Below are 55,176 nucleotides of genomic sequence, written 5' to 3'. Positions count from 1 at the left end.
CCGTCGTGACGCTCGGCCACGATTGGGGCGGCGTCGTCGCCTTCGGATGGGCGGTCGATCATCCCGACCTCCTCGCCGGCGTCATGTCGCTCAACACGGCCGCGCACCACCCGGCCGGTGTGCCGATACCCGCACCACTGCGCCTCGCAGGAACCCGCGGGGTGCTGGCGGCCTCGACAGAGACGACGTCGGCCTTTCTCAACACGACGCTCAGGCTCGCGCGGCCCGCGCTCGATCCGGCCGTGCGCGACGCGTACCGAGCCCCGTATGGTTCCGCCGAGCGTCGGCGCGGCATCGGCGGCTTCGTCGCCGACATCCCGACGGATGCCCGTCACGAGAGCTTCGCCGAGCTGCAGCGCATCGCCGCCGGCGTCGCCAAGCTGACCGTGCCCGCGCTGCTGCTGTGGGGCCCGCGCGACCCGATCTTCGGCGATCGCTACCTCGACGACCTCGTCGACCGACTTCCGCATGCCGACGTGCACCGCTTCGAAGGGGCCGGGCACCTGATCGCCGAGGAGCGCGATTACGCGGGAGCAGTTCTCGACTGGCTCAGCGAGCGAGGGACGACGAGCGGCACGGCAACAGCGCCCGACACCGACACCGACATGTCCGCGTCGTTCACCCCGCTCTGGGCCGCTCTCGACAACCGTCGCGCCGATGCTGACGACGCCGTCATCGACATGGCCGTGCGCGGCGGCGGCGAGCGACACGTCAGTTGGCAGCAGCTCGACGACCGCGTGCGGCGTATCGCTGCGGGGCTCGCCAGCGTCGGAGTGCAGAAGGGTCACCGCGTCTCGGTGCTCGTCCCGCCCGGCCCGACGCTCACGGCCATCGTCTATGGCTGCCTGCGCATGGGTGCCGTCGTGGTCGTCGCCGACGCGGGGCTCGGGGTGCAGGGGCTGTCTCGAGCCGTGCGCGGAGCCTGGCCCGACGTCATCATCGGCGAGGCGCGGGGGCTCGCCGCGGCCCGGGCGCTCGGGTGGCCGGGCATGCGCATCTCGGTCGCACGGCTGCCCTGGGCGAGCCGTCGCCTGCTCGCCGTCGACTACACGCTGGGTGAGATCGTCGAGCGGGGCACGAGCGCGCCGCTGCCCGTAGAGCCCGCAGCCGATGACCCAGCAGCGATTCTCTTCACCTCCGGCTCGACGGGCCCGGCCAAGGGGGTCGCCTACACCCACCGGCAGCTCTCCGCCTTGCGCGACGTGCTCGCCGCCCACTTCGGCATCGACGAGGAGACAGGGCTCGTGACGGGATTCGCGCCCTTCGCCCTGCTCGGCCCGGCGCTCGGCACTCGCTCGGCGACACCCGCGATGGACGTCTCGGCACCGCGCACGCTGACCGCGCGCGCGGTCGCGGCGGCGGTGCGGGCATCCGATTCGCGCATCGTCTTCCTCTCCCCCGCAGCCATTCTCAACGTGGTCGCGACCGCCGGCGCGCTCGACGCCGACGACCGCGCCGCCCTCGCCACCGTGCGCACCTTCCTGTCGACGGGCGCACCCGTCGGCGAAGCGCTGCTCGCGGCCGCGGCCGAGCTCATGCCGAACGCCGAGCCGCACACGCCCTACGGCATGACCGAGTGCCTGCTCATGACCGACGTGACCCTCGACGGCATTCGCGCGGTCGGGGGCGCCGCAGACCGCGGCGTTTGCGTGGGCTCACCGATCGGTGCGAACCGAGTGCTCATCAGTGCGCTGGATGCCGACGGCGCCGCCGTCGGAGCCCCGCGCTCGACGCCCGGAGTTCTCGGCGAGGTCGTGATCTCGGCCGCCCACCTGAAGACTGCCTACGACCGTCTCTGGCTGACCGACCGGATCTCGACGCTCAATACCCCCGACGACGGCCGCTGGCACCGCACGGGCGATGTCGGGCACCTCGACGCCGAGGGGCGCCTCTGGATCGAGGGGCGCCTGCCGCACGTGCTGACGACCGCTGAGGGGCCCCTCGCCCCCGTCGGGCCCGAGCAGCAAATCGAGGGCTCTGCGTTCGTGCGCCGCGCGGCGCTCGTCGGCGTCGGCCCCGCCGGGCTGCGGCAGGCTGTCGCCGTCATCGAGACTCTTCCCGCGGTCACCCGCCCCGGCCTCGCCGCTCCCGACGTGACCGGCGACATTCGCGAGCGCTCCAGCGTGCCGCTCGTCGCGGTGCTTGCCGTGCCGAGCCTGCCGACCGACATTCGACACAACTCGAAGATCGACCGCACGCGCCTGTCGGTGTGGGCCGAGCGCACACTCGCCGGCGGACGGATCACGTCACCGTGATCGTCGCCGTCACCGGTGCCTCCGGCTACTTGGGCCGGGCGGTCGCACGCGACCTCGTCGCCGCAGGGCACGAGGTGCGCACGCTGCAGAGGCGCGCATCCGGCGTCATGGGCGCCACAGACGTGCTCGGCTCGATCACCGATCGGGATGCGCTCTCGCGCACCCTCGAGGGAGTCGAGGGGGTCATTCACCTCGCCGCTAAGGTGTCGCTCGCCGGCGACCCGGCCGAATTCCGATCCGTGAACGTCGAGGGCACGCGGCTGCTGCTCGACGAGGCCGAGCATCGCGGAGTCTCGCGGTTCGTGAACGTCTCCTCCCCCTCGGTCGCCCACTCGGGGAGTGCCCTCGAGGGCGTCGGCGCCGAACCGGCGTCTCCCGCGCACGCGCGAGGCGAGTACGCCCGCACGAAAGCCGAGGCCGAGCTGCTGGCCCTCGATCGTGACTCTCACGCGATGCGCGTTGTCGTCATCCGGCCGCACCTCGTCTGGGGGCCGGGCGACCCGCAGCTCGTGGGTCGCATCCTCGACCGCGCGCGCCGCGGAAGACTGCCACTGCTCGACGGCGGTCGCGCCCTCATCGACTCGACCTATATCGATAACGCCGCGAGCGGCCTCGTGGCCGCACTGCACCGGGCCGAGCACGCGCACGGTCGCGCGTACGTGCTCACCAACGGCGAGCCGCGACCCGTCGGCGAGCTGCTCATCAGCATGTGTCGGGCATCCAACGTTCGCCCCCCGCAGTGGAGCCTGCCGGCCGGCATCGCCCGCGCCGCCGGCTCCCTCATCGAACGCGCATGGGCGCTTCGGCCGGGTACCGACGAGCCGCCCATGACCCGATTCCTCGCGGAACAGTTGTCGACCGCGCACTGGTTCGACCAGCGCGAGACCCGGCGCGCGCTGGACTGGGCGCCGACCGTGAGCATCGACGAAGGGTTGCGGCGACTCGCCGCCCACGCCGCACGCTGACGATGAGGGCCAGGCCCTGCGTCACCGCACCGTGGCTGTTTCGGCGGCCCGCCGCGCAAGGTGCCGCCGCTCGGCCTCGTTGCTCGCGAGCTGCAGCGCGCGCTCGAAGCTCGCCGCCGCGGGGCGACCCGCGCGGGCGAGCAGTTCACCCCGCGTCGCGTGGAACAGGTGGTAGTCGTCGAGCCCGGTCAAGCGGTCGAGCACGGCGAGACCGGCGAGCGAGCCGTCAGCCATGGCGATCGCGACGGCGCGGTTGAGCTCGACGACGGGGTTGGGGGCCATGCGCCCCAGTTGCGCATACAGCTCGGCGATCGCCGCCCAGTCAGTGTCCGCGGCCGTGCGCGCGTTGGCGTGATGGCCGGCGATGATCGCCTGCACTTGGTAAGGTCCGGGCGACATGCGCGTCATCGCGCTGCGCAGCCAGGCGTTGGCCTCGGTGATGACGTCGAGGTTCCAGCCGGTGCGGTCTTGGTGCTCGAGCAGCACGAGCTCGCCGAGCCCGTCGATGCGGGTGGCCGAGCGCGCGTGATGATAGAGCTGGAGGGCGAGCAGTCCTTCGGCTTCCGCGCTCGCGGGCAACTCGTCGACCACCTGGCGCGTCAGCCGAATCGCTTCGGTTATGAGGTCGACGCGCGTCACGTGCGCAGCGCCGCGCGAGAGGTAGCCCTCGTTGAAGATCAGGTAGAGCACCCGCAACAGCGCGTCCACGCGCTCGTCAAGGTTGGCAGGAATCGAGAGCGGCATTCCCGCCTCGCGAATCTTGCGCTTGGCGCGCACGACGCGCTGCGTGAGCGTGGCCTCGGGCAGCAGGTAGGCGGCCGCGACTTCGGCGGCGGTCAATCCGCCCGCCAGTCGCAGGGTCAGTGCCACTTGCGTGTCACGGTCGAGCGCCGGATGGCAGCAGAGCAAGAGCAACCTGAGGCGTTCGTCGCCGAGAGAAGAAGCATCCATGATCAGGTCGTCCTCCTCCTCTGCGTCGGTCGTCGCGTGGTGCGCGGTCAGTTCGGGCGCAGCATCGTGCAGTCGGCGACGGGATGCTCGGTCTCGCCGCACCTGGTCGATCACCGTGTTGCGGGCCACGGTGTAGAGCCATGCGGCCGGGCGCTCGGGAATGCCCGACTGCCACGCGGTCAGGGCTGTGATGAGGGCATCCTGAACCGCATCATCGGCGGCGTCGAGGTCGCCACAGCGACGCGTGAGGAGGGCGAGCACGCGCCCGCTCTCCTCACGCGCCAACCGGGTGACGGCGTCGGCGATCTCCGCCGAAGTGGTCACGCTGTGGTTAGCCTGCGTCGGGCCGGAACGCGACCGGGCGAATCTCGAGCGAGCCGTTATCCATGGGCAGCTTCTTCGCGAGCTCGATGGCCTCGTCGAGGTTCTCGGCCGAGATCAGGTAGTAGCCGCCGAACTGCTCTTTCGTCTCGGCGAAGGGGCCGTCGACGATCTCGGTCGCCTTGCCCGGCGTCAAGCGCAGCGTCGTGGCCGAGCTCGTCGGGGCGAGGTTGGCGCCACTGACCCAGTGGCCGCCCTCGATGAGCGACTGGTTGTAGGCGAACCACGCGCCCATGAACTCGTCGAAGCCGGGGTCGCCGGGGGCGAGACGCGGGCTGGACTCGTCGCCGTGGATGAGGATCATGAATTCCATAGTCGTTTCTTTCTCTCTCGGGCCAGCGATCTGCTTGCTCTCACTCAGATGACGAACAGGTCGACCAGATTCGACAACATGAGCGAAACATTCTTTAGCCCCCGTTCGCTACTCAGGCGCCCGATGATCGATCGCGAGCCAGCTCGACAGCACGCGCCGAAGCCCGGCCTCTTTCGCGCGAACGTCGGCCAGGTCGGCGAACGTCACGAACCCCCGAATGTCGGATGCCCACTCGACGATCCCCTCATCCGCGAGCAGCACCGGCGCGCCCTTCCTGTCTTCCGGCCGCGTCGCGCCCATGTGCAGCACGAGCTTCACGAGCCCCTGCTTGTTGCGCAGGTTCATGGTGATGCGGTCTTCGCCGTCGAGCATGTAGCTCGGGGCGTTCCACTTGATGTGCTCGGTCAGGTCCACGTCGAGCGAGCCGATGGTGTCGCGCAGCAGTTGCACCTGTTCACGCGTGTCATCGTCGAGCGCGCGGACGAGGTCGGTCATCGCTGCCGAGTTCGACGAGGCCATAGGGCGAGTGTAGAAGTCCGCCCAGCCTCGACGGCGCGAGCGAGTCCTCAGGGTGGCTCAGGGATGCCCAGCGACGTCAGCAACTTCTGGGCGCGACCGCGCACCGACTTGTGGCGGCTCGTCGTCATCGTGCGCAGCTCGGGCAGGAGCCACGCGGCAAGCTCGGGGCGCTGCCGGGCGAAGTGTGCGAGCGACTCGGCGGTGGTGTTCTGCACGATCCAGTCGTCGTAGTGCAGGTTCGCCTTCATCAGGGCGATGGCCGCATCGCGCTGGGGCGGGGTCATGTGGGCGTCGAGCAGCACGAAGAGAATCGAGAGCGTCCACTTGGTCGAGGCCTGATCGACCTGGGCGACCCAGCCGAGCAGGTCATCGATATGAGCCGCCACCCACTCGGGCTGCTGCTGTGCGACCCGCTTGACCGCGCTCGAGACGCGCAGCCGCACCACGGCATCCTCGCTGCGATAACAGGCCACGAGCTCGGCGAGCAGAGCGCGATCAGCCAGCACCTCATCGACGACGCTCACGGTGTTGCCCAGCGAGTTCGGATGCCCTCCCGTCAACGGGCTCTCGAAACGGCTCACCGGCATGCCGCCAGGGTAGCGCCACCGCGAACTAGATTCAGTGCATGGTCAACGACGACTCCCCCGCCTTTCACCCCGACCTCACGCGCGCGCGGTTCACACCGCGCACCTCGGCCACGCGGGGCAACCGCCGGCTGCTGCGCGCGCTCACGCGCATCGGGCGCGGACGAGCGCCGAAGCACGGCGAGCGCGTCGACCTCGGTGATGGCGTCACTGTGCGCGTGCACCGGCCAGCGGCGACGGATGCTCGCACTCGCCGCCCCGCGATCCTCCACCTCCACGGCGGAGGCCTCATCATCGGCTCGGCCACCCAGGGCGATCCGCTCTGTCGGCGCGTGGCCGACGAGCTCGGAGTCGTGGCGGCGAGCGTCGACTACCGCATGCCGCCCGAGCACCCCTACCCGACACCGCTCGAGGATTGCTACGCCGCGCTCCGGTGGCTCGCCGCGCAGCCCGATGTCGACCCCGCGCGCATCGCCGTGATCGGCGAGAGCGCCGGAGGCGGGCTCGCCGCATCCCTCGGCCTGCTCGCCCGCGACCGCGGGGAGGTCGCGCTCGCCGGTCAGGTACTCGCGTACCCGATGCTGGATGACCGCACCGACGAATCCGCGGCCGCCCACCCGCGCATGCTGCGCCTCTGGAACGGCCCCAGCAACCGCCTGGGCTGGGGCATGTACCTCGGCGCCGGCACGGCGGGTCCCGCCGCCACTCCCCTGGATGCCGCGGCTCTCGAGCTCGCCGTGCCGGCCCGTCGTGCCGATCTCAGCGGCCTGCCGCCGACCTGGATCGGCGTCGGCACGTGGGACCTCTTCCACGACGAAGACCTCGAGTTCGCTCGTCGCCTCACTGAAGCGGGTGTGCCGTGCGAGCTGCACGTGATTCCGGGCGCGTACCACGGCTTCGACGCGGCCGAGCCGAAGGCCGCGGTCTCGCGCGACTTCGTCGCCCGCCAGGTCGAGGCCCTGCGCGGCATGCTCGGCGCGCGCTGACGGGCTATGTGCCTCCTGCGGCACATGCCCCGCGAGGCACAGAGCCCGAACGCGTCCCCGCTGCCCTCGGCAACCCGGTCGTGAAGCAGACCAGCGCAGCCAGGCGCGCCACGGCACCCTACGCGGCAGGCGCCAAGTACTCGTCCCACGCGGGCTGGGGGCGCTCGATGCCGCGCACGAGCCACGAGGTGCCGTGCGGCGCCTTCGGGGTGAACAGTAGCTCCCAGCGCATCTCGGCTGGCGTGCGGTCGCCCTTGATGTTGTTGCACTTGAGGCAGCAGGCGACGAGGTTCTCCCACGTGTCGGCGCCGCCGCGCGAGCGGGGTAGCACGTGGTCGATCGTTGTCGCGTGCGCATCGCAGTACGCGCAGCGGTTGCCGTCGCGGCGCAGCACCCCGCGGCGGGTGAGCGGCACGCGGCGCGCATGCGGAATGCGCACGTACCGGCGCAGCACGATGACGCTCGGGCGGTCCCACGCGTCGTGAATGCCGAAGACCGGGTGCTCGCCATCCGAGGCGAGCACCGTCGCCTTGTCGTTCATGACCAGAACGAGGGCTCGGCGAAACGACACCACGGCGAGTGGCTCGAACCCCGCGTTGAGGACGAGTGTGCGCATTGACAGGCTCCTGTCGAACGGGCCCGCATGGCCTGCGGGCGTTCCATCGGTTCCCGGCGCATCACGGCGCGAGGGTCAACGCGGCCCTTTCGGGCACAAAAAAAGCACTGCCGTCAGACGGCAGTGCTCGATCCCGCAGAACCGCGACAGGGCGCGATCCAGCGAACGCTGACGGCTATGCGAAAAACGGCGCGCGCATCCACGGTTTGGATGTCCCGTCGCTCACTCATGGCCTCTCCTCCAGTGCCCCGTGCGGCACCAAGAACTTCAGGCTAACCGAGAAACCGAGTATGTGCGCTGCGAGGCGCGCCGGTTCACGCGGCGTTCACCCTGCGCCGCGCGACTCGAGCACTAGATGCCGAGGCGCACGATGTAGTAGGCGTCCGTCCACAGCGGGCGCACCGTCACGCTCTTGCCCGCGTACGGTGCGTCCAGAATCTGGCCGCCGCCCATGTAGATGCCGTTGTGCGACATGTCGTTGAAGATCACGATGTCACCCGCGCGGGCATCGGCTCGTGAGATGGGCGTGCCCATCGCCGCCTGGCCGCGCACGCTGTGCGGGAGAGAGATACCGAACTGCGCGTACACGTACTGCACGAAGCCCGAGCAGTCGAAGCCCGCCGGGGTATCGCCGCCCCAGCGGTAGGGAACGCCCTGGTACTGCAGACCCACCTGCACGACCTGGTCGAGGCTGAAGTTCGGGTACGGCGGGTTGGCGATGAAGTCGCCGACCGTCGGGCCGCTCCAGACGGGCGCAGCGGCGGCGAGCTGGACACGGCGCAACTCGGCGACGCTCGTCGCGTCGAACTCGTCACGCGAGAGGTCTTGTGCCACGTCGGCCGTCGCGCTGATTGAGATCGTCTGCGACTCGGTCGCGCGCAGCTGCGCCATCGCCTCCGCGCTCGCCGAGCTCTGCGCGTTGGCCGGCCCCTGCAGGGACGTGCCGGAAAGAGCGAACGTGGCGACGAACGCCGTCGCGAGTGCGAGAGCGGCGACATTCGTCAGGGTGCTCTTCACAGAGCCACGGGCATGGGTAGTCACAGATCAACCTCCTGCCGCGCGACCCTGGGTGTCAGATGCGCGACTGGGTGAGTGCACGCGAGGTAACGGGAAGGTCACAAAACGACGCGCTGGCACTACATATGGTGGTGAAAGCTCACTCGTCCACGTAGATGTGCTGCGCGACCTCCGCCGGCAGCTCGATGCCCTCGGCGCGACCGTCGACATCCACGGCGATGTAGCCGTTCGGCTCGGACCGGATCCTGGCCTGCGCGCCCGGTACGACCCCCGCCTCGAACAGCTGGTGCAAGAGGTCGGGATCGAATTGGACGGGCTCAGACAGGCGCCGGATCGTGCACTGCCGCATCCCCGCCGCCGTCGCGTGCGTGAGCGAGATGACGCCGTCCAGGAAGTCGACGGCGGGCGCACCCCCCAGCTCCTCCATGCCGGGAATCGGGTTGCCGTACGGCGACTCGGTCGGCCCGTCCAGCAGCGTCATGAGGCGGCGCTCCACCTGCTCGCTCATGACGTGCTCCCAACGGCATGCCTCGTCGTGCACGTACGCCCAGTCGAGACCGATCACGTCGGCCAGCAGGCGCTCGGCGAGCCGGTGCTTGCGCATGACCGACACCGCCTTGTGGCGGCCCTCCGCCGTGAGCTCCAGATGGCGGTCGCCCTCCACGCGCACGAGACCGTCGCGCTCCATGCGCGCGATCGTCTGCGAGACGGTGGGGCCGGAGTGCCCGAGGCGCTCAGAGATACGCGCCCGGAGGGGAACGATGTTCTCCTCCTCCAGATCGAGGATCGTGCGCAGGTACATCTCCGTCGTGTCGACGAGGTCGGTCATGGGCCTGTCTCCTTACACGCACGCGATCGTTCGCCCAGCCTAATCGTTCGGCATGAGCGTTCGGCATCGGCGACCGACTGCCGCGTGCGGCGTCGGCGGGCTCCGTCACCGGATGCTCCGCACCGCGCCCCCGCAGCCGCTCAGTAGACTCGAACCATGGCCGACGTGCGCATCCCCACCGACCTTCTGCCCGCCGACGGACGCTTCGGCTGCGGACCCTCGAAGGTGCGCCCCGAGCAGGTCGCCGCCCTCGCCGCCGCCGGAGAGCTGCTCGGCACCTCGCACCGCCAGGCCCCCGTCAAGAACCTCGTCGGCAGCGTGCGGAACGGCCTCGCCGAACTGTTCCGCCTCCCCGACGGCTACGAGGTCGTGCTCGGCAACGGCGGCTCCACGGCGTTCTGGGATGTCGCTGCGGCCGGCCTCATCGAGCGCCGCAGTGCGCACCTCGCCTTCGGCGAGTTCGGGGCCAAGTTCGTCGCCTCCGCCCGCGCCCCGTGGCTCGAGGCTCCGCACGTAGTCTCCAGCGATCCGGGTAGCCGCGGCTCCCTCGAGCCGGTCGACGGCGTCGACGTGTACGCCTACCCGCACAACGAGACCTCCACGGGCGTGAGCGCGCCCGTCACGCGCATCGGCTCCGCCCCCGAGGCGCTGACCGTCGTCGACGCGACGAGCGCGGCGGGCGGCATCGACATCGACGTGAGCAAGACCGACGCCTACTACTTCGCGCCGCAAAAAAACTTCGCCGGCGACGGCGGGCTGTGGATCGCGCTCCTCAGCCCCGCCGCGATCGAGCGGGCACAGCGCCTCGACGCGAGCGACCGTTTCATCCCACCGTTCCTCTCCCTCACCGCCGCGATCGACAACTCGCGACTCGACCAGACGCTCAACACTCCGGCGATCGGCACGCTCGTCATGCTCGACAGCCAGCTGCAATGGATGAACTCCTCCGGCGGGCTCGCCTGGGCGGGGGAGCGCACGGCGGAGAGCTCGGGCATCCTCTACGACTGGGCGCAGGCGCACCCGCTCGCGACCCCTTTCGTGGCCGACCCCGCGCACCGCTCTCCCGTCGTCGTGACCATCGACCTCGACGACTCGGTCGACGCCGCGGCCGTTGCGAAGACTCTGCGCGCCAACGGCGTCGTCGACACCGAGCCGTACCGCAAACTCGGCCGCAACCAGTTGCGCGTCGCGACCTTCGTCGCCATCGACCCCGACGACGTGCGCCAGCTCACGCGCTGCCTCGACTACGTCATCGACGCCCTGGCAGACTGAGCGCCATGAGGCTCTGGGTTCCGCACGAGAAGCGTCGGCCGCAGCCCGAGCCGCTGCGCACCAACGACGTGCTCGCCTTCCAGGTCGGCCTCGGCCTCTGGCTCGCGGCACTCATCATCGTGCTCGGGATGCTCGCCACCCCGATCGCCTTCGACCCGGTTCAGACGCTCGCGACGATCGCGCTCGGCCTCGTGCTCGGTCTCGCCGGGCTGCTCGTCTCGCGTCGCGCCCGCCCCTGAGTCGCACGCGCCGCGCCCCTCCCGCGCCGATCCAGCCCGTGCCGCTCCGGCACGCCGTTTGTGACAAAACACGCCGAACGTTCGATCACAGTTGTCACTAACGGCGTGACCCAGTCATCCGCCAAGCGTCGATCGCACCCGCAACACCCCAGCGACCCAGGTTTCGACTGATTCGTGCGGCTCACCATCGCACGCCGATGCGGCGCAAGCGTCGAGCGAGCGCAACCTCCGAGCCCGCCACGCTCCAGTCCCAGCGGCCGTAGCCGTGCAGCTGCGGCCGGATCTCGTCCTCGCGTAGCTTCTCCTCATACACGGCCTGATCGGGTGTGCGCCCGGCGAGATAGCGCGGATCGGTGTACTTCGCCCGCCCGTCGAACTCGGCACCGACGTTGAACTCGGGCCAGTAGAAGTCGAGCTCGTAACGACGCCCGGTCGGCCCGAAGACGGTGTGCTGCAGCTCGGGAGTCGGAACACCGAGAGCGTGCATCGTGACGCGGCTGAGGGACTCCCCCGGCCGGTTCGCGCGCCCGTCGATGAAGTCGAGCACGCGTCGCGCTCGCGCGAAACCCCTCCCGTGGTCGAGGAGCGACCACAGCTCCTCAAGCTCCTCGAGTGATGCACCCGCGAGTCCCTCCGCGTCTTGGGGATTCGCGGCACGCCACAGTGCGGCGTCCCCCATCGCGACAGCGACAGGGAACCGGGCGACTCGCGCCATGTCCACCACTGTTCGGCCGAGAGCGGTGAGACGCATCCCGTCGAGGTGCACCGGGTGTGCGCCCCAGGAGTCCGTGTGCCTGCGCAAGACCGACGTCGAGCGACTGTTCGAGGTCGCACTGCCGACGACGTGGACATCCTTCGGCCACCGACCAAGGATGGGCAGCTGCCACAGTGCTGCTGCTGACCAGTGACTCAGCACGTCGGATGAAGCAGCTCGCTCCCACGCCGCGCGAACCCTCAAGCAGTAGCGCTCATCGACGCCCAGCTCATTCCAGGTGTCGCCCCGCACGTAGACGCCCGGCGCGAGCTTGAGAAACTCACCGTCCCGCGCGCCACGGTAGACCCCTCGCCGGATACCGAGATCGAGTTCGCGCTGCGGGAAGACGAGAGCACTGTTGTCGAGCGGGGTGAGCATGCGAGCAATGTCCCTCACGCGTCGAGAGGAGGCGCAACGCTGCGGGGAACGGCGGAGCCTTACCCGTGCGACGTCCCTGGGGAGGAGCGCCGAGCGATCAACTCACGCCGTTCGTGACAACCGGGGCCGAACGTTCGGCGTGACTTGTCACAAACGGCGTGACGGGGTACGGCGTCGCAGCCCGGGGCGCCGGGAACCGAGCAGGCTAGTCGTCGTCGACCGTGTCGTCGTGCGCGTCGATGTCGACGCCGTCGAAGACGTCGTCCCCGTCGTCGCCGTGCAGGTCGTGCTCGTCGTGATCGTGGTCGTCGTCGCCGTCCGAGTCGTCGTCACCCTCCGACTCGGCGTCGGCGGCCTGCTGCGCGAGGTAGTCCTCGAGCCTGTCCGACCACGGCACCCAGTCGGGCGCCGTGAGCGCGCCCTCGCCGGGCATGAGCTCGGTCTCGAGCACGCTCGGCTCGAGCCCGGGGTTGACCGCGAGCGAGACCGTCCAGAACCAGCCGAGGTAGCCGCCCTGCCGCGTGGCGAAACGCACCGTCGCGACGTCGTCGGCCACGGTCACGTCGCGCAGGGCCCCGATCGTCGTCGCCGGAGTGATCTCCTCGAGCGCCGCGCGGGCGATCGGCTCGAGCACGCTCGCCTCGACGACGGGCGCTGCCGCCGTCGTGGTCGCGCCGCGCGCGCCTCTAGGCATCGAGATCGTCCGCGACCTTGCGCAGCACAGTGGCGATCTTGCGACCGTGCGCGGCGTCGGGGTAGCGGCCCCGCTTGAGGTTGGCACCGATGCCGTCGAGCAGGCCGACGAGGTCTTCGATGATGACGGCCATGTCGTCGGCCGACTTGCGGTTGAGGGTGCTCAGTGTCGGCCGGCTCTCGAGCACGCGCACCGACAGTGCCTGTGCGCCTCGCTTGCCGTCGGCGACGCCGAACTCGAGTCGGGTGCCGGCCTTGACCACCGCCCCCTCGGGCAGGGCGGAGGCGTGCAGGAAGACCTCATCGCCGTCGTCGGACGCGATGAAGCCGAACCCTTTCTCCTGGTCGTAGAACTTGACCTTGCCGGTGGGCATGAGCGTTGTGTCCCCTCGCGTTCGCTGTCGTGTCGAGCGCAGTGCTCGAACCCCGAGGATACCGCCGCAGGATGGCCCCAGGAAACGGGGTACGAGCCTTTCAGCATGCGGCACTACCCTGGACGGGTGCCAGAAGAATCGTTCGTGATGAGCAACCGCGTCGAGCGCGTGCTCGCCTACATGGTCGCAGGCGTCATCCTGCTGAGCCTCGCGAGCTTCGTCGCCCTCATCGCCGGCACTGCGGCGGGTCTCGAACGGGGCGACTTCGCCGAGGGCATCTGGCCTCTCGTGACGATGATGCCGCTCGTCGGCCTGCCGATCGGCTTCGTCCTCATCATCGTGCTGCTCGTCGTCAGTGCTGTGCGCCGGGGGCGAGCTGCCAAGGATGCCGGCAACTAGCTCAGCCTCCCTCGCGCTCGCCGCGCGACTGCGCGACCTCGATGACGCGAGTGTGACGCGCATCATCCGTGAGCGCTCAATCTCCCCGACGTCGCTGCGCGACATCTTCGACCTCGCCGAGGCGCTGCTCGACCCTGCGGCGATCGGCATCGCACTCGCGCGCCAGACCAGGCCGACGCTCGCCGCGCTCGTGACCGCGGGCGAGGCGGAGTCGATGCCGGTCACCGAGGTCGCGCGGCGGCTGGACCGCCCGGTCGAGCAGGTGCGCAGCGACCTTCATGCTGCTCTGGATGCTGTACTCATCGACCTCGTCGACGACACCGTCACGGTCTGGCCGACGGTGGTCGCCGAGCTCGCCCAGTGGCCGCAGCGCGGTCTTCCCGGCTCCGTGGCGCTGACGTCCGAGCATCCGCCGGTCTCTCTCGATGCAGTGGACGACGCCGACCGGGCCTCCGTCGATCGCGGCGCAGCCGAGCGCGCCTTCACGACGACGACGCAGCTCACCGAGATCGTTCTCGCCCTCGCGGAGGTGCCCGGGCGGCTGCTCGCCCGCGGCGGGCTCTCGCTGCCCGACGCGAAGCGGCTCGCCGAGGTCGCGGGAGTCGAGCTCGACGAGCTGCCCCTCCTGCTCGATCTGGCCGCCCTCGCCGACCTCGTGGAGGACGACGAGGGCTTCACGCGGGCGACGACTCGCTCCGACGAGTGGCGACGTGCGCCTCTCGCCGACCGCTGGCAGCACGTCGCCGAGGCCTGGGTGGCGCTGCTGCCCGTCGAGCTCGTCGAGCTTCTCGCCTCGCGCCCCCTCGCGCGCTGGGGTGCCGCGCTCACCGACTTCGTGCACTGGCTGTACCCCGCCGGCGGTGACGCGCTCGATGCGAGGATGGCGCGCCGCGGCGCGCAGGGCGAGCGCCTCGGGGTGACGGCCGACGGCCGCGCGAGCACCATGGGCGCGGTGCTCCTGAGTCGGGGCGCGGCCGCGGCCAGCGCCGTGCTCGCGCCGCTCGTGCCGCCCGATGTCGACCAGGTGTACCTGCAGCACGACCTCACCGTGGTCTCCCCCGGCCCGCTCGCGGCGCACCTCGACGAGCGGCTTCGTCGTCTCGCCGACGTGGAGAGCGCGGGGCTGGCCGGCCGCTACCGGGTCACCGCCGACAGCGTCACGCGGGCCGTCGCTCTCGGCGAGTCGGCGGAGGAGCTGCTGGCGTTCCTCGAGCAGCTGTCGCTCACGGGTGTTCCGCAACCGGTCGAGTACCTGATCCGCGAGACCGCCGCGCGCTACGGCAGCGTTCGCGTGGCACCCGCCAACGAGGGCGAGCGAGGTGGTGCCCGCACCCTCGTGACGAGTGAGGATCGCCTGCTGCTGGACTCGCTGCTGGTCGACGCCGCCACTGCGCCGCTCGGGCTGCAGCTGTCGAGCCCGGGCCGTGCGGTGAGCCGCTTCGAGCCCGCCGTCGTGCTGTGGACCCTCATCGACGCGCGCTACCCCGCGGCCCCCGCCGACGGCTTCCCCGCTCCAGAGCGCCCGGGCCGTACCCGGCCCGTCGCGCCCGTGAGCGTCACGGACTCTGTCGCCGACGCCGTGGCACGCATCCGCAGCGGCTCGACCGTCGGCACCGACGGCGACGACGCGTGGGTGGGGCGCCAGTGGGAGCTCGCCGTGCGAGGCAAGCTCGCCGTGCGTGCGACCGTGCGGCTGCCCGACGGCAGCGAGCGCTCCTTCGACCTCGAGCCGACCGGCATCGCCGCGGGGCGCGTGCGCGGGCGGGATCGCGACGCCGATGTCGAGCGCACCCTGCCGATCGCGAGCATCACGGGCCTCGAGCCGCTCGAGTAGCGGCCCGCGCGGCGCGCGCCGCGCATCCCGTACCGGCGCTCTCAGCCGCGCGCTCTAGACTGGCCCGTTATGAATCCTGACGGCCCCCTCATCGTTCAGAGCGACCGCACCGTGCTGCTGGAGGTCGCCAACGGCCAGGCCGAGGAGGCCCGCCACGCCCTCGCGGTGTTCGCCGAGCTCGAGCGCGCACCCGAGCATGTGCACACTTATCGCATCACCCGGCTGGGGCTGTGGAACGCGCGCGCAGCCGGCCACGAGGCGGCCGAGATGCTCGCCGTGCTCGACCGCTACTCCAAGTATCCGGTGCCGCAGTCGGTCGCGACCGACATCACCGAGACGGTGGGCCGGTACGGGCGACTCGTGATCGAGCGGGACGATGACGGGATGCTCGTGCTGCGGTCGACCGATACGGCCGTGCTCACCGAGATCGCCTCCAACCGCAAGGTGGCCCCGCTACTGGCGCGCCGCATCGACCAGCACAGCTACGAGCTCGCCGCGTGGGCTCGTGGGCAGGTGAAGCAGGAGCTCGTCAAGATCGGCTGGCCCGCCGAAGACCTCGCCGGGTACACCCCCGGCACGCCGCACGCGATCGACCTCGACCTCGCTGACTGGGGGCTGAGGCCGTACCAGCAGCACGCGATCGACCAGTTCTTCGTGGGCGGCTCCGGCGTCGTCGTGCTGCCCTGCGGCGCTGGAAAGACTCTCGTCGGCGCTGGCGCGATGGCGCAGGCCGGCACGACGACGCTCATCCTCGTGACCAATACGGTCTCGGCGCGGCAGTGGCGGGCCGAGCTGCTCGCCCGCACGAGCCTCACCGAGGAGGAGATCGGCGAGTACTCGGGCCAGGTGAAAGAGGTCAAGCCGGTCACGATCGCGACCTACCAGATCCTCACCGCCAAGCGAAAGGGCGAGTACGCCCACCTCGCCCTGCTCGACGCCCTCGACTGGGGCCTCATCGTCTACGACGAGGTGCACCTGCTGCCCGCGCCGGTCTTCAAGCTCACGGCCGAACTGCAGGCCCGTCGCCGCCTGGGCCTCACGGCGACGCTCGTGCGGGAGGACGGCCGGGAGGGCGACGTCTTCAGCCTCATCGGCCCGAAGCGCTTCGACGCCCCGTGGAAGGAGATCGAGGCGCAGGGCTTCATCTCGCCCGCGAGCTGCTTCGAGGTGCGCGTCGACCTGCCGGCGAGCGAGCGCCTCGAGTATGCGGCGAGCGCCGACGACCAGCGCTATCGGCTCGCGGCGACGGCACCCGCCAAGCTCGACATCGTGAAGCGTCTCGTGGCGCAGCACTCCGGCGAGCGCATCCTCATCATCGGCCAGTACCTCGACCAGATCGAGGAGCTCGCCGATGCCTTGGATGTTCCCCAGCTCACGGGCTCCACGTCCGTCGCGGAGCGCGAGCGGCTCTATCAGGAATTTCGGGATGGCCGCACTCCGGTGCTCGTCGTCTCCAAGGTCGCCAACTTCTCGGTGGACCTCCCCGAGGCCACGGTCGCGATCCAGGTGTCGGGCTCCTTCGGCTCCCGCCAGGAGGAGGCGCAGCGCCTCGGGCGCCTGCTGCGGCCGAAGCAGAGCGGAATCCCCGCGAGCTTCTACACTCTCGTCGCACGCGACACCGTCGACCAGGACTTCGCGCAGAACCGCCAGCGCTTCCTCGCCGAGCAGGGGTACAGCTACGAGATCGTCGACGCGAGCGCGATCGCGGCTGCTGCGTAGAACAGCCCCTTAGGCGCGCTCGACCGCTGCGAGGATGCTCTGCCCCAGCTCGACGGGCTTCGTGAACTGCGGCCAATGGCCGGTGGGCAGCTCGATGATCTCCAGCTGCTCGAGGCGGCCGAGCTCGCTCGCCCACGGCGCGCCGGAGGTGATCGCCTGCCGCAGCATCGCTTCGGGGAACTCGCACGCGATGACCGTCACAGGTACGGCGAAGCGCGCCTCATGGTGCAGTGTCTGGGGGTCGGTAGCGACCGCGGCAGGCTCCGGAACGGCGATGGCGCGGAACCGCTCGCGGAGGGCGTCGTCCAGATCGACGAGGTCTTCCGCCTCGAAGAAGTTCCACTCGGGCAGGGGAATGCGATCGCCCTCCACCGGCAGCTCGTCGTTGATGACGCTGCCGTCGGGGAACGGCAGAGCGTCGACGAAGACGACGCGGGCGATGTCGGCGGGGCGCGCATCGGCCGCGGCCCACGCGATGCTGCCGCCACCCGAGTGCCCGACGAGCACGACGGGCGACGCGATGGCATCGACGATCTCGAGGACGGCGTCGACGTGGTCGTGCAGCCCGATGCCCGAGAGCGCCCGATCACCCGGGCGCTTGCCGGGCAGGGTGGGAGTGTGGACGGTGTGGCCGGCCCGCGCGAGGGTGGGTGTCACGCCCGACCACGAAGCGCCGTCGAGCCAGAAGCCGGGGATGAGGACGATGTTCATACGGGAACCCTAGGCGGAGCATCCGACAATGATGAGGAATCGATGGAAGCGGACGAGACCGTCGGCGCTCTTTGGGCGTTCAGGAAACCCACAACAAACGCGCAGAGAATGGCCCCATGCCTGACGGACCCAAGATTCTCATCGTCGACGACGAGCCGAACATCCGCGACCTGCTGACCACGAGCCTGCGCTTTGCCGGGTTCGCCGTGCGGGCCGTCGGCAACGGAGCGCAGGCGATCTCCGCCGTGCTGGAGGAGGAGCCCGACCTCATCATCCTCGACGTCATGCTGCCCGACATCAACGGGTTCGGCGTTACGAAGCGCCTGCGGTCGAGCGGCTACACGAGCCCCATCCTCTTCCTCACCGCGAAGGACGACACCGACGACAAGATCATGGGTCTCACCGTCGGCGGCGACGATTACGTCACCAAGCCGTTCAGCCTCGACGAGATCGTCGCGCGCATCAAGGCGATCCTGCGCCGCACCATGCAGGAGGAGGACGACGCCGTCATCCGCACGGGCGAACTCATCATGGATCAGGACACGCACGAGGTGACCGTCGGCGACGCCGTCATCGAGCTGAGCCCCACCGAGTTCAAGCTCTTGCGCTACCTCATGCTCAACCCCAACCGCGTGCTGTCGAAGGCGCAGATTCTCGACCATGTGTGGGAGTACGACTTCAACGGCGACGCCGGCATCGTCGAGAGCTACATCTCGTACCTGCGCCGCAAGCTCGACCAGCACACCGACGAGCCGCTCATCCAGACCAAGCGCGGGTTCGGCTACATGCTCAAGGCGGCCAAGGTCTAGCCTTGGCTCTCGATGCATGAGCAGCTGACGCAGTGGTGGGAGGGCATCTCCCTCCGCTCCAAGATCACCGGCGTGACCGTCCTCGTCGTCACCGTCGGTCTCCTCGTCGTCGGCATGGGCACCCTCACGGTGCTGCAGCGCACGCTCGTCGACGAGGTCGACCGCCAGCTGCTGCAGGTCGCCGAGGAGCAGGTGCCGCAGTCGCCCGCGACGTTCAGCCTCGAAGACTTCGCCTCCTTCGACGAGTTGACCCCGTCTGTCTTCTCGAGCCAGTTCTACTTCGGCGCCGTCGCCGGTGACGGCGTCATCATCGACGACAATGTGGGCTCCGCGAGCCGTGATCGCGCTCCCGACGTCTCGCGACTGACCGCCGACTACCTCGAGCGCGTCGAGGGCGGCATCACCGTCGCGAGCCAGGACCGCACGACCCAGTGGCGCGTCGCGACCTTCCCTCTCGCCGTCGTCGACCGCGAGTCGGAGACGACGCACGCCGCGACCCTCGTGATCGGCGCCGACCTGGCCGACACGAACGGCGTGATCGGGTCGTTCGCCTCGATCTTCTTGGGCTTCGGTCTCGTCGTGGTCATCCTGAGCGCTGCGCTCACGCGCCTGCTCGTGACCTCCACGTTCCGACCGCTGCGCGACGTGGAGGCGACGGCCGCACGGTTCGCGGGGGGCGATTTCAGCCAGCGGCTGGGCGGGGCGACGCCCAACACCGAGGTCGGCCGCCTCAACCGCTCTCTCAACACGATGCTCTCCCGCATCGACCGGGCATTCGCCGACCGCGCGGCGACGATCAGCCAGATGCGACGCTTCGTCGGCGATGCCAGCCACGAGCTGCGCACTCCCCTCGTCTCGGTGCGCGGCTATGCCGAGTTGTACCGCATGGGCGCCCTGCAGAAGCCCGAGGATGTCGCGCAGGCTATGGAGCGCATCGAGAAGGAGGCCGTGCGAATGGGGGCCCTCGTGGCCGACCTGCTCGAGCTCGCGCGGCTCGACGAGTCCCGCCCTCTCGAGCTGGGGCCCGTCGACCTGGCCGACCTTGCGCGCGATGCGGCCCTCGACGCCATGGCGGGTGCGCCGGACCGCGAGGTGACGGTCGTGCTCGACGAGTACGAGCCCGAGGGCGAGGCGATCGAGCAGGATGCCGCGGCCGACGCTCCCGGGCCCACGAGCCGCGCCACTCACGCCGACCCCGCCGAGTCGCCGAGCGCCCCTGCCCCCACCGGGGCGATCGCGCTGGCCGGCTCAGCTCTCGCGCGGCTGCGTCGCCGCCGGGGCCGCTCCACGGCGACCGAGCGCGAGGCTCCCGAGGTCTCCACGCCGCCCGCGCCCGCCGTCGGCGCCGTTGTGCTCGGCGAGGAGAACAAGCTGCGCCAGGTGATCACCAACCTCATCGGCAACGCAGTGCGCTTCACACCCGAGGGCTCTCCGCTCGAGATCGCGGTCGGGGCTGACCCTCTCCTGCGCCTCGGCACGATCGCGGTCGTCGACCATGGCGAGGGCATCCCCCCGCAGTTGAAAGACAAGATCTTCCAGCGCTTCTTCCGCGCCGATTCCTCGCGCGCCCGGGACACGGGCGGTTCGGGTCTCGGTCTCGCGATCGCCGCCTCCATCGTCGACCATCACCACGGCCGCATCGACGTGGTCGAAACGCCGGGCGGCGGCGCCACCTTCCGCGTCACCCTGCCGCTCCTCCCCAAGACCGACGAGACGCCGAGCGTCGCGCAGGCGGCCGACGCGGCCTCGGGCACCTGACGGGCGCTTCTACTCTGCTGTTCCGCGAGGGGCTGGCCCTCGCACGAACCGAGGAGGCTCTCATGACTCGATACCAGGTGGACAGCGACGCGGTGATCTCGACGACGGGCGCCGCCCGCGGGTCGATCGGGCGCATCCAGGCGGAGGTCGCCGCGCTGCAGAATCAGCTCGTGTCGCTGCAGGGCTCCTGGACGGGCTCGGCCGCGAGCGCCTTCCAATCCCTCGTCGCCGACTGGAGCGCGACGCAGCAGCGCGTCGAGCAGTCGCTCGGTGCCCTGACCGAGGCACTCGCGCACGCGGGACAGCACTACGCGGAGATCGAGCATCAGAACGCCCGGCTCTTCCTGCGCTGACCCCTGCTCAGCGCCGTAGGCTGGTGGGCGTGACCGATTTCGACCCCGCCGTCGTCGCGGGGGTGCTCGCCCACATGAACGGCGACCACGCCGACGACAACCTGCTCATCGCGCGCGCTTTCGGCGATCGCTCGGCCGTGCGTGCGCGCATGGTCGGCGTCGATGGGCACGCCGGGCACTGGGTCTACTCGACTGGGGCAGACGACGTCACGGCGGCCGCGGTGCAGGCTGATCCGAACGCAGAGGGGGATCTCGTATGGCCCGGCGAGCGCGCCCTGCGCGTGATGTGGAGCACGCCCATCAGCGCACGACCGGAGATCCGACGCGAGATCGTCGTCCTCTACGATCGCGCCTGCGCCGCTCTGGGCGTCGAGCCGCGCGAGCACGACTAGCGCTTGCTCGCGCCCGAACCCTGGCGCGTCGGACGCGGGAGCGATAGGTTAGGTGCGCCTTACCTAGCCTGGAGACCAACGTGACCGCACCCGAGACCGACGTCATCCCCTTCTCGCGCCTCGTGCGCGAGCGCACCGCTCGCGGGCACAGCAGCAGCGAGAGCGCCACGTTCATGAGCGACCTCATGACGGGGGTCGGCTCCCGTGAGGACTACGTGGCCCTCGTCGAGCAGCACTACTTCATCTACGAGGCCCTGGAGAGCGTGCAGCCGGCGATGCGCGCGAACCCCGCCGTCGCACCCTTCCTCTCACCCGCGCTCACCCGCCTGCCCGCGCTCGAGAGCGACCTGGCGTTTCTGCTCGGCGACGACTGGCGCGCGCGCATCGCGCCGCTCGACATCACTCGCCGGTACGCGGCGCGCATCCTCGAGGTGGCCGCCACCTGGCCCGCGGGCTACATCGCCCACCACTACACGCGCTACCTCGGCGATCTCTCCGGCGGCCAGTACATCGCCAAGGTCATGGCGCGGCGATTCGGGTTCGAGACCAACGGCATCGGCTTCTACCTCTTCGACCGGATCGCCGACCCAGGCGCCTTCAAGAGCACCTACCGGGCGCAGCTCGACGCAGTCGGCTGGAGCGAGGAGGAGCGCGAGCGCGTCATCGACGAGGTCATGGTCGCGTACGACTTCAACACCGAGCTCTTCGTCGGCCTCGCCGAGGCGCGCGACGCCGCCTGAGCGCCTCGCGCAGCCCGCGCACCGGTCGTTGATGCTGTTGGCCATTCGCACACGCGCCCGTCGCTCTCACACGCGCCTGTCGCTCTCACGCACCCCCGCACGCGAAACGGGGCGGCCTCCCGTGAGGGAAGCCGCCCCGTTGTCGGTGCGGTGAGCTGGCCGGACTAGAAGTCCATGCCCCCCGAGGGGTCGCCCATCGGCTGCGGGTTCTTCTCCGGCTTGTCGGCCACGACGGCCTCGGTCGTGAGGAACAGGCCCGCGATCGACGCGGCGTTGAGCAGCGCCGAGCGCGTCACCTTCACCGGGTCGGCGATGCCGGCGGCGAGCATGTCGCCGTACTCGCCGGTCGCGGCGTTGAGGCCGTGACCGATGGGGAGGTTGCGCACCTTCTCGGCAACCACACCCGCCTCCATACCGGCGTTGAGCGCGATCTGCTTGAGCGGCGAGTCGACCGCGAGACGCACGATGTTCGCGCCCGTGGCCTCGTCACCGACGAGGTCGGTGAGCTCCTTCGACTCGAACGCCATCTTGCCCGCCTGGATGAGGGCGACGCCACCACCGGCGACGATGCCCTCTTCGACGGCCGCCTTCGCGTTGCGCACGGCGTCCTCGATGCGGTGCTTGCGCTCCTTGAGCTCGACCTCGGTCGCGGCACCCGCCTTGATGACGGCGACGCCGCCGGCGAGCTTCGCGAGCCGCTCCTGCAGCTTCTCGCGGTCGTAGTCGCTGTCGGTGTTCTCGATCTCGGCGCGGATCTGCTTGACGCGGCCCGCGATGGCGTCGGCCTCGCCGGCGCCCTCCACGATCGTCGTCTCGTCCTTGGTGATAACGACCTTGCGCGCGCGGCCCAGCAGGTCGAGGGTCGCGTTCTCGAGCTTGAGACCGACCTCCTCGCTGATGACCTGACCGCCCGTGAGGATGGCGATGTCCTGCAGCATGGCCTTGCGGCGGTCGCCGAAGCCGGGAGCCTTGACGGCGACCGACTTGAAGATGCCGCGGATCTTGTTGACGACGAGCGTCGCGAGAGCCTCGCCCTCGACGTCCTCGGCGATGATGAGCAGCTGCTTGCCGCTCTGGATCACCTTGTCGACGACGGGGAGCAGGTCCTTGATCGCCGAGATCTTGCCGTTGACGATGAGCACGTAGGGGTCTTCGAAGACCGCTTCCTGACGCTCGGGGTCGGTGACGAAGTACGCCGACAGGTAGCCCTTGTCGAAGCGCATGCCCTCGGTGAGCTCGAGCTCGGTGCCGAACGTGTTCGACTCCTCGACCGTGACGACGCCCTCCTTGCCCACCTTGTCGATGGCCTCGGCGATGAGCGCGCCGATCTCGGGGTCGGCGGCCGAGATGCTCGCGGTCGCGGCGATCTCTTCCTTGGTCTCGACCTCCTTGGCGTTCTTCAAGAGCTGCGCCGAGACGGCCTGCGTGGCCTTCTCGATGCCGCGCTTGAGGCTGATGGGGTCGGCGCCGGCCGCGACATTGCGCAGGCCCTCGCGCACGAGCGCCTGGGCGAGCACGACCGAGGTCGTCGTTCCGTCGCCGGCGACGTCATCGGTCTTCTTCGCGACCTCCTTGACCAGCTCGGCACCGATCTTCTCGAACGGGTCCTCGAGCTCGATCTCCTTGGCGATGGAGACGCCGTCGTTGGTGATCGTGGGGGCGCCCCACTTCTTCTCCAGCACGACGTTGCGGCCGCGGGGGCCGAGGGTGACGCGCACTGCGTCGGCCAGGATGTTCAGGCCGCGCTCGAGGCCGCGACGGGCCTCTTCGTCAAAAGCAATCAATTTAGCCATGGGTGTCTTTCGTCCCTCCCGGACGTATCACGTGCAGTAGCTCTGGCACTCGGCAATCACGAGTGCTAACTGATTCTGGCACTCGCACCCTCCGAGTGCAAGCCGCCACGACCCGCCGTGGGCCAGATCTGACTCGAATGGGCGCTCTGGCATGTGACGAGCGCCCATTCGCGCCAGATCTGGCGGGAAACGGCGGGAAAGGGCGGGAAGCGGGTGGGCTAGGGGGCGCGGAAGCTCACGTCACCGGCGAGGGGGACGAGCTCGACCCAGGTGTTGCCGGGCGCGAGGCGCACGGCGACGCCGTGCTCGTCGATCAGGCGGATCGTGTCGGTGAGGCCGCTCTTCGACCACTGGGCCCGCACGGTCGCGCCGCCCGTGGAGACCCACGCCTCGCCCGAGCCCCGCAGCCCGACCGTCGGGATGCTCTGGATGACCTGCACGGGCACCCGGAGCGTCACGACGTTGACGGCGGCGAGCTGGTCGCCCGAGGCATCCCGATCGACGGCGCCGCCGTGCATGAAGCGCACCCAGCGCTCGCTCTCGGCGTTCCACTCCCACGCAGGAGTGTTGCCGACGGAGAACTGCAGCCCGATGCGGGCTGTGGGCGAACCCTCCTTCGTGGCGGTCGCCGCGGCGACGCTCTCCGCGAAGGCGAACAGTTGGGGCGGCGGGTCGAGCTTGCGCTGCTGCGCCACGATCTGCGGCGCGCGCACGATCACGTTGTGCGGGGCCGGGGCGTTGGTGCCGCGGAAGATGGTCTCCGCAGTGTCGGCCTGCCCGTGGATCGCGTTGTACACGGGAGCGTTCTGCATCGCGACGACGAACCGGTACTGCCCACCCGAGTACGCGATGATGCCGCCGAGCGGCGACACGATGTCGGGGTCGACCGGGCGCACGGAGCGGATCGGGCCGATCTCGTCGGGAATGTCGGAGTGCCATACCGCGATGTGCCGCGTGGCGCCGCCCTCCACGAGGATCTCGTAGACGATGTCAGCCCGCCCCAGTCCGATCTGGGGGCGGGCGTTGATGTTGTTGTCGATCTTGGCCGCGATCGAGGGGTGGTCGAGCGCGTCGACCGCGACCTGCTCCCCCGTGAGCGGGGCGAGGGCGTAGGGCTCGGGCTCCTCGAAGACCGGCACGTACTCGGGTGTGGCGGTCGGCACGGGCAGCTCGCGCTCGGCCGCGCACCCGGAGGCGAGGGCAAGGGCCGCGAGCACGCCGACTGCTGCCATCCAGCGACTGCGTGCGGGCATCCTCATGGCCACAGCGTAACCGCGCAGGCGGAAGCGGGCGGTGAGGCGCGAAGCGGACGCGCCGTCAGATGACGGTGACGCCTTCGGCCTGGGGACCCTTCGTGCCGGTTCCGACCTCGAAGCTCACCGCCTGACCCTCTTCGAGAACCTTGTAGCCGGGCATGTCGATGGCGGAGTAGTGGACGAAGACGTCCTGCTCCCCTCCCTCGAGCGTGATGAAGCCGAAGCCTTTCTCGGCGTTGAACCACTTGACGGTTCCCTTGGTCATGCGGTGACTCCTTGCTGTGCGTGGGGCGATGCTAACCACGCCCGCACGACCGTCACCAGGGGTCGCGAGCACTCTTCACAGAGTCGAAACGTCGGCGTAACGCCGATTCGGGATGCCCGGGGCCGGGCCTCAGCCGCGTGCCGCGTAGTCCGACCCGAGCACGACGGTGATGGGAGCACCGGGGAAGGCGTCGGAGAGCTCGACATCGGCCACGCGCAACTGCTGGGCGATGCCTCGGGCGAGACCCTCGTTGGCCGGGTCGGAGTAGAACACGACCGTGTCGGGGAAGTCGTCCTGCGCGGCATTCGTCGTCGTGCCGACGGGCCAGCCGGCCTCGGAGAGCTCGGTGCCGCCCTCGGCGGCGAGGCCCGCGAACGGGGTCGCGTTGAGGACGGTGATCGTGAACCCGCTGGGAAGCTCGACCTCGCTCGGGTCCACGACCGGTTCCGCCGTGGGCGTCATGGTCGGCGTGGGCTCGGGGGTCGGCATGGGCTCGGGCTCGGAGAAACCCGGAATCTCGAACGTCACGCTGTCGCTCACCAAGGAGAGGCTGTAGAGCCCGGCGACGACGAGCACGCCGCTCGCGAGCAGGGCCCACGCCACCGCGATCCAGCCGCGGCCCCGTCGACGAGGCGCCCGGTGCGCGCCGACGCGCCCGAGGGAGTCGGGCACGTCGTCGAAACGATCGGGGTCGTACTCGGCCATCGTGGAGCCTTTCGGCTGAGGTGGGGGCGGGTCAGGCGGCGCCGGTCGTCGAGGTGCGCCGCGTGCGGCGCTGCTGGGAGCGCTGCTGCCGCACCTCCCGCAGGCGTCCGACCAGCACAGGGTCATAGCGTGCGGCGACATCGGTGTCGATCACGGCGTTCAGCACCTGATAGTAGCGGGCGGCGCTCCAGCCGAAGTCACGCCGGATGCGCAGCTCCTTGGCGCCGCTGTGGCCCCACCAGTCGCGCTCGAACTCGAGCACGCGGCGCGCGGGCTCGTCGAGGGCGTCGGATCGGGCATCCATACCCACACCCTAGGAGCCTCACGGGCCCGATCGTGGCGGCTCGCCCACGGTCGCGCAGGCGCTCAGACAACTCGGTTAGGGTTGCCTCACTTGATCGGCGTCGTCCCACGCACGCCCCAGCCCCCGTTCGGACTCCCATGACCTCTCTGCTTCCCCGCGCGCTCGCGACGCTCCTGTGCGTCGCCGTGCTCTCGGCCTGCACGACCGGCGCAGCGGGGCCCGTGGCAGAGTCGCCCGCGTCGATCGCTCCTCGACCGCCGCTCGCCGAGCTCGACGTGCTCGAGAACCCGCGGGACTACCGCGGCCCGTCGACCGCGGTACTCGAGACGGCGTCGATCACGCCCGTCGCCGAGGCCCCGGCGCAGCAGCTGCCGACGACCGTCGTCTCCCGCGATCTGGCGGGCGATGTCGTGGTGACCGTCGACGACACGAGCCGCATCCTGCCGCTCGACATCGCCGGGTCGATCGCCTCGACCGTGTTCGCGCTCGGGTTCGGCGACTCGGTCGTCGGGCGCGACATCTCGACGACCTTTCCCGAGGCCGCCGACCTTCCCGTCGTGACGAGCAGCGGCCACGCCATCAACAGCGAGTCGGTGCTCGCGCTACGGCCGAGCATCGTCATCACCGACGGCACGATCGGGCCGACCGACGTGGTCGTGCAGTTGCGCGATGCGGGCGTGACGGTGATCTACGTGGATGCTGAGCCAGGGCTCGGCGCCCCCGCCGAGCTCGCGCGGCAGGTGGCCGCGGCGCTCGGCGCGCCCGAGACGGGCGAGGTGCTGGCCACGCAGCTCGACGCCGAGGTCGACGCCGTCGTCGACGAGATCGCCGCCCTCGCGCCGACCGACGCCGCCGATCGCGTACGCATCCTCTTCCTCTACCTGCGTGGCGCCTCGCGCATCTACTACCTCTTCGGCGAGGAGTCGGGGGCCGACGAGCTCATCGAGGGCGTCGGGGGCATCGATGTGGCCGGCGAGATCGGCTGGCAAGGCCTGCGCCCCATGACGGATGAGGCACTCATCGCCGCCGACCCCGACCTCATCCTCGTCATGACTGACGGGCTCGAGAGTGTCGGCGGGGTCGAGGGGCTCCTCGCCGCGAAGCCCGCGATCGGCCTGACCCGCGCGGGAGAGAACCGTCGTTTCGTCGACATGGCCGACGGCGAGATTCTGAGCTTCGGGCCACGCACGCCGCTCATGCTCGACGCCCTCGCCCGCGCGATCTACGCTCCAGACTCCTGAGGCCGCCCCTCGCTCGCCCAGCGCTCGAGGCGATCGCCGTGGGGTGAGACGGCGGCGGTCGCGATGCCGTCGACGCTGAGGATGAAGTCGTCGTCCGCGCCGGGCAGGAGGGCATCGGCGCTCGCTCCCACGCGCTCGAGAACGCGGCGGCCGTCGAGCGAGATCCAGTGCCCGGGCAAGGCCGTGGCGAGGTCGTGGAACAGCTCGCGCCGCGCCGGGTCGAGGTAGACGAGTACAGCGGGGCTCCACACGATGAGCGTCGCGTCGCTCGGCGCTTCCGCGGCGAGAGCGGGCAACCCGTCGAGGGCGTCGCCCGCGACGAGCCTTGGCGGCTCGCGACGCACGATCGTCATGGCCTGATCGAGCTGGAGCGCTCGGTCATGCTCCTCCGGCCAGACGAGCGTGCGCAGCCAGCGCTCCGCCTCCGCATCGCCCCAGGGCAGAGGCTGCCGCTCGAGCCCGGCACGCCAGACGATGCGGGGCAGGCGGGTCGGCACCGGCACGCCCTCCCCGAGAACGCAGCGCAGCTCGAGCGCCGACCTGCCGCCCTCCGGATCGAGGCGGTGGAGAGCGCCACCCCGTTCGAACACATGACTGTAGCGGTCGGGCAGGAGCGTGAGACCCGCGGATGCTCCGACTTCGAGGAGAGCAATCGGCCCCTCGATGCGCTCCAGTGCGGCCACGAGCGGCCCGGTGCGCCGCGGGTCGTTGGTCTGCGTTGCGCGCTGCCGGGCGATGTCGGCCACCTCCGCCCAATGCTCATCCAGCCACGGCGCAATGCTCTCGTGCGGTGCGAGGCCCGCGAACCGCGCGGCGGTGAGGATGAGCACGGGTTGACGGCTCGCGACGGGCAGCTCGTCGATGAGCGAGATGCTCGCCTCTTCGGCGGCGAGCGCCTCCGCCCAGCCCGCATAGGTGGGCGACCGGGGCGCCGCCTCCCGGGCGAAGCGCCGGTAGCGCTCGGCGGTCGTGCTCACGCCCGCATTGTGTCACGCGAGTGTGCCCGGTCGGCCGTGGAACCCGGCATGCTCACGGTGCGCGGCGCCGGCGCACGACCACGATCCCGCCCACCGTGAGACCCGAGAGGGCGAGGACGATGCCCGCCCCGGCGAGCGCGGGCTCGACCCACGAGGCCGCGCCGACCGCCGCGAGGTCGGCCTCGATCTCCGTCGCGCACGCCGGGTCGAGCGATGCGACGATCGTGATCGGGTCGAGCGGCTCCCCTGCCGGGTAGGTGCCGAAGGCAGCCGCGCCCTCCTCGGTGAGGGCGGCCGCGATGCTGTCGATGGTCAGCACTCCGTCCGCCATGGAGCGCGTAGCCGCAGTCAGGTCGAGGGTCGCGAACTCGACCCCCTGGGCAGCGACCTCGTCGCCCTCCTGCGTCGTGCCGACGACGTCGAGCACGAGCAGCCCCGACGCGGCATCGGCGAGCGTGACGCGCGGCTCGCTCACCGTCGTGTCGAGAATGTCGCCGTGGCCGGTGAAGCGGATGCTGCCCGCGAAAAGCAGCTCGGCCGTCGCCGAGCCGGCGGCGACCGCGCCGGAGCCTTCCCCGAACGTGAACGAGGGCGTCGCGTAGGTCGCGCCGTCGGCCGCCTGCCACTCGCCGTTCGCGATCGAGCCGCTCACGTAGGCGCGGAAGCTCTCTTTGAAGCCCCACTCGAGCCGAGCATCCTGCACCGCGCACTCGTCGACGGAGGACGCCGCCGCGCCGCCCGCCTCAGCACCGACCGCGAGGCCCAGTCCCACCGCCGCGGCGACCGCGAGGGAAACACCGGCAGCGCCGAGTCGGCGGCGGGAGCAACGGAGCACGAGGGGCCCTTCTGTGCGGCAGGCTGAGGGCGCGTCGCCGCGCCGGAGAACTCCGGTCAGGCTAGCCGTCGCACCTTCGAAGGCGCTATGCGGTCGCGGCGCGGTACATAGAGACGTGCGGGATGCCCGCCTCGACGTACTCGTCGCCGTACGGCTCGAAGCCGAGCGCGGCGTACAGCGGCTGGATGTAGCTCTGGGAGTGCAGCGCCAACGGCTCGTGGCCGTGCCGCTCGATCACGTGCTCGATGAGGCGCCGGGCGAGCCCCTGCCCGCGACAGTCGGCGCGGGTGACGACGCGGCCGATGAGGCGCCGGGCATCCCGATTGCCCTCCTGAGGCTGTTCGTCGACGACGACGCGCAGGTAGGCGGCCACGCCGCGATCGTCGGAGATCCAGACGTGCTCGGTGGTCTCCTCGCGGTCGCGCTCGTCGAGCTCCTCCTCGTCGATGCGCTGCTCGAGGAAGAACACTTCGGTGCGCACGCGCGCGATCTCGAAGAACTCGTCGAGGCTCAGCTCGCCCCACGTTCGCAGCATCGGGGAAGTCTCGGGCACGAATGCGAGTTTAATGGGGTGCAGACCAACCGCCCGAGGCCGGGCGAGAAGCGGGGAACCCCATGAGTGACGACACGACCGCCCAGAACGAGCAGACCTACGCCGTGCAGAAGACCGAGGACGAGTGGCGGGCCGAGCTCGGCGAGGAGCGCTACCAGGTGCTGCGCGAGGCCGGCACCGAGCGCGCCTGGACGGGAGAGCTGCTCGACGAGAGCCGCAGCGGCATCTACACGTGCGGCGCGTGCAACGCCGAACTCTTCCAGGCGGGCACCAAGTTCGACTCGGGCTGCGGTTGGCCGAGCTTCTACGAGTCGGTGCGCCCGGACGCCGTCGAGCTGCTCGAGGACAACTCTCTGGGCATGACCCGCACCGAGGTGCGCTGCGCCGCGTGCGGCTCGCACCTGGGGCACGTGTTCCCCGACGGCTTCGGCACCCCTACGGGCGACCGCTACTGCATGAACTCGCTCGCGCTCGGCTTCACGGCCGACGAGGAGTAGGCCCAGCAGGGCCCGGCGCGGGTGACGTCGCGAGCAGAGTGCGCGGCCGCCGCCAGCGGTCGAGCGTCGCCACCACGATGCCCACCGCGGTGAGCACGACGGCCGCGACCGTCTGAGGCTGCAGCGCCGGGCCGATAGCGGCGACGGAGTCGAACACGACCGCCGCCATGAGCTGGCCGAGCACGAGGCACATGCCGAGCAGCAGCACGCCGACGCGCGCGACCGCGGCGGACTGGATCGCGATGAACACGACGCCGACAGCGCCTCCCGCGTAGAGGTACGCCTCGGTCGGCGGCTCGGCGGGCAGACCGTTCACAGCGAGGCTGATGACGGTCACGACGAGGAGTGCGGCCGTGCCGACCGTGAAGTTCACGAGGGTCGCCGCGAGCGGCGAGCCGCTCACCTGCCGCACACGGCCGTTCATCGCCTGCTGCATACCCGCGCCGACTCCTGCGAGCAGCGGAAGGATGAGCGCCGGCCACGGGATGCTCCCGCCCAGGTCGCCCGCCACGGCGACGACCACGGCGAGCACCGTGAGTGCCGCGCCGCTCAGGCGCGCGAGCGTCGGAGGTGTCACACGCGCGCCGGCGAAACCCCGGGCATCCGCGACCATTCCCGTCACTGTCTGCCCGGAGACGAGCGCGACGGTGAAGATCGCCACCCCGAGGATGCCCGCCACGAGGCCCTGCGAGAGCACGAAGAAGCCACCGGCCGCACCGCCGAGCAGCATCCACCAGGGCAGCTCGCCGGCGCGCAACGCCGCAGGGATGCGCCGCACCGCATCACGACCGCGCCGGGTCGACAGCACGATCACGAGGAGCAGCACCCAGCCGGAGGAGAAGGAGACGAGCGCCGCCGTGAAGCCATCGTCGAAGCGCTGCCCGAGCTCGCCGTTGACGCGCGACTGCGTCGCGACGCCCACGCCGGCGAGCACCGTCGCCGCGACGGCGAGCGCGGTGCCGAGCGGGCCCGCGAGGCGGCCGGGAGGATGCGCGGGTTGGATCACGGGCATCCTCGGAATTCGCGAACGCGGAGAATCTGCTGGGGCCGCCTGACGGGAATCGAACCCCGCGAGGCGTCAGCCTCGGCGCACCGGGAATGACTCTCGCCGGTGAACTGAGATTGCGGGCCGCCTCCGGGAATCGAACCCGGGACCTATTCATTACGAGTGAATCGCTCTGCCGACTGAGCTAAGGCGGCGTGACCCGGTTCCACCGGGCACGGCTCACGAGTTTATCCCATCGCGCGGGCGAGCGCGCACACCCGTTACCCGTTGCAGACCGGATCGCTCGCGGGCACCTCGCCCGTGAGCAGGTAGTCGTCGACGAGCCCGTTGATGCACGGGTCGCCCTCGTCGTAGGCGATGTGGCCCTCCCCGACGTAGGTGATGAGCACGCCGCTCTCGAGCTGCTCGGCGAGCGCCTCGGCCCACTCGTACGGAGTGGCAGGGTCGCCGGTCGTGCCGATGACGAGGATCGGCGGCGCGCCGGCGGCGCGCACGGGCTCGAGGTCGCCCTCGAAGGCGTGCGGCCAGTTGGCGCAGATGACGTCGCCGAGGGGCGAGGGGTCGGCCGTGGTCGGGGCGACCTCCCGAATGCGCTCGTTCTGCGCGGCGATGACGTCGCGGTCGGTCTCGACCGGATAGTCGAGGCAGTTGATGGCGATGAACGCTTCGAGCGAGTTGTCGACGTAGCGCCCACCCTCGCGGCCGTAGTAGAAGTCGGCGAGCAGGAAGCCCGTGGCGACCTCGCCGGTGCGCAGCTCGCTGAACATCTCGCTGAGGAAGCTCCACGAGCCATCGTCGTAGAGAGCCGTCGCGATGGCGATGTCGAGCACGGCGCTGTCGAAGAAGCGGCCGTCCTCGGCCTCGATGGGCTCCTCGCCCAGGCGGTCGTACAGCTCGCGGATGAGGTCGAGGCTCTCCTCTACACCGCCCGTGAAGGGGCACTCGCCGAGGCTCGGGCATCCTTCGAGGTAGGCGCGCAGCGCCTGTTCGAACCCGGCGGACTGGGCGAGGACGACCTCGAAGGTCGTCGTCGTGGGGTCGGTCGCCCCGTCGAGCACGAGGCGACCGACCTTGTCGGGGAACCGGTCGGCGTACCGCGCGCCGATCTCGGTGCCGTAGGAGTAACCGAAGTAGTGGAGGGCCTCGTCGCCGACGATCGCGCGCAGCAGGTCGAGATCCTGCACCGTGCTCTCGGTGTCGACGAACTCGAGCAACGGGCCGGTGTTCTGCTCGCACGCGGCGATGAAGTCGAGGGACGCGTCGACGACCTCCGCCTCCCACTCGGGGGTTCCCGGCTCGGAGTCGGGGATTCCGTAGATGAACTCGTCCTGCTCGCTCGTCTCGGTGTAGCAGGTCACGGCGCTCGAGCGGCCAACCCCGCGAGGGTCCCAGCCGACGACGTCGAACTGCTCGCGCAGCTCGGTGCTCACCGCGAAGTCGACGCTGTCGCGCACGAAATCGAACCCGGAGGCGCCCGGACCACCCGGGTTGATGAACAGCGACCCCTGAGCCACGCCGCTCGTGGCCGGGTGGCGCACGAGGGCGAGCTCGACGTCCTCGCCCGCACCCGGGTTCTGCCAGTCGAGGGGCGCGAGTGCCGTCGAGCACTGCGCACCGCCGCCGCAGTCCCGCCACGAGAGAACCTGCGTGTAGTAGGGCCGCAGCTCGTCGGCGACCTCTTCGCCCGTCGGGGTGGAGGTGTCGCCCCCGCCGAGGACGGTGGCGAGCCACGGGGGCACGCACCCGCTGAGCAGCAGCACGGGAACGAGGAGGAGGCTGGCGAGAAGGGGGCGTCGCGTCACGCGAGTGAGCCTAGTGCGGGAACCCTGCCGCTCGCCGCGACCATCATCGCCTCGAGCGCGAGTGCCGGCGGTGTGTTGCCGGCGACGCGGTGCCGGGCAAGGGCGATGGCGTCCATCGCGCCGAGGGCGGCAGCCGGGCTCAGGGTCTGCGCCGCGCCCTCCACGGCGGGGCGCAGCGACTCGTTGACGAGCTCGAGACCCGCACCGAGCTGGACGAGAAGGATGTCGCGGTAGAGCGACAGCAGGTCGACGAGCACGCGGTCGACGCCGTCGCGCACGGAGCGCGTCGCACGCCTCTTCTGGTCCTCCTCGAGGTTCTTGAGCGTCGACCGCAGGGCGGGCGGAACGGTGCCCCCGGGTTCGACGCCGAGCTGCCGTAGGGCGGCCTCGCGCTCCTCCGCCTCTCGCTCGACCGTGAACGCCTTCGCGTCTTCCGTAGCGATCGCGACGAGCTGCTCGGCGGCGAGCACGGCCCCGCTCACCGAGGTCACGCCGAGAGCGAGCTCGAGGCTGCGCGTGCGGCGGGCACGGGCATCCGGATCGGTCGCGAGGCGCAGCGCCATGCCGATGTGGGTCTGCGCCTCTCGAGCGGCCTGCTCGGCGAGCGCGGGGGCGATGCCATCGCGGCGCACGAGCAGGTCGGCGACCTCGGCGACGCTCGGCACGCGCAGGCGCACGGTGCGCACGCGGGAACGGATGGTGGGGATGAGGTCGGCGGCGCTCGGCGCGCAGAGGATCCACACGGTGCGCGGCGGCGGCTCTTCCAGAGCCTTGAGGAGCACGTTGGAGGTGCGCTCGGTCATGCGGTCGGCGTCTTCGATGACGATGACGCGATAGGGCGCGACGGAGGGCGAGAACTGGCTCTGCGAGACGAGCTGCCGCACTTCGTCGATCGAGATGATGACGCGGTCGGTCGCGAGCACGGCGAGGTCGGGATGGGTGCGCGCGGCGACCTGCGCCTCCGTCGTCGCGGTCACGGCGGGGTCGGGGGTGAGCCCGCTGAGCAGGGCAGTCGCGAAGGCGTAGGCGAGGTTGGAGCGCCCGGAGCCGGGCGGGCCCGTGATGAGCCACGAGTGGGTCATCGAGTCGGGGTCGGCCGCGGCCTCCTGCAGAGCGCGGATGGCCGCCTCCTGCCCGGTCAGCTCGTCCCACGCGCTCATGCGGCCACTCTAGGCGAGCAGGTGCGACACCCGGTCTCGGATGCTCTGCTGCAGCTCCTCGACGGGCCGGGTCGCATTGAGCACGAGGAACCGCTCGGGCTCGGCCTCGGCGAGCGCGAGGTACGCGGCTCGCACCCGCTCGTGGAAGTCGGCCTCCTCCGCCTCGAGACGGTCGTAGCGGGTGCGGCTCTCGGTGAGGCGTTCGCGGCCGACGGCCGGGTCGAGGTCGAGCAGCACGGTGAGGTCGGGCAGCAGCCCTTCGGTGGCCCACAGGGAGAGGTCGCGCACCTCGCGTGCCTTGAGCACCCGCCCCGCGCCCTGGTAGGCGACGGAGGAGTCGAGGTAGCGGTCTTGGATGACGACGTCGCCGCGCTCGAGCGCGGGGCGCACGACGGTCGCGATGTGGTGCGCGCGATCGGCGGCGTAGAGCAGAGCTTCGGCGCGCGGGGCGATGAACCCTCGGCGGTGCAGCACGATCTCGCGCAGCTCGAGGCCGAGGTCGGTGCCGCCGGGCTCGCGCGACTGCACGACCGTGCGCCCCTGCTGCTCGAGCCACGCGGTGAGGGCGCCCATCTGGGTGCTCTTGCCGGAGCCGTCACCGCCTTCGAGGGTCAGGAAGAGCCCGGTCATGCGCTGCGGCTCACTTCTTCTTCGGTGCAGTCTTCGGCGCGGCCTTCGACGCGCCCGTGGCCTTCTTGGCCGGCGCCTTCTTGGTTGCGGCAGAGGCGCGCTTGGCGGGCTTCTTGGCGGGGCCCTTGGCGCGCTTATCGGCGATGAGCTGCACGGCGCGGTCGAAGTCGACCTCCATCGGGTCTTCGCCGCGCGGCACGGTCGCGTTGGTCTCGCCGTCGGTCACGTAGGGGCCGAATCGGCCGTCCTTGAGCTTGATCGGCTTGCCGCTGACCGGGTCGGCGTCGAATTCCTTGAGGGCGCTCGCGGCCTTGCGGGCGCCGTACTTCGGCTCGGCGAACTTGGCGAGGGCTCCCGCGAGGTCGATGTCGAAGATCTGGCTCTCCTCGTCGAGCGAGCGCGAGTCGGTGCCCTTCTTGAGGTAGGGGCCGTAGCGGCCGTTCTGCGCCGTGATCGGCTCGCCGCTCTCCGGGTCGTCTCCGACGACGCGGGGCAGGTCGAGCAGGCGCAGTGCGGTCGCGAGGTCGACGGTCTCGGGGTCCATGTCCTTGAAGAGGGATGCCGTGCGCGGCTTCTCGCCCGCCTTCTTCTTGGGCGCCGCCTTCTTCTTCGGTGCCGGCTCGAGCACTTCGCCGGTGGCAGGGTCGACGGCGGGCTCGGCGGCAGTGGACTCCGCAGCACTGGGCTGGGCGGGCTCCTCCGGCTCGGGGTCGACCTCGGTGACGTAGGGGCCGAAGCGCCCGGTCTTGGCGACGACGTTCTTGCCCGTCTCCGGGTTCACCCCGAGCACGCGGTCGCCGATGACGGGGGCGTCGGCGAGCTCTTGGGCTTTGGCGGCGGTGAGCTCGTCGGGCGCGAGCTCTTCGGGAATGTTGACGCGTCGCGGCGTCTCCCCGCCTTCGTCGAGCTCGAGGTAGGGGCCGTACTTGCCGATGCGCAGCGTGATGGTGTCGGTGAGCGGCATCGAGTTGAGGGTCTTCGCGTCGATCTCGCCGAGGTTGTCGATCACGGGGCGCAGGCCCGGCTGGTGGGCGTCACCGAAGTAGAAGCCGGTGAGCCACTCGGTGCGGTCGGCCTCGCCGTTGGCGATGCGGTCGAGGTCGGCCTCCATGGCGGCCGTGAAGTCGTATTCGACGAGGTCGGCGAAGTTCTCCTCGAGCAGTCGCACGACCGAGAAGGCGATCCAGTTGGGCACGAGGGCGGAGCCGCGCGGGGTGACGTAGCCGCGGTCGACGATCGTGGAGATGATGGCGGCGTAGGTCGAGGGGCGGCCGATGCCGCGCTCCTCGAGCGCCTTCACGAGGCTCGCCTCGGTGTAGCGCGGGGGCGGGCTCGTCTCGTGCCCCTTGGGCTCGACCTCGACGACGGTGAGGCTCTGCCCCACCTCGAGCGGGGGCAGCTTGGACTCGGCGGGCTCGGTGCGCTCGTCGGCGTTGCGCTCCTCGTCCCGGCTCTCCTCGTAGGCGGCGAGGAAGCCGCGGAAGGTGATGACGGTGCCGCTCGCCGCGAACTCGGCGACGACTCCGGCGGGGGTCGCGCTCTGCGGCGTGGGGCCCGCGTGGATGGTGACGGAGGCGGTCTGCCCGCGCGCGTCGGCCATCTGGCTCGCGACGGTGCGCTTCCAGATGAGGTCGTAGAGCTTCCAGTCGTTGCCCCGCAGGGCGCCCTCGAGCTCGCTCGGGGTGCGGAAGACGTCGCCAGCGGGGCGCACGGCCTCGTGGGCCTCCTGCGCGTTCTTCGACTTGCCGGAGTAGGTGCGGGGGTTCTCGGGGATGCTGTCCGCGCCGTACAGCTGGGTGGCCTGCGAGCGTGCCGCGTCGATGGCCTGCTGGGAGAGCGTCACCGAGTCGGTGCGCATGTAGGTGATGTAGCCGTTCTCGTAGAGCGACTGGGCGACCGACATCGTCTGGCGGGCGGTGAACCGCAGCTTGCGGCCCGCCTCCTGCTGGAGCGTCGACGTCGTGAACGGTGCTGCGGGTCGCCTCGTGTACGGCTTCGATTCGACGTTCGCGACCGTGACGGCGAGGTCCGGGTCGCGCAGCGCTGCGGCGAGCGAGGTGGTCGTGGATTCATCGAGGGCGACCGTTTCGGCCGACTTGAGCTCACCGCGGTCGGTGAAGTCGCGCCCGGTGGCGACCTTCTTGCCATCGAGTTTGCCGAGTCGCGCCGTGAAGGGGGTGTCTCCGCCGGCGGAGGCGAGCGTCGTATCGAGGTCCCAGTAGTTCGCGGTGACGAAGGCGAGGCGCTCGCGCTCGCGGTCGACGACGAGCCGCGTCGCGGCCGACTGCACGCGTCCGGCGCTGAGCCCGGGGCCCACCTTGCGCCACAGCACAGGGCTCACCTCGTAGCCGTAGAGGCGGTCGAGGATGCGGCGGGTCTCCTGCGCGTCAACGAGTGCGGTGTCGAGGTCGCGCGTCGCCTCGACGGCACGCTGGATCGCCTCGGAGGTGATCTCGTGGAAGACCATGCGCTTGACGGGAACCTTGGGCTTGAGAACTTCGAGCAGGTGCCAGGCGATGGCCTCCCCCTCGCGGTCCTCATCTGTCGCGAGCCAGAGCTCGTCGGCGCCCTTGAGGGCTCGCTTGAGGTCGGCGACGGTCTTCTTCTTCGCGTCGGAGACCACGTAGTAGGGCTCGAAGCCGTTCTCGACGTCGATGGAGAACTTGCCGAGGGGGCCCTTCTTGAGCTCGGGGGGCAGGTTCTTGGGCTCGATGAGGTCGCGGATGTGGCCGACAGAGGCCTGCACCTCGTAGTCGTCGCCGAGGTACTTGCCGATCGTCTTCGCCTTGGCAGGCGACTCGACGATGACCAGCTTCTTGGCTCCTGACACGGTGCTCCTCTTTACTGTCGCTCTCGATGCCGCGGGGATGGGATCCGCACCGCGGCGGGGTGCACGGCGCGAAGCCGCGATCAGCCACACCATACACAGGGTGCGCGAGTGCGCACCTCACGGGCACCGGGAGGCCCGGCCCGTGCCGACCGTTGCACGGCCACGCCGAGGACAGTCACGCGCACCGTCACGATCATGCTGAGACCCTCGGCGCGACAGCCCACGAGGGCAGCGTCGTGGGCCTGTGCAACCCGCGCCGCCATGTCGCACGGGTCGCCGGCGACCCACCCGAGCATCACGTCAGCCGCCGCGAGTGCGGCGGCGTCGGCCCCCGCGCCGACACGCTGTGCACCGGCGACGGCGCTCGCGGCGCTGACGAGCGCGAGCCCGGCGATCAGCACGGCAGCGAGCACGCCGAGCACGAGCGGGGTGCCGGCGCCGCGGTCTGTGCGCGAACCGTTCGCGCGCCTCACCACTCTCCGTCCAGGGCGCACGAGGTGGCGCTCACCTCGACCGGCACACCGAGCACTCGAGGGGCCGAGCGCGCCTCGACGCACACGAGGCCGTCGGAGCGCCTCACCAGGACCGTCGCGCCGGGCACCACCTGCTGCATGTGCTGCAGCGCCGAGGACTCACCCCGACCGAGCAGTCGTGCGGCGTCCGCCGCCGCCGACTGCAGACGCACGAGTTCCGTGCCGGCGAGCAGGCCGCCCAGGCAGGCGACGAGCACGAGGGCCACGACGGGGAGGGCGACCGCGACCTCGGCCGTGGCCGCCCCGCGGTCGTCTCTCACCCGACGGTGAGCGCGGTGCGCACGAGGTCGGTGAGGATGCCGCGCACCTCGTCGCTCTGCATGATGACGACGAGCAGGCTCGCGAAGCCGACCGCCGCCATGGTCGCGATCGCGTACTCGGCCGTCGCCGCGCCGCGATCGTCGGCGAGTCGTACCTGCCCACGACGGCGAGCCGTTCTCGTCCAGCGGGACTCGGCGGGCGGGCGGGGGGACGGGAGGGCTGTGCTCATGGTGTGCTCCTTGGGCGATCGTGCCCGCCGAGGGCGGGCGGTCCAGTGGCACGAACCCGTTCAGTCTGAGATGCCCGTCTCGCCGCCACACCCACGGCGACCCATCAGGGCAGAGCACGCCTCATGAGAGGGGTGTGGAGGAGAGCAGCCCGAGCAGGAGCGGCACGACACCGAGCAGGACGAAGGAGGGCAGGACGCACGCACCCAGGGGCAGCATGAGGCGCACGGCGAGTCGCTCCGCACTGCTGCGCGCGCTCGCGCGAGCATCCGCACGACGTTCCACGGCCTCCGCGCGGCACAGCGCGCCCAAGGGCGCACCAGACCGGCGCGAGAGCCGCACGAGGGATTGCGCGGCAGCCGCTTCGGCCTCGTCGACCGTGAGGGATGCGCGGTCGAGCTCCCCCGTCACGAGCACGAGAGCCGCCTCGGGTGAGCCGCCGCCGCCCGCGGCGACGGCGAGCAGGTCGAGCGCGAGCCCCGCCGTGGGCGGCGGCGGCGCTGCGGCCTGCAGCATACGGCGCATCCACCGCCGCGCCAGGAGCAGGAGTGCGATTCCGAGCACCGTGCTCGTGAGACCGAGCGGCTGAGCGAGGGTGCCGAGCACGTCGACCCCGAGCAGGAGCGCGAGCACGATGGCGCACGCGGGCAGCAGGAGCACGATGCGCGCCGTGGCCTTCGGGCCGGCGAGCGCGATCTCGATATCGCGGGACGCCTCCTGCCGGTCGCGGATCGCCCCCGCGAAGGCCGTCAGTGCGGGTGCAAGGGGCGCGCCGCTCGCGGCCGCGACTCGCCACGCGGCCAGCAGCCCCGCCCACGATGCGTCCTGCGCGGGAGCCGCACGCTCGAGCGCGAGCGCCGCGTCCGGAGCGCTGTCGAGCTGCGCGACGACGCGGTCGAGGGTCTCGTCGTCACCCTCGGCCGCGATGTGGCGCCACGCGGAGGCCGGCGCGATTCCCGCGGCGAGGAGCACGGCGAGCCGATGCACGTGCGCCGCGACCCTCGTGGGTGGTGCGGCTGTCACCGAGCATCCTCGAGGGGGATGATCGTGAGCCGCTCCCGTGCGTCGAGGCCGAAGCTGCCCAGCGCCGCCGTGCGCTCGCCCGCCATCGTGCGCCGAACGTGCACTGCCAGATCGATGCCGCTGCACACCTGCCGGGCGAGGGGCTCGGGCGCGAGGCCCGCGATCATGCCGATCGCCTCGAGTCGGCTCGGCACGTCGGCGAGGGAGTTGGCGTGCAGCGTGCCTGCTCCCCCGCGGTGACCCGTGTTGAGCGCGGCGAGAAACTCGCGCACTTCTGCCCCGCGGCACTCGCCTACCGCGAGCCTGTCCGGCCGCATCCGCAGTGCCTCGCGCACGAGACGGGCGAGATCGATCTCCCCCGCCCCCTCCAGATTCGCCTGTCGGCATTCGAGAGCAACCAGGTGAGGATGCTCCACCGGAGCCTCCGCGACATCCTCGATGAGCACGATGCGGTCGCGGGGCGAGGCCTCCGAGAGCCAGGCCGCCATGAGAGTCGTCTTGCCGCTGCCCGTAGCGCCCGTCACGAGCAGCGTGCGGCGCTCCTCGAGGGCCGCACGCAGCGCGGAGATGACGGGCGCGGGCAAGCCGCAGCTGTCGAGCGTCACGCGCCGCACACGCGGCAGGCGCAGCGAGATCGCCGTGCCCGCTCGCGCGACAGGGGGTAGCACGACGTGCACACGGATGCCCTCGCCCAGCCGCACATCAGCGGTCGGCGTCGCCTCATCCACGTGCCGGCCGCCATCGGCGATGAGCCGGACGGCGAGGTCTCGGGCCTCAGTCGGGGCTAGGCGCACGCCCGGCACGCGCGTGCTGCCGGCACCGTCGTCGCTCCACACCGCGCCATCGCTCGTCACGAACACGTCGGTCGCCCGTGCGTCGGCCACCGCGGCGGCGAGCGGGCCGAGAAGCTCGGCGAGGTTCGACGGCAACGGACGCACGGCCGGCCCTTCACCCCCGCGACGCGGGTCGCGCGGCACGAACGAGGTCACCCGGCCATCGTGAAGCCGCACGATCGGGCTCGTAGTCGCAGTCGCAGCACGGGGGAGAAACGCCGAAGGCCCCTCCGCTGGGGAGGGGCCTTCGGGTGGTTCGGGGGCGGCGCCCACAATGGGGGGAAGCGGGCGCCGCCACAGCAACACGGGATTGGGGGGAATCGATCGCGTTGCGAGGTCAGGCTTGCTGCTGACAGATCTCAGTGTATGCCAGCGCATCGACCGGTCAAGCGTTTCGGGGCACTTATGTGTCCTCCAAAGGGCGGACACGCAGAATTGTCCCCCGATGGGGTACGAATACGCCGCCCGTGTCGGTTCGTGACGGGCGCTCTCGCGCACCACGAGCATCCTCGTATGATGGCCGGTGTTCCTCACCGGTGCGGCAGACCAGGCCAGTCCGCAGATATTCGACACTCAAGGATGATGATGTCCAGCACCTCGATCGACAGCCTTCTGCACGAGAAGCGCCGCTTCGCCCCCGACCCCGACTTCGCTGCGAACGCGGTCGCCGGTACCGAACTCTACGAGCGCGCGGCCGATGACCGCCTCGCCTTCTGGGCCGAGCAGGCGCGCGACCTCGTGCACTGGCACCGCCCCTTCACGGAGACCCTCGACTGGTCGAAAGCCCCCGTCGCCCGCTGGTTCGGCGATGGCGAGCTCAACGTGGCCTACAACTGCCTCGACCGGCACGTGCTCGCGGGCCACGGCGACCGCGTCGCGATCCACTGGGAGGGCGAGCCCGGCGACACGCGCAGCCTCACGTACGCCGAGCTGACCGTCGAGGTCAAGCGCGCCGCGAACCTGCTCGCGAGCCTCGGCGTCGGCCAGGGCGATCGCGTCGCCATCTACCTGCCCGTCATTCCGGAGGCTGTCATCGCGATGCTCGCGGTCGCGCGGCTCGGCGCCGTGCACTCGGTCGTGTTCGGCGGATTCGCGGCCGAGAGCTTGCGCGCCCGCATCGATGACGCCGGCGCGAAGCTCGTCATCACCGCCGACGGTGCGTACCGCAAGGGCAAGGTGCTGCCGCTCAAGCCCGCCGTCGACGCGGCGCTCGCCGCCGGCGAGACGACGGTCGAGAAGGTGCTCGTCGTGCGGCGCGGCGAGAACGAGATCGACTGGACGGCAGGGCGCGACCTGTGGTGGCACGACGAGATCGCTCCCATGAGCGACGAGCACGACGCACGCGGTTTCGAGGCCGAGAACCCGCTCTTCATCCTCTACACCTCGGGAACGACCGGCAAGCCCAAGGGCATCCTGCACACCTCGGGCGGCTACCTCACGCAGGTCGCGTTCACCCACAAGAACGTGTTCGACCTCAAACCCGAGAGCGACGTGTACTGGTGCACGGCCGACGTCGGCTGGATCACGGGCCACAGCTACGTCGTCTACGGCCCGCTCGCGAACGGCGCCACGCAGCTGCTCTACGAGGGCACCCCCGACACGCCCCATCCCGGCCGATGGTGGGAGCTCATCGAGAAGTACAAGGTGAGCATCTTCTACACCGCGCCGACGGCGATCCGCTCGTTCATGAAGCTCGGCCGCGAGATTCCGCAGAAGTTCGACCTGTCGAGCCTGCGCCTGCTCGGCTCGGTCGGCGAGCCCATCAACCCGGAGGCGTGGGTCTGGTACCGCGAGATCATCGGCGGCGGCACCGCGCCCATCGTCGACACGTGGTGGCAGACCGAGACGGGCGCGATCATGATCAGCGCGCTGCCCGGCATCACGACGACCAAGCCCGGCGCAGCTCAGGTTCCCCTGCCGGGAATCTCGGTGGACGTGCTCGACGAGGAGGGCGCGCACGTCGGCAAGGAGGCCGGCGGGCTGCTCGTGCTCACCGAGCCCTGGCCGAGCATGCTGCGCGGCATCTGGGGTGACGAGCAGCGCTACAAGGACACCTACTGGTCGAAGTTCGCGAACACCTACTTCGCCGGCGACGGCGCCCACCTCGACGAGGACGGCGACGTGTGGCTGCTGGGCCGCGTCGACGACGTGATGAACATCTCAGGCCACCGGCTCTCGACCATGGAGATTGAGTCGGCGCTCGTCTCGCACGAGCTCACCGCCGAGGCCGCGGTCGTCGGTGCGCACGACGACACGACCGGTCAGGCTGTCGTCGCCTTCGTGATCCTGAAGGGTCGCCTCGCGGGCACCGTCACGCCGCAGGAGGCGAGCGACCTGCTGCGAGCGCACGTCGCCGAGCAGATCGGCGCGATCGCCCGGCCCCGTCAGGTGTTCGTGGTCGAGGAGCTGCCCAAGACGCGCTCGGGCAAGATCATGCGCCGCCTGCTGCAGGACGTCGCGGAAGGCCGCGAGGTGGGTGACACGACGACGCTCACCGACACGAGCGTCATCCGCATCATCTCCGACACCATGAAGTAGCCGGCGGCGGCCCGGCCGGGCTCAGGCGAACTCGAGGATGAGCTCGACCTCGACCGGAGCATCCAGGGGCAGTACGGCGACGCCGACGGCGCTGCGCGCGTGCTGCCCCGCCTCGCCGAAGATCTCGCCCAGCACCTCGGAGGCGCCGTTGAGCACGGTCGGCTGGCCGGTGAAGTCGGGAGCCGACGCGACGAAGCCCGTGACCTTCACGATGCGCGTCACGCGATCGAGCGAGCCGATGACGCTCTGCGCGGCCGCGAGGGCGTTGAGCACGCACGTGCGGGCGTAGCCCGCGGCTTCCTCGGCGCTCACCTCATCACCCACCTTGCCGGTCGCAGGCAGGGCACCGTCGACGAAGGGCAGCTGCCCCGCCGTGTGCACGAGGTGGCCGGTCACGACGGCAGGCACGTAGGCGGCGACGGGCTTCGCCAGCTGCGGGATGCTGATGCCGAGCTCGGCCAGGCGCGCGTCGATGCCGCTCATGCGGCGGTGCCCTCGAGGGGACGCTTGAAGTACGCGACGAGTCCGCCCTCCGGGCCGGGCACGATCTGCACGAGCTCCCAGCCGTCGGAACCCCAGTTGTTGAGGATCGCCTGGGTGGTGTGGATCATGAGCGGAGTCGTGAGGTACTCCCATTGCGTCATCTCGGTCTCCGTTCAGGGTTAAGGGGGGCAAGGTGCCGTACCCTCTAGCATATGTCTGCCCAGAATCAGAAGGCCTCCGGCATCATCGGCGCACTCGCCGGCATGCTCGGGCTCAGCGCACTCGCCGGAGTTCTCGTGACCGTCATGGTCACCCCGGCGCTCGCGGTCACCGGAATGGCCGCCTCCAACACCATCGGCATCTTCGAGGGTCTGCCCGAGTACATCCGCATCGACGAGCAGTCGCAGCGCAACACGCTGTGGGCTCAGAAGACATCGGATCCGGACGACGGGTACACGCGCATCGCAACGGTGTACTACCAGAACCGCGAAGAGGCCGGGTGGGACGACGTCTCGCAGTACATCAAGGACGCCGTTCTCGCCGGGGAGGACCGCCGCTTCTACGAGCACAACGGCGTCGACGTTCAGTCCATCGTGCGCGCCGCGATCGGCAACGTCGCCTCGGGAGACATCGAGTCGGGCGCCTCGACGCTCACCATGCAGCTCGTCAAGAACCTCTTCATCAACGAGGCGCTGCAGCTCGACTCCGAGGAGGAGCAGCTCGAAGCCATCCGTGCCGCGCAGGAGACGAGCCTCGAGCGCAAGCTCAAGGAGGCGAAGCTCGCGATCGGCCTCGAGAAGCAATACACCAAGAACGAGATCCTTCTCGCCTACTTGAACATCGCCGGTTTCGGTGGCAACACCTACGGAATCGAGGCCGCTGCGCAGGAGTACTTCGGCGTACCCGCCTCCGACGTGACGATCGCGCAGGCGGCGAGCCTCATCGCGATCGTCCAGCAGCCGGGCGCGCGCTCGCTCAAGAGCCCCGAGAACTACGCCGCCAACCAGGGGCGACGCGACTTCATCCTCAACGAGATGCTCGACGAGGGCTACATCACCGCCGCGGAGCACCGCGAGGCGATCGACCAGCCGGTCGACGAGGAGTTCGTCAACCCGAGTCCGCCCTCGAACGGCTGCATGGCGGGCCACCGGTACGCCAAGTTCTTCTGCGACTTCGTCGTCGAGAACGTCGACAACTTGGAGTCGCTCGGCGCGACCGTCGATGACCGGCGCGACGCCTGGCGTCTCGGCGGGCTCGACGTCTACACGACGCTCAACCTGTCGCTGCAGAAGGTGGCGCAGGACGAGGTGTGGAGGTACGTCCCGCGCGACGAGACCCGTCTCGAGCTCGGCGGCACGGCCGTCTCCGTGGAAACCGACACGGGTCGCATCATCACGATGGCCCAGAACAAGGTCTTCGACAACACCCTGGAGGGCGGTGGTCGCAGCACTACTGCCGTCAACTTCAACACCGATCAGCCCTACGGCGGCTCGCAAGGCTTCCAGACGGGATCGACCTACAAGGTCTTCGCGCTCCTCGAGTGGCTCAAGCAGGGTCACGGGCTGAACGAGTACGTGGACTCTTCCGTTCGCACCTTCAACCAGGCTTCCTTCACAGACACATGCGTGGGGGGCTGGGGCGGACCGTGGACGCCGAAGAACGACGCGCCCGCGGCACCGGCGATGAGCGCCTACCGCGCCACGACAGACTCGGTCAACACCGCCTTCGTGGCGATCGCGCAGCAGCTCGACCTGTGCGGTATCCGCCAGACGGCGGAGAGCATCGGTGTTCACCGCGCCGATGGCGCGCCGCTCGAGACGAACCCCTCCTCGGTGCTGGGCACCAACTACATCGCGCCCATGACGATGGCGGCAGCGTTCGCGGCGATCGCGAACGACGGTCGCTACTGCGAGCCCGTCGCCGTCGACCGCATCGTCACCAGGGACGGCGAAGAGTTGCCGGGCCAGTCACCTGACTGCCGTCAAGGCATCGATCCCGAGGTCGCCGCCGCCGCCGCGTACGCGATGCAGGGCGTGATGTCCGGCGGTACGGGCGTGGCCTCGAACCCGCGGGACGGTGTGCCGATCATCGGCAAGACGGGTACCACCGACGGCTCGCAGCAGACCTGGGTCGTGGGCGCCACGCGCGAGGTCGGTACCGCCGTGTGGGTCGGCAACATTCTCGGCGACTTCCCGATGCGCAACTACCCGAGCGGTGGAAGCTTGCGTCACCTCATCTTCCAGCCCCTCATGGCCGCCGTGAACGGCCAGTACGGGGGAGGGTCCTTCCCGGATCCCCCGGGTCGTCTCCTCACCGGCTCGGGTGTCGAGCTGCCCGACGTGCGCGGTGAGACGGAGGAGAACGCCCGGTCCTTGCTCGAAGGTCTCGGCTTCGGCTTCGAGGTCTCCGGTCGGGTCGACTCCGACCTCGAAGAGGGCCGCGTGGCCAGCATGTCGATCGCCCCGGGCACCCTGCTCGCGCGCGGTGTGATCGTGAAGGTGGAGACGAGTCGCGGCAACCTCATCGAGCTGCCCGACGTCTCCTCTGGCGGTTACACCTTCGAGGAAGCCCGCGACATCCTCGTGGACGCCGGATTCACGAACGTCTCCGAGTCCTGCTCCGAGATCCCGCCGGTGGAAGAAGGCGGCGATCCGCTCATGGACGGCATCGTCACGGGGCAGAATCCGAGTGGAGGCTCGAAGGTCAAGTATGAGAAGTCGATCACGTTGACGGTCTCGCGACTCGACTGTTCGTGAGCGCTCTCGTTCGCGGAACGGCCGCCGCATCCCTCGGGATCGCGGCGGCCGTCGCCGTGTACGCGACGGTCGTCGAGCGCCGCGCCTACCGCGTGCGGCGAGAGACCGTCCCTGTGCTCTCCCCGGGTGCTGAGCCGATCCGGGTTCTGCACCTGAGCGACCTGCACCTCGCCCCGTGGCAGCGCGACAAGGTCGAGTGGGTGCGAGGCCTCGCAGGCCTGGACCCCGATCTCGTCGTCATGACCGGCGACAGCCTGGGCCACCTCGACGCTCTGCCGGCTCTGCGCCGCGCGCTCGAACCCTTCGCGGGCATCCCGGGCGTGTTCGTGCACGGCTCGAACGACTACTTCGCGCCCAGCCCCAAGAACCCGCTGCGGTACCTCATCGGCCCCTCCCAGCACCGCCCCGAGGAGGCGACGCGGCTGGACGTCGACGCGCTCGAGAGCTTCTTCCTCGACCGGCTGGGGTGGCTGAACCTGAACAACGACGTCACCCAGCTCTTCCTCAAGCGCTCGCGCCTCGAACTGCTCGGCACCAACGACGCGCACCGCGGCTGGGACCGCCTCGACGTGCTGCCGGCTCTCATGGATGCCCTGCGCGAGCTCGACGAAGACCCGACCGATGACCCCGCGGTGACGATCGGTGTCACGCACGCCCCGTACCAGCGCGTGCTCGACTCCTTCACGACGCAGGGCGCCGACGTCATCTTCGCAGGGCACACGCATGGAGGCCAGGTGTGCGTGCCCGGCGTGGGTGCGCTCATCACCAATTGCGACCTTCCCCGCGAGTACGCGCGGGGACTGCACGTGTGGCACCACGCCCTGTCAGCGGCCTACCTGAACGTGTCGGCGGGCCTGGGCGCCTCCATCTACGCACCTGTGCGCTTCGCCTGCCCGCCCGAGGCGGTGCTCGTGACTCTCGTCGACGACGACATCGGCTATTCTTGACGGGTCGCCCTCCCTGAGGGCGCATCGGGGTATGGCGCAGCTTGGTAGCGCGCGTCGTTCGGGACGACGAGGTCGCAGGTTCAAATCCTGTTACCCCGACAGTGTCCTCTCTCGGGAACGACACCCCGCCAGATCTGGCACGAATGGGCGCTTGCGCTCCGCGCGCGGCACCGTTTGAGGCGAATCTGGGGCGGGACGAGCTACGCGGGGCGGGGCCGGCGGGTGACGCTGGCCGAAACGGCCCGCGACTAGCTGAAGTCTGGATCGGGCTCGAGCTCCAGCCCCACCGGCGCCTTCCACCCGGAGGCGAGCGACTCCCCCGACTCGTCGAGGTAGCACGCCCCGCACAGGCTCTCGTAGGCGACGTCGACGCCGTCGATGGCGACCTGGTCGCCGTCGAAGACGAAGACTCCATCGATGGAGCGGGCGTTGAAGACGGCTTTGCGGCCGCAGCGGCAGATGGTCTTGAGCTCTTCGAGCGAGTGGGAGATCTCGAGCAGTCGGCGGCTACCGGGAAAGGCGACGGTCTGGAAGTCGGTGCGGATGCCGTACGCGAGCACCGGGATGTCTTCGCGAATCGCGATGCGCAGCAGGTCGTCGACCTGCGGCGGGGTGAGGAATTGCGCCTCGTCCACGAGAAGGCACGCGACATCCCTCTGCCGCACGCGCAGCAGCGACGCCCGGTGCGCTTGGAAGCGCGTGTAGACGTCGTCGGTCTCGTCGATCGTGAAGTCGACGGCCCGGGTGACGCCGAGGCGCGACACGATCGTCTGGTCGCCCTTGGTGTCGATGCGCGGCTTGGCGAGCACGACGGACTGGTCGCGCTCCTCGTAGTTGTAGGCGGCCTGCAGCAGCGCGGTGCTCTTGCCGCTGTTCATGGCGCCGTAGCGGAAGTAGAGCTTGGCCATTACTGCAGGTGTCCGTCCTCCGCCGCTCGGCGGATCAGCTCGGCCTTGCTGCTCGCGGGGCGCCCGGCTTTCGCGTACTTCTCGCGCACTCGGCGCACATAGGTCTTGGCGGTCTCGTACTGCACGTTCATCTTCGCCGCGACCTCGCTCATGCTGAACCCGCTCGCGTAGAGCACGAGGGCTTCGCGCTCGCTGATGCTGAGCTTCGGGCGGGCCGGATGCACGGCTCCCCTCGGCAGCGGCCTCCAGTCGCGCACCGCCTCGCCGGAGGACTCCATGCCCATGACGCTGCGCGCGGCTTCCATGACCTCGCTCAGGGGCAGGGCCTTGGAGAGGAAGGCGGCGGCACCCGCGGCGAGCGCCCGCTCGCGCGCCTCGTCGGTGTCGAGGCTCGTGAGCACGATGACCTTGGCCCCCGCGGCGCGGCAGGTGCGTACGCGCGCCTCGATCGAGACGGGCTCTTGCAGCTGGAAGTCGAGGAGGACGAGGTCGGTCGGAAACTGGTCGCTCTGCACGAGCTCGAACCACGTGGGTGCGGTGAGCACGAGTTCGAAGTCGGGGGCGTTGCCCTCGATCCAGCTCGACAGGCTGTCGAGCAGCAGTTCGTGGTCGTCCAGGATGGCGAGGCGAACCCGGCGGCCCAGCCTCGCGTCAGTGTCCATACTCAAACTCTAGAGTCACGGAGTCGGCCTGGGCCTCGACGCGCGAACGAAGGGTGAGTCCGCGCACGAGATGCAGGGTGGGGTTGAGCACGCGCACCGCACGAGAACCACCGGTGGGGGTCGTGAGGGACCACCGGACGCTCGCCCCGGTGGCCGTTGCGCGAATGCGCAGCCCGATCGCCGAGGCTTCGACGCGCTCGACCGCTTGCATGCCGATCGCGCGCAGGAGGGTGCGTTGCGCCGTCGTGAGTCCGCGGCCCACGTCGTCGGGGTCGTCGGCGATTCCGCTCACGGTGGCCTCGGGCGCCCGCGAGCAGAGCTCGTCGAGGAGGCTCTGCGCCCAGCCTCGCTGAACGTCCGCCACGAGGAGGGCGCGGATGCTCTGCGCGAGCTCGCGGGCCTCCTCCCGATCCTCGGGCGCGAATGTCTCCGCCGCGCCGATACGAGTGAAGAAGGGCACGACCTTGCGATTCACGAGGCTCACCCGCTGCTGCTGCACCGAGCGCGCGACCCCGCCGCGCTGCTCGACAGCCGTTGCTGCCGCGGAGCGCCACGCCTGCTCGAGCCAGGTGAGGATCGAGCCGTTCACGGAGAAGGCGTAGGCGGCGGAGGCGAAACCCAGGCAGGCGAGCGAGCTGGAGCCCGCCACAGCGAAGGTCGCCAGGGGCACGGGCGACGCGGCGAAGGGTGCTTGCAGCAGGGCGAGAAGAGCCGAGACCGCGGTGAGACTGGCCGTGGCCGTCGCGAGCTCGAGGGCCGGCCGATAGGGCGCGAGTGACAGCAGGATGAGTCCCGCCACGAGCGGCGCCCAGTCGTCGCGCAGCAAGAGGTTGGCCCCGTACGTGGAGGCGACCGCGAGGGCGAGAACTGCCCCGAGCACAAGGTAGATCAGCAGCCCCCACGCCACGGAGAACACCGATCGGTGGGCTCGCGTGCGGTCGAGGATGATGGCGGCGGTCGCGATGACGAGCACGGTGGCGAGGACGAAGCCTGCGAGCCACGTCACTTCGGATCCACGCGAGAGCAGCGTGAGCACCGGCAGCACCACGGCGAGGGCGAGGATGCCGCCGGTGACCGGCCGCGCGGCGACGGCGGAGAGCGGATCGATGCGCTCGGTCGTGGCCCGACCGGCCCGCAGACCGCGCGCCGAGATTCCCCAGGGGAAGCGCGCGAGCTCTCGGCGCGCGAGCGTGGAGTGTGTCGTCATCGTCGTGGTACCCCCGTGGGCACGCGCAGCATGACCGACGTCCCTTTGCCCGGTTGCGACCACACCGTCGCGGCGCCCCCGATCGAGTCGAGCCGCCCGATGATGCTCGACCCGACCCCGAGCCGGCCCCCGCTGCGACCGGCGACGTCGAAGCCGACTCCCGCGTCGATGACCATGACCGAGAGCTCCTCCGGAGAGGCGCCGACCACGATCTCGGCGTGCGTCGTCTGCGCGTGCCGTCGAACGTTCGAGATGCACTGGGCGATCGCCCTCACGAGTTCGTCTGCGGTCTCCCGCGGCAGAGTCTCGAGCGCGTCCAGATCGCCCGCGAGGGTGACCTCGAGCTCTCCCCCGGCCTCCGCCACCGCCCGTCGCAGCAGTTCGGCTCGCTGGGCCCCTGCTGTGCCGTCGCTGGGCGCATCGACGGCGAACCACTCCTCGCCGACGATCATCGCGAGGTCGGCCGCGATCGACTCGCGCACCTCGCGCGAGAGCCGAGCATCCGGCGTCGCCGTGACGACCGCGAGCTGATTGAGCACGGTGTCGTGCAGCAGCGCCGTCGCCCGCGACTCGAAGACGGCACGCACTTCGGCCAGCTGCTCGTCCCTCGCCGCACGGAAGAGCGCCGACTGCGAGGCGCGCGTCGTGAACCGCTCAGCGCCGACCACGGCGAGGGTGCCGACGATCGCGAGGTAGATCGCTAGCGGTGTCCCGTCGAACTGCCATCCGGCTCCGACAGTCGCGAGGGCAGCGAAGGTGGCGAGCTCACCGGCGACATAGCCGAGGGTGGTCCACGCGATGGCGTCGCGCGCCTTCGGCGTCACACCGACGACCATCATGAGCGCGAGCTTGAGCAACTGCACCACGTAGTCGTCGTAAGCGATCGGCGCGCCGAGCTCTGTCGAGACGATGAGGGTGGAGAGGTAGACGCCGAGCCCCCCGATGACGACGTAGCAGCCGGCGATGAAGCGGGAGGGCGTGCGGTCGAGCATGACGAGGAGGGCGAGCATGGGCAGGAGGGCCAGGAGCGCGGGCCACAGCGCGACCTCCGGTAGCGAGACCTCGACGGAGAGCCCCACGATTCCGACGGAGACGAGACTCACCGCGGCGATCGCGTGGCCGGCGCGCGCGACGGCCCTGGTCGTCGTGCGCGCGGCAAGGTGGCTGGGCAGACCGAGCGGCATCGCCTCCCCCTCCCCGCGCGCTAGAACAAGGGCCCACGGCCCCCCGAGGCATTATGACTCGCCTGCAGCCGCACGACCAGTCCACCTCCGGGGGGGGGACGTGTCAGAAGAGCGTTGCGGCAACGGGTCGCACGGGCGCGGCGACTGGCGTGGGTGGCACTGCTCGTCGCGAGGCGGCGGCTCGCTGCCGCGGCCCCGCGAGGGCGGTAGACCGCACGGTGCCTGTCGCCGTGTCGAGCGCGGGCGCGCGCAGGCCGTGCGCGCGGCGCACCTCGTCGACGCGCGCTGCGAGCCACGCGCGGTACGCCTTCGGCGGGTGAGGGCCGTCGCTGTAGAGCGCGCGGTACCTCTCGACCCGATCCGGATGCTCCCGCTCGAGCCAGGCGAAGAACCACTCGCGCACTCCCGGGCCCAGGCGCAGCGAGGAGTGCACGGCCGAGCGAGCCCCCGCCTCGCGGATGCGGGCGAACGCCTCATCGAGGTGCGCGCGCGTGTCGGTGAGGTCGGGCAGCAGGGGCATGAGGAACACGCTCGGGGTGAAGCCCGCATCGACGGCGGCGCGGATGGTCGCGAGCCGAGCATCCGTCGAGGGGGTTCCCGGCTCGATCGACTGCTGCAGCTCGTGATCGTAGATGGCGATCGACATGCTCAGGTCGACGGGCACGCTCGGCGCCACGCTCTGCAGCAGCGGCAGGTCGCGGCGCAGCAGGGTGCCCTTCGTGAGGATGCTCAGGGGCGTGCCGCTCGCGGCGAGAGCCTCGATGATGCCAGGCATGAGGGCATACCGGCCTTCCGCGCGCTGATAGGGGTCCGTGTTCGTGCCGAGAGCAACGGGGTCGCGCTGCCACGAGGGTCGCGCGAGCTCGCGCGCGAGCACCTCCGCCACGTTGAGCTTGACGACCACCTGGGCGTCGAAGTCGCGCCCCGCGTCGAGGTCGAGGTACTCGTGGGTCGGCCGCGCGAAGCAGTACACGCACGCGTGGCTGCACCCGCGGTAGGGGTTGATCGTCCAGCCGAAGGGCAGGCCGCCTCCTCCGCCGGGCACGCGGTTGAGGGCCGACTTGGCGAGCACCTCGTGAAACGTGAGACCCGCGAACTCGGGCGGCCGCACCGTGCGCACGAGCCCACTGAGTGCCAGTGCGCTGTCGGGCGAGTCGAAGCCGGGCAGCGCGTCGGCGGCGAGCGCGGTCGGCTTCTGACTGCTCCACCGCATGCCCCACCTCCTGCCGCTAGTCGAACATACGTTCGATCACGCGTCAAGTCGGGGACCATCGACCCGTGACGGGGCGCCCGCGCAGTCGTAGGCTCGGGGGATGCCGCACGTCGACCTCAACAGCGACCTCGGCGAATCCTTCGGTGCCTGGACGATGGGCGACGACGAGGCGATGCTGCCGCTCGTGTCGAGCGCGAACCTCGCCTGCGGCTTCCACGCCGGGGATCCGCTGGGCATGCTCACGGCGTGCCGCACGGCTCTCGCCCACGGGGTGACCATCGGCGCGCATCCCTCGTACCGCGACCGCGTCGGGTTCGGGCGTCGCGACATGGAGATCGCGCCCGAGGAGCTCGGCGCGGAACTCCTGTACCAGGTGGGGGGCCTCGTTGGCGTCGCCGAGAGCATCGGCGCGCGCGTCGCCTACGTCAAGCCGCACGGCGCCCTCTACACGCGCATGGCCGTCGACCCGGCCGTCGCTGACGTCGTCGCGGAGGCCGCTGCCACGCTCGCACTGCCCGTGCTCGGCCCGCCGCTCTCCGCCGTGGAGACGGCCTGCTCGCGCGCTGGCGTGAGATTCGTGCGCGAGGCCTTCGCCGACCGCGCCTACCTCGCCGACGGCACTCTCGCCCCCCGGGGGCTGCCGGGTGCGGTCATCACCGACCCGTCGGAGGTCGCCGACCGGGCCGAGCGCATCGTCACCGACGGTGAGGTGACGGCGCTCGACGGCTCGACGGTGAACGTGCGCGTCGACTCGCTGTGCGTGCACGGCGACACGGTCGGGGCGGTGCAGCTCGCGCACGCCGTGCGCCACGCGCTCACCCGCGCCGGGGTCAGGATCGCCGCCTTCGCATGAGGCTGCTGCCCTACGGAGATCGTGCGCTGCTCGCCGAGTTCGCCACGCAGGAGGCGGTGCTCGGTGCGCTCGCGGCGTGGCAGGACGCGCCGCCGGGCGTGCTCGAGCTCGTCCCCGCCGCGCGCACGGTGCTCGTGCGCATCGACCCGGGCGTGCTCGGGCTCAGGCACCTCGAGCACTGGCTGACAACGGCCCCGCGCGCTGAGGCGGCGCTCCCGGCCGGCACCGAGGTCGAGATCCCGGTGCGGTACGACGGCGGGGATGTGGCCGTGGTCGCGCAAGCGTGGGCGTGCTCGCCCGAGGAGGTCGCCGAGCGGCACGCCGCGCGCGAGTGGGTGTGCGCGTTCGTCGGCTTCGCCCCGGGCTTCCCCTATCTGGTACCCGCCGACGGCACGGCGGCGCTCCCTCCCGTGGCACGACGATCGACCTCGCGCACAACAGTTCCCGCCGGCGCCGTGGCCCTCGCCGCCGAGTACTGCGGCATCTACCCGCGCAGCTCTCCCGGCGGCTGGCAGCTCATCGGCACGACCGACGCTGCGCTGTGGGATGCGGCCCGCGGCGACCCCGCCCTCGTGACCCCCGGCACGCGCGTGCGCTTCACCCGGGTGGTGCCGTGATGCGCTCCCCTGACGCTCTCGCGAGCTCGTCCGCCCCGCACCCCGTCGTGCGGGTGCTCGCCGCCGACGGTCGCGCCGTCGTGCAGGATCTCGGCCGCGGGGGCCTCGCGCACCTCGGCGTGAGCGGTTCGGGCGCCTTCGACCGCGCGGCTCACCGCCTCTCGAACCGGCTCGTGGGCAACCCCGAGCACGCTGCGGCGCTCGAGGTGCTGCTCGGCGGGGTGCGCCTGGCGCTGCCCGCCGGCTGCTGGCTCGCCGTGACGGGCGCGTGGGGGCTGGTGACCCTCGACGGCGAGCTCCTCGATCCGCACACCGCCGTGCGCACGTCGCTGCCGCGCGAGCTCGAGCTGGGCCCCGCGACGCACGGCGTGCGCTACACCGTCGCCGTGCGGGGCGGTGTCGCCATGGCCGAGACGCTCGGGTCGCGGTCGCGCGACACGCTCGCGGCGCTCGGGCCTGCGCCGCTCGCCGCCGGCGATGTGCTGCCGATCGGGCCGGAGCCCGAGGACCCTGTGCCGCCCGCCGATCTCGTGCCCGTCGACCCGCCCACGACGGGTCTCGCCGAGCTCGACGTGCGCCCCGGCCCTCGGCTCGAGTGGCTCACGGCAGACGCGCGCGACCTGCTGCTCGGCGTCGAGTGGCAGGTGTCGGCGCGCAGCGACCGCACGGGCGTGCGGCTCGAGGGGGCCCGGCTCGACCTCGCCCGGCACGGGGAGCTCGCGAGCGAGGGGATGCTGCGCGGGAGCATCCAGATCTCCCCCGACGGCGCGCCCACGGTTCTGGGCCCCGACCACCCCGTGACGGGCGGGTACCCCGTCGCGCTCGTCGTGACGGAGGCCTCGCTCGACCGTCTCGCCCAGCTGCGCCCCGGGCAGCCCGTGCGCCTGCGCCTCGTCGCCGGCCGCCCCTGACCCTCGACCAAACGACGGAGAAACGGACGCGTTCCACACGCTCAACCCGCACCGCGGCCGGTGGAACGGCCGCATCTCCGTCGTTTGGTCGAGGAGAGGCGGTCAGACGGCGAGGGTGGGGCCGCTCCAGCGCGCACGCAGCCAGCGGTCGTGGCTCGCGACGACGACCGAGCCCGGGTAGGTGCCGAGCGCGTCCTCGAGCTCGCCGAGTGGAGTCCCGCATAGTGGTGTAACCCACGGTGGTCGCGCACGTCGTTGCTGACGTGAACGCGGTCACCGTGTGATCCTTCGAGAAGTCTCTTACCCCAACTCGAAAGGCATCAAC

57 protein-coding genes and 2 tRNA genes (1 of these 59 only partly in view) are annotated in these 55,176 nt (G+C 70.7%); 22 read left to right on the top strand and 37 right to left on the bottom strand.

Going from position 1 to position 55,176, the window contains the following annotated elements; genetic code table 11:
• Both FK219_RS10265 and FK219_RS10260 read left to right on the top strand, forming a co-directional pair.
• Window positions 1–2,255: the 3' portion of an alpha/beta fold hydrolase gene (locus FK219_RS10265; protein WP_152583956.1), read on the top strand. It extends 349 nt beyond the left edge of the window; the window shows 2,255 of its 2,604 coding nt (coding positions 350–2,604); its start codon lies beyond the left edge, outside the window; it ends in the stop codon at window positions 2,253–2,255.
• On the top strand, window positions 2,252–3,220 hold the full coding sequence (locus tag FK219_RS10260) for an NAD-dependent epimerase/dehydratase family protein (protein WP_152583949.1): 969 nt from the start codon (window positions 2,252–2,254) through the stop codon (window positions 3,218–3,220). The genes FK219_RS10265 and FK219_RS10260 overlap by 4 nt, the downstream gene beginning before the upstream one ends.
• Before the next feature lie 21 nt (window positions 3,221–3,241).
• On the opposite strand, the gene FK219_RS10255 is transcribed toward FK219_RS10260, so the two are convergent.
• The 4 genes from FK219_RS10255 to FK219_RS10240 all read right to left on the bottom strand — a co-directional run bounded on the left by FK219_RS10255 (window position 3,242) and on the right by FK219_RS10240 (window position 5,971).
• Window positions 3,242–4,495 (bottom strand): RNA polymerase sigma factor, encoded by a 1,254-nt coding sequence (locus tag FK219_RS10255; RefSeq protein WP_152583948.1) that lies wholly within the window; start codon window positions 4,493–4,495, stop codon window positions 3,242–3,244.
• Window positions 4,496–4,502: 7 nt separating this feature from the next.
• The gene (locus FK219_RS10250) at window positions 4,503–4,865 is read right to left on the bottom strand and encodes a YciI family protein (protein WP_152583947.1); all 363 of its coding nucleotides are present in this window, start codon (window positions 4,863–4,865) and stop codon (window positions 4,503–4,505) included.
• Window positions 4,866–4,973: 108 nt separating this feature from the next.
• Window positions 4,974–5,384: a DUF1801 domain-containing protein gene (locus tag FK219_RS10245; protein ID WP_152583946.1), complete on the bottom strand. Its 411-nt coding sequence runs from the start codon at window positions 5,382–5,384 to the stop codon at window positions 4,974–4,976.
• 47 nt (window positions 5,385–5,431) lie between these two features.
• Window positions 5,432–5,971 carry a hypothetical protein gene (locus tag FK219_RS10240; protein ID WP_152583945.1) on the bottom strand — a complete coding sequence of 180 codons (540 nt, stop codon included), beginning with the start codon at window positions 5,969–5,971 and terminating at the stop codon, window positions 5,432–5,434.
• Between the two features lie 38 nt (window positions 5,972–6,009).
• Between FK219_RS10240 and FK219_RS10235 the strand changes: the two genes are divergently transcribed.
• Window positions 6,010–6,954 carry an alpha/beta hydrolase gene (locus tag FK219_RS10235; protein ID WP_152583944.1) on the top strand — a complete coding sequence of 315 codons (945 nt, stop codon included), beginning with the start codon at window positions 6,010–6,012 and terminating at the stop codon, window positions 6,952–6,954.
• 118 nt (window positions 6,955–7,072) lie between these two features.
• Here FK219_RS10235 and FK219_RS10230 read toward each other — a convergent pair whose 3' ends face one another.
• The 3 genes from FK219_RS10230 to FK219_RS10220 form a co-directional block, all read right to left on the bottom strand.
• Entirely contained in the window at window positions 7,073–7,570 is a 498-nt protein-coding gene (locus FK219_RS10230) for an HNH endonuclease (RefSeq protein ID WP_152583943.1), read from the bottom strand.
• A 351-nt stretch (window positions 7,571–7,921) separates the two neighbouring features.
• Window positions 7,922–8,587 (bottom strand): C40 family peptidase, encoded by a 666-nt coding sequence (locus FK219_RS10225; RefSeq protein WP_152583942.1) that lies wholly within the window; start codon window positions 8,585–8,587, stop codon window positions 7,922–7,924.
• A 139-nt stretch (window positions 8,588–8,726) separates the two neighbouring features.
• On the bottom strand, window positions 8,727–9,416 hold the full coding sequence (locus FK219_RS10220; protein ID WP_152583941.1) for a metal-dependent transcriptional regulator: 690 nt from the start codon (window positions 9,414–9,416) through the stop codon (window positions 8,727–8,729).
• 156 nt (window positions 9,417–9,572) lie between these two features.
• On the opposite strand from FK219_RS10220, the gene serC reads away from it, so the two are divergent.
• Both serC and FK219_RS10210 read left to right on the top strand, forming a co-directional pair.
• A complete protein-coding gene (serC, locus tag FK219_RS10215; RefSeq protein ID WP_152583940.1) occupies window positions 9,573–10,688 on the top strand; it encodes a phosphoserine transaminase in 1,116 nt (371 codons plus the stop codon).
• A 5-nt stretch (window positions 10,689–10,693) separates the two neighbouring features.
• Window positions 10,694–10,927, top strand: a complete 234-nt coding sequence (locus tag FK219_RS10210) for a DUF2530 domain-containing protein (RefSeq protein ID WP_152583939.1) — start codon at window positions 10,694–10,696, stop codon at window positions 10,925–10,927.
• 181 nt (window positions 10,928–11,108) lie between these two features.
• On the opposite strand, the gene FK219_RS10205 is transcribed toward FK219_RS10210, so the two are convergent.
• The 3 genes from FK219_RS10205 to FK219_RS10195 form a co-directional block, all read right to left on the bottom strand.
• The gene (locus tag FK219_RS10205; protein WP_152583938.1) at window positions 11,109–12,077 is read right to left on the bottom strand and encodes a hypothetical protein; all 969 of its coding nucleotides are present in this window, start codon (window positions 12,075–12,077) and stop codon (window positions 11,109–11,111) included.
• Window positions 12,078–12,264: 187 nt separating this feature from the next.
• On the bottom strand, window positions 12,265–12,753 hold the full coding sequence (locus FK219_RS10200) for a DUF3027 domain-containing protein (protein WP_152583937.1): 489 nt from the start codon (window positions 12,751–12,753) through the stop codon (window positions 12,265–12,267).
• On the bottom strand, window positions 12,746–13,126 hold the full coding sequence (locus tag FK219_RS10195; protein WP_100823416.1) for a cold-shock protein: 381 nt from the start codon (window positions 13,124–13,126) through the stop codon (window positions 12,746–12,748). Before FK219_RS10195 ends, FK219_RS10200 begins: the two co-directional genes overlap by 8 nt.
• Before the next feature lie 147 nt (window positions 13,127–13,273).
• Between FK219_RS10195 and FK219_RS10190 the strand changes: the two genes are divergently transcribed.
• From FK219_RS10190 to FK219_RS10180, 3 genes are all read left to right on the top strand, one after another.
• The gene (locus FK219_RS10190; RefSeq protein ID WP_152583936.1) at window positions 13,274–13,525 is read left to right on the top strand and encodes a multidrug ABC transporter ATPase; all 252 of its coding nucleotides are present in this window, start codon (window positions 13,274–13,276) and stop codon (window positions 13,523–13,525) included.
• Window positions 13,512–15,359 carry a helicase-associated domain-containing protein gene (locus FK219_RS10185; RefSeq protein WP_152583935.1) on the top strand — a complete coding sequence of 616 codons (1,848 nt, stop codon included), beginning with the start codon at window positions 13,512–13,514 and terminating at the stop codon, window positions 15,357–15,359. The genes FK219_RS10190 and FK219_RS10185 overlap by 14 nt, the downstream gene beginning before the upstream one ends.
• A gap of 69 nt (window positions 15,360–15,428) precedes the next feature.
• Window positions 15,429–17,078 carry a DNA repair helicase XPB gene (locus FK219_RS10180; protein ID WP_152583934.1) on the top strand — a complete coding sequence of 550 codons (1,650 nt, stop codon included), beginning with the start codon at window positions 15,429–15,431 and terminating at the stop codon, window positions 17,076–17,078.
• Between the two features lie 9 nt (window positions 17,079–17,087).
• On the opposite strand, the gene FK219_RS10175 is transcribed toward FK219_RS10180, so the two are convergent.
• On the bottom strand, window positions 17,088–17,789 hold the full coding sequence (locus FK219_RS10175) for an alpha/beta fold hydrolase (protein WP_152583933.1): 702 nt from the start codon (window positions 17,787–17,789) through the stop codon (window positions 17,088–17,090).
• Between the two features lie 116 nt (window positions 17,790–17,905).
• Here FK219_RS10175 and FK219_RS10170 point away from each other — a divergent pair, with 116 nt between their 5' ends.
• From FK219_RS10170 to FK219_RS10150, 5 genes are all read left to right on the top strand, one after another.
• Window positions 17,906–18,598, top strand: a complete 693-nt coding sequence (locus FK219_RS10170) for a response regulator transcription factor (RefSeq protein WP_152583932.1) — start codon at window positions 17,906–17,908, stop codon at window positions 18,596–18,598.
• A gap of 12 nt (window positions 18,599–18,610) precedes the next feature.
• The gene (locus FK219_RS10165) at window positions 18,611–20,356 is read left to right on the top strand and encodes a sensor histidine kinase (protein WP_152583931.1); all 1,746 of its coding nucleotides are present in this window, start codon (window positions 18,611–18,613) and stop codon (window positions 20,354–20,356) included.
• Between the two features lie 62 nt (window positions 20,357–20,418).
• Complete coding sequence (locus FK219_RS10160) at window positions 20,419–20,709, top strand: WXG100 family type VII secretion target (protein ID WP_152583930.1); 291 nt, start codon at window positions 20,419–20,421, stop codon at window positions 20,707–20,709.
• 29 nt (window positions 20,710–20,738) lie between these two features.
• Window positions 20,739–21,101: a DUF2470 domain-containing protein gene (locus tag FK219_RS10155; RefSeq protein WP_152583929.1), complete on the top strand. Its 363-nt coding sequence runs from the start codon at window positions 20,739–20,741 to the stop codon at window positions 21,099–21,101.
• Between the two features lie 80 nt (window positions 21,102–21,181).
• Window positions 21,182–21,841: a biliverdin-producing heme oxygenase gene (locus FK219_RS10150; protein ID WP_152583928.1), complete on the top strand. Its 660-nt coding sequence runs from the start codon at window positions 21,182–21,184 to the stop codon at window positions 21,839–21,841.
• 164 nt (window positions 21,842–22,005) lie between these two features.
• On the opposite strand, the gene groL is transcribed toward FK219_RS10150, so the two are convergent.
• From groL to FK219_RS10125, 5 genes are all read right to left on the bottom strand, one after another.
• A complete protein-coding gene (groL, locus tag FK219_RS10145; RefSeq protein WP_152583927.1) occupies window positions 22,006–23,634 on the bottom strand; it encodes a chaperonin GroEL in 1,629 nt (542 codons plus the stop codon).
• 218 nt (window positions 23,635–23,852) lie between these two features.
• Window positions 23,853–24,893 carry a DUF3048 domain-containing protein gene (locus FK219_RS10140; protein ID WP_152583926.1) on the bottom strand — a complete coding sequence of 347 codons (1,041 nt, stop codon included), beginning with the start codon at window positions 24,891–24,893 and terminating at the stop codon, window positions 23,853–23,855.
• A 58-nt stretch (window positions 24,894–24,951) separates the two neighbouring features.
• On the bottom strand, window positions 24,952–25,155 hold the full coding sequence (locus tag FK219_RS10135; RefSeq protein ID WP_152583925.1) for a cold-shock protein: 204 nt from the start codon (window positions 25,153–25,155) through the stop codon (window positions 24,952–24,954).
• 129 nt (window positions 25,156–25,284) lie between these two features.
• Entirely contained in the window at window positions 25,285–25,860 is a 576-nt protein-coding gene (locus tag FK219_RS10130; protein ID WP_152583924.1) for a LytR C-terminal domain-containing protein, read from the bottom strand.
• A gap of 31 nt (window positions 25,861–25,891) precedes the next feature.
• Complete coding sequence (locus FK219_RS10125; RefSeq protein WP_152583923.1) at window positions 25,892–26,164, bottom strand: DUF3263 domain-containing protein; 273 nt, start codon at window positions 26,162–26,164, stop codon at window positions 25,892–25,894.
• A 137-nt stretch (window positions 26,165–26,301) separates the two neighbouring features.
• Between FK219_RS10125 and FK219_RS10120 the strand changes: the two genes are divergently transcribed.
• Window positions 26,302–27,405, top strand: coding sequence for a heme/hemin ABC transporter substrate-binding protein (locus tag FK219_RS10120; RefSeq protein WP_152583922.1), 1,104 nt, complete (start codon window positions 26,302–26,304; stop codon window positions 27,403–27,405).
• Here FK219_RS10120 and FK219_RS10115 read toward each other — a convergent pair.
• The 3 genes from FK219_RS10115 to FK219_RS10105 form a co-directional block, all read right to left on the bottom strand.
• Window positions 27,387–28,382, bottom strand: a complete 996-nt coding sequence (locus tag FK219_RS10115) for a DUF2332 family protein (RefSeq protein WP_152583921.1) — start codon at window positions 28,380–28,382, stop codon at window positions 27,387–27,389. The genes FK219_RS10120 and FK219_RS10115 overlap by 19 nt on opposite strands.
• Window positions 28,383–28,434: 52 nt before the next feature.
• Window positions 28,435–29,217, bottom strand: a complete 783-nt coding sequence (locus FK219_RS10110) for an HtaA domain-containing protein (protein WP_165638111.1) — start codon at window positions 29,215–29,217, stop codon at window positions 28,435–28,437.
• Between the two features lie 85 nt (window positions 29,218–29,302).
• Window positions 29,303–29,770: a GNAT family N-acetyltransferase gene (locus FK219_RS10105; RefSeq protein WP_328821671.1), complete on the bottom strand. Its 468-nt coding sequence runs from the start codon at window positions 29,768–29,770 to the stop codon at window positions 29,303–29,305.
• Window positions 29,771–29,832: 62 nt separating this feature from the next.
• Here FK219_RS10105 and msrB point away from each other — a divergent pair, with 62 nt between their 5' ends.
• Window positions 29,833–30,267 (top strand): peptide-methionine (R)-S-oxide reductase MsrB, encoded by a 435-nt coding sequence (gene msrB / locus FK219_RS10100; RefSeq protein WP_152583919.1) that lies wholly within the window; start codon window positions 29,833–29,835, stop codon window positions 30,265–30,267.
• Here msrB and FK219_RS10095 read toward each other — a convergent pair.
• The 11 genes from FK219_RS10095 to FK219_RS10045 form a co-directional block, all read right to left on the bottom strand.
• Window positions 30,248–31,273, bottom strand: coding sequence for a DMT family transporter (locus FK219_RS10095; RefSeq protein ID WP_165638110.1), 1,026 nt, complete (start codon window positions 31,271–31,273; stop codon window positions 30,248–30,250). The genes msrB and FK219_RS10095 overlap by 20 nt on opposite strands.
• Before the next feature lie 121 nt (window positions 31,274–31,394).
• Window positions 31,395–31,467: transfer RNA gene (locus tag FK219_RS10090), tRNA-Thr, on the bottom strand.
• A 66-nt stretch (window positions 31,468–31,533) separates the two neighbouring features.
• Window positions 31,534–33,075, bottom strand: a complete 1,542-nt coding sequence (locus tag FK219_RS10085; protein WP_152583917.1) for an alpha/beta hydrolase — start codon at window positions 33,073–33,075, stop codon at window positions 31,534–31,536.
• Window positions 33,072–34,235: a DNA polymerase III subunit delta' gene (locus tag FK219_RS10080; RefSeq protein WP_152583916.1), complete on the bottom strand. Its 1,164-nt coding sequence runs from the start codon at window positions 34,233–34,235 to the stop codon at window positions 33,072–33,074. The genes FK219_RS10085 and FK219_RS10080 overlap by 4 nt, the downstream gene beginning before the upstream one ends.
• A 9-nt stretch (window positions 34,236–34,244) precedes the next feature.
• Window positions 34,245–34,865, bottom strand: a complete 621-nt coding sequence (gene tmk / locus FK219_RS10075) for a dTMP kinase (protein ID WP_152583915.1) — start codon at window positions 34,863–34,865, stop codon at window positions 34,245–34,247.
• 10 nt (window positions 34,866–34,875) lie between these two features.
• Window positions 34,876–37,695 carry a type I DNA topoisomerase gene (gene topA / locus FK219_RS10070; RefSeq protein WP_152583914.1) on the bottom strand — a complete coding sequence of 940 codons (2,820 nt, stop codon included), beginning with the start codon at window positions 37,693–37,695 and terminating at the stop codon, window positions 34,876–34,878.
• An 80-nt stretch (window positions 37,696–37,775) separates the two neighbouring features.
• Window positions 37,776–38,168, bottom strand: a complete 393-nt coding sequence (locus FK219_RS13365; RefSeq protein WP_152583913.1) for an Rv3654c family TadE-like protein — start codon at window positions 38,166–38,168, stop codon at window positions 37,776–37,778.
• A complete protein-coding gene (locus FK219_RS10060; protein ID WP_152583912.1) occupies window positions 38,165–38,488 on the bottom strand; it encodes a TadE family type IV pilus minor pilin in 324 nt (107 codons plus the stop codon). Before FK219_RS10060 ends, FK219_RS13365 begins: the two co-directional genes overlap by 4 nt.
• The gene (locus FK219_RS10055; protein ID WP_152583911.1) at window positions 38,485–38,718 is read right to left on the bottom strand and encodes a DUF4244 domain-containing protein; all 234 of its coding nucleotides are present in this window, start codon (window positions 38,716–38,718) and stop codon (window positions 38,485–38,487) included. The genes FK219_RS10060 and FK219_RS10055 overlap by 4 nt, the downstream gene beginning before the upstream one ends.
• A gap of 121 nt (window positions 38,719–38,839) precedes the next feature.
• Window positions 38,840–39,739, bottom strand: a complete 900-nt coding sequence (locus FK219_RS10050) for a type II secretion system F family protein (protein ID WP_165638109.1) — start codon at window positions 39,737–39,739, stop codon at window positions 38,840–38,842.
• Complete coding sequence (locus tag FK219_RS10045) at window positions 39,736–40,728, bottom strand: CpaF family protein (protein ID WP_328821670.1); 993 nt, start codon at window positions 40,726–40,728, stop codon at window positions 39,736–39,738. Before FK219_RS10045 ends, FK219_RS10050 begins: the two co-directional genes overlap by 4 nt.
• A 429-nt stretch (window positions 40,729–41,157) precedes the next feature.
• Here FK219_RS10045 and acs point away from each other — a divergent pair, with 429 nt between their 5' ends.
• Window positions 41,158–43,110, top strand: a complete 1,953-nt coding sequence (gene acs, locus FK219_RS10040; protein WP_152583908.1) for an acetate--CoA ligase — start codon at window positions 41,158–41,160, stop codon at window positions 43,108–43,110.
• Window positions 43,111–43,131: 21 nt separating this feature from the next.
• Here the strand turns inward: acs and FK219_RS10035 are convergent, their stop codons facing one another.
• The gene (locus tag FK219_RS10035; RefSeq protein ID WP_152583907.1) at window positions 43,132–43,593 is read right to left on the bottom strand and encodes a RidA family protein; all 462 of its coding nucleotides are present in this window, start codon (window positions 43,591–43,593) and stop codon (window positions 43,132–43,134) included.
• A complete protein-coding gene (locus FK219_RS10030; protein WP_152583906.1) occupies window positions 43,590–43,754 on the bottom strand; it encodes a DUF4177 domain-containing protein in 165 nt (54 codons plus the stop codon). The genes FK219_RS10035 and FK219_RS10030 overlap by 4 nt, the downstream gene beginning before the upstream one ends.
• A 51-nt stretch (window positions 43,755–43,805) precedes the next feature.
• Here FK219_RS10030 and FK219_RS10025 point away from each other — a divergent pair, with 51 nt between their 5' ends.
• The 3 genes from FK219_RS10025 (at window position 43,806) to FK219_RS10015 (ending at window position 47,395) form a co-directional block, all read left to right on the top strand.
• Window positions 43,806–46,349: a transglycosylase domain-containing protein gene (locus FK219_RS10025; protein ID WP_152583905.1), complete on the top strand. Its 2,544-nt coding sequence runs from the start codon at window positions 43,806–43,808 to the stop codon at window positions 46,347–46,349.
• Window positions 46,346–47,296, top strand: coding sequence for a metallophosphoesterase (locus tag FK219_RS10020; RefSeq protein WP_328821669.1), 951 nt, complete (start codon window positions 46,346–46,348; stop codon window positions 47,294–47,296). The genes FK219_RS10025 and FK219_RS10020 overlap by 4 nt, the downstream gene beginning before the upstream one ends.
• A gap of 25 nt (window positions 47,297–47,321) precedes the next feature.
• Window positions 47,322–47,395 (top strand) — tRNA-Pro (locus tag FK219_RS10015).
• Between the two features lie 149 nt (window positions 47,396–47,544).
• Here FK219_RS10015 and FK219_RS10010 read toward each other — a convergent pair.
• From FK219_RS10010 to FK219_RS09990, 5 genes are all read right to left on the bottom strand, one after another.
• Window positions 47,545–48,204, bottom strand: coding sequence for a thymidine kinase (locus FK219_RS10010; RefSeq protein ID WP_152583903.1), 660 nt, complete (start codon window positions 48,202–48,204; stop codon window positions 47,545–47,547).
• Window positions 48,204–48,866: a response regulator transcription factor gene (locus FK219_RS10005; RefSeq protein ID WP_152583902.1), complete on the bottom strand. Its 663-nt coding sequence runs from the start codon at window positions 48,864–48,866 to the stop codon at window positions 48,204–48,206. The genes FK219_RS10010 and FK219_RS10005 overlap by 1 nt, the downstream gene beginning before the upstream one ends.
• Window positions 48,856–50,073 carry a hypothetical protein gene (locus FK219_RS10000; protein ID WP_152583901.1) on the bottom strand — a complete coding sequence of 406 codons (1,218 nt, stop codon included), beginning with the start codon at window positions 50,071–50,073 and terminating at the stop codon, window positions 48,856–48,858. The genes FK219_RS10005 and FK219_RS10000 overlap by 11 nt, the downstream gene beginning before the upstream one ends.
• Entirely contained in the window at window positions 50,070–51,257 is a 1,188-nt protein-coding gene (locus FK219_RS09995) for a sensor histidine kinase (protein WP_152583900.1), read from the bottom strand. The genes FK219_RS10000 and FK219_RS09995 overlap by 4 nt, the downstream gene beginning before the upstream one ends.
• Before the next feature lie 103 nt (window positions 51,258–51,360).
• A complete protein-coding gene (locus FK219_RS09990) occupies window positions 51,361–52,470 on the bottom strand; it encodes an Rv2578c family radical SAM protein (protein WP_152583899.1) in 1,110 nt (369 codons plus the stop codon).
• A 100-nt stretch (window positions 52,471–52,570) separates the two neighbouring features.
• Between FK219_RS09990 and FK219_RS09985 the strand changes: the two genes are divergently transcribed.
• The 3 genes from FK219_RS09985 to FK219_RS13765 are packed head-to-tail and all read left to right on the top strand — an operon-like array spanning window position 52,571 to window position 54,851.
• Window positions 52,571–53,323: a LamB/YcsF family protein gene (locus tag FK219_RS09985; protein ID WP_152583898.1), complete on the top strand. Its 753-nt coding sequence runs from the start codon at window positions 52,571–52,573 to the stop codon at window positions 53,321–53,323.
• Entirely contained in the window at window positions 53,320–53,940 is a 621-nt protein-coding gene (locus FK219_RS13770; RefSeq protein WP_152583897.1) for a 5-oxoprolinase subunit B family protein, read from the top strand. The genes FK219_RS09985 and FK219_RS13770 overlap by 4 nt, the downstream gene beginning before the upstream one ends.
• Window positions 53,940–54,851, top strand: coding sequence for a 5-oxoprolinase subunit C family protein (locus FK219_RS13765; protein ID WP_152583954.1), 912 nt, complete (start codon window positions 53,940–53,942; stop codon window positions 54,849–54,851). The genes FK219_RS13770 and FK219_RS13765 overlap by 1 nt, the downstream gene beginning before the upstream one ends.
• Window positions 54,852–55,176 lie beyond the last annotated feature (325 nt).

The sequence above is a fragment of the Microcella pacifica genome (assembly GCF_009371975.2).
Classification (GTDB): Bacteria; Actinomycetota; Actinomycetes; order Actinomycetales; family Microbacteriaceae; genus Microcella; species Microcella pacifica.
Note: the sequence above shows the minus strand (reverse complement) of the source record. Positions and strands in the feature narration are given on the sequence as shown.

Excerpts from the sequence above, each read along its gene's own strand:
- FK219_RS10190 (WP_152583936.1), top strand. The coding sequence starts at position 13,274 with ATGAGCAACCGCGTCGAGCGCGTGCTCGCCTACATGGTCGCAGGCGTC.
- FK219_RS10250 (WP_152583947.1), bottom strand. The coding sequence starts at position 4,865 with ATGGAATTCATGATCCTCATCCACGGCGACGAGTCCAGCCCGCGTCTC.
- FK219_RS10005 (WP_152583902.1), bottom strand. The coding sequence starts at position 48,866 with ATGGACACTGACGCGAGGCTGGGCCGCCGGGTTCGCCTCGCCATCCTG.
- FK219_RS10185 (WP_152583935.1), top strand. The coding sequence starts at position 13,512 with ATGCCGGCAACTAGCTCAGCCTCCCTCGCGCTCGCCGCGCGACTGCGC.
- FK219_RS10130 (WP_152583924.1), bottom strand. The coding sequence starts at position 25,860 with ATGGCCGAGTACGACCCCGATCGTTTCGACGACGTGCCCGACTCCCTC.
- FK219_RS10120 (WP_152583922.1), top strand. The coding sequence starts at position 26,302 with ATGACCTCTCTGCTTCCCCGCGCGCTCGCGACGCTCCTGTGCGTCGCC.
- FK219_RS10160 (WP_152583930.1), top strand. The coding sequence starts at position 20,419 with ATGACTCGATACCAGGTGGACAGCGACGCGGTGATCTCGACGACGGGC.
- acs (WP_152583908.1), top strand. The coding sequence starts at position 41,158 with ATGTCCAGCACCTCGATCGACAGCCTTCTGCACGAGAAGCGCCGCTTC.
- FK219_RS10245 (WP_152583946.1), bottom strand. The coding sequence starts at position 5,384 with ATGGCCTCGTCGAACTCGGCAGCGATGACCGACCTCGTCCGCGCGCTC.
- FK219_RS10055 (WP_152583911.1), bottom strand. The coding sequence starts at position 38,718 with ATGAGCACAGCCCTCCCGTCCCCCCGCCCGCCCGCCGAGTCCCGCTGG.
- tmk (WP_152583915.1), bottom strand. The coding sequence starts at position 34,865 with ATGACCGGGCTCTTCCTGACCCTCGAAGGCGGTGACGGCTCCGGCAAG.
- msrB (WP_152583919.1), top strand. The coding sequence starts at position 29,833 with ATGAGTGACGACACGACCGCCCAGAACGAGCAGACCTACGCCGTGCAG.
- FK219_RS10220 (WP_152583941.1), bottom strand. The coding sequence starts at position 9,416 with ATGACCGACCTCGTCGACACGACGGAGATGTACCTGCGCACGATCCTC.
- FK219_RS09985 (WP_152583898.1), top strand. The coding sequence starts at position 52,571 with ATGCCGCACGTCGACCTCAACAGCGACCTCGGCGAATCCTTCGGTGCC.
- FK219_RS10180 (WP_152583934.1), top strand. The coding sequence starts at position 15,429 with ATGAATCCTGACGGCCCCCTCATCGTTCAGAGCGACCGCACCGTGCTG.
- FK219_RS10200 (WP_152583937.1), bottom strand. The coding sequence starts at position 12,753 with ATGCCTAGAGGCGCGCGCGGCGCGACCACGACGGCGGCAGCGCCCGTC.
- FK219_RS10210 (WP_152583939.1), top strand. The coding sequence starts at position 10,694 with ATGAGGCTCTGGGTTCCGCACGAGAAGCGTCGGCCGCAGCCCGAGCCG.
- FK219_RS10175 (WP_152583933.1), bottom strand. The coding sequence starts at position 17,789 with ATGAACATCGTCCTCATCCCCGGCTTCTGGCTCGACGGCGCTTCGTGG.
- FK219_RS10170 (WP_152583932.1), top strand. The coding sequence starts at position 17,906 with ATGCCTGACGGACCCAAGATTCTCATCGTCGACGACGAGCCGAACATC.
- FK219_RS10135 (WP_152583925.1), bottom strand. The coding sequence starts at position 25,155 with ATGACCAAGGGAACCGTCAAGTGGTTCAACGCCGAGAAAGGCTTCGGC.
- FK219_RS10010 (WP_152583903.1), bottom strand. The coding sequence starts at position 48,204 with ATGGCCAAGCTCTACTTCCGCTACGGCGCCATGAACAGCGGCAAGAGC.
- FK219_RS10025 (WP_152583905.1), top strand. The coding sequence starts at position 43,806 with ATGTCTGCCCAGAATCAGAAGGCCTCCGGCATCATCGGCGCACTCGCC.
- FK219_RS10240 (WP_152583945.1), bottom strand. The coding sequence starts at position 5,971 with ATGCCGGTGAGCCGTTTCGAGAGCCCGTTGACGGGAGGGCATCCGAAC.
- FK219_RS10140 (WP_152583926.1), bottom strand. The coding sequence starts at position 24,893 with ATGAGGATGCCCGCACGCAGTCGCTGGATGGCAGCAGTCGGCGTGCTC.
- FK219_RS10030 (WP_152583906.1), bottom strand. The coding sequence starts at position 43,754 with ATGACGCAATGGGAGTACCTCACGACTCCGCTCATGATCCACACCACC.
- FK219_RS09995 (WP_152583900.1), bottom strand. The coding sequence starts at position 51,257 with ATGCCGCTCGGTCTGCCCAGCCACCTTGCCGCGCGCACGACGACCAGG.
- FK219_RS13765 (WP_152583954.1), top strand. The coding sequence starts at position 53,940 with ATGCGCTCCCCTGACGCTCTCGCGAGCTCGTCCGCCCCGCACCCCGTC.
- FK219_RS10000 (WP_152583901.1), bottom strand. The coding sequence starts at position 50,073 with ATGACGACACACTCCACGCTCGCGCGCCGAGAGCTCGCGCGCTTCCCC.
- serC (WP_152583940.1), top strand. The coding sequence starts at position 9,573 with ATGGCCGACGTGCGCATCCCCACCGACCTTCTGCCCGCCGACGGACGC.
- FK219_RS13770 (WP_152583897.1), top strand. The coding sequence starts at position 53,320 with ATGAGGCTGCTGCCCTACGGAGATCGTGCGCTGCTCGCCGAGTTCGCC.
- groL (WP_152583927.1), bottom strand. The coding sequence starts at position 23,634 with ATGGCTAAATTGATTGCTTTTGACGAAGAGGCCCGTCGCGGCCTCGAG.
- FK219_RS10195 (WP_100823416.1), bottom strand. The coding sequence starts at position 13,126 with ATGCCCACCGGCAAGGTCAAGTTCTACGACCAGGAGAAAGGGTTCGGC.
- FK219_RS10125 (WP_152583923.1), bottom strand. The coding sequence starts at position 26,164 with ATGGATGCCCGATCCGACGCCCTCGACGAGCCCGCGCGCCGCGTGCTC.
- FK219_RS10230 (WP_152583943.1), bottom strand. The coding sequence starts at position 7,570 with ATGCGCACACTCGTCCTCAACGCGGGGTTCGAGCCACTCGCCGTGGTG.
- FK219_RS10035 (WP_152583907.1), bottom strand. The coding sequence starts at position 43,593 with ATGAGCGGCATCGACGCGCGCCTGGCCGAGCTCGGCATCAGCATCCCG.
- FK219_RS09990 (WP_152583899.1), bottom strand. The coding sequence starts at position 52,470 with ATGCGGTGGAGCAGTCAGAAGCCGACCGCGCTCGCCGCCGACGCGCTG.
- FK219_RS10080 (WP_152583916.1), bottom strand. The coding sequence starts at position 34,235 with ATGAGCGCGTGGGACGAGCTGACCGGGCAGGAGGCGGCCATCCGCGCT.
- FK219_RS10165 (WP_152583931.1), top strand. The coding sequence starts at position 18,611 with ATGCATGAGCAGCTGACGCAGTGGTGGGAGGGCATCTCCCTCCGCTCC.
- FK219_RS10235 (WP_152583944.1), top strand. The coding sequence starts at position 6,010 with ATGGTCAACGACGACTCCCCCGCCTTTCACCCCGACCTCACGCGCGCG.